Below are 57,179 nucleotides of genomic sequence, written 5' to 3'. Positions count from 1 at the left end.
GGCTTTAGCGTTCCATTATGTGAACGATCTGAGCACACCGTTACAAGCGTTGCCTACCCGCTCGGCTCCACGCACACGACATACTTTTGGATACCTTCACCCTAAAAGCAGGACCTTTCCTACAGGTCAATCTGCATCTTGCGTAAGGCATGTCTTAAGCGCTGCCCCGCCCGAAAATAGGGGCCTTCAGAGTGATAGCTTGCCGGATTCACATCTCAGGGAATCGAGACATGAATCAGCGCACCAACATTTTCGGTAACGGCCAAGGCCTCGACGGCGACGTCACCACCACAGGTGCCACGTGCATCGCCAGCCATTCCCGGGGCACGTTCAATGGCCGCCGGTGGTTGATCGAAGGCGACCGAACTACCGCCTGCCCACGCTGTGGTGAGGAAGGCGTCATCATCGAAGGCGAGCAACGTTGGATGCAGGACGGTCGGCCCACCGCCGTGGACGGCTCGCTGGTCAAGTGCGGCTGCCCGTTGGGCAGCAACCGCGTGTTGGCGCCGTTGAATCAGGGCCCTGCACCGCGTCGCATGACGGCGGCTGGAACCGTTGTCGAGGCACAAGCCCCAGCCCAGGCAACCCCGCACGTGAACAGGTACCGGCCTTCGGCATTTCAATCATCGACCGCGCCTCAAGGCATGGAGCCTGGCTTCTATATCGTGCCGCGGTGCATGACCTACCAGGAGGTTCTGATTGAGCTCGGCGCGCAGCAGGCGAACCTGCCGAGCTCGATTCTGCAGCGCCTGAACCCGACTTATCAGCAAGGGTTCAAGGCAGGAGAGATCTTCGTCATCGGCGACGGCCTGAGCCGACCGGTTTGCACCCGTGAAGAGCTGTATTCGATGAGCGCGGCAAAACAGGCGCGGGAGGCATTGGCAAGCCTGACGCCGGAAGAGGCCGAGTTCATGATGCAACATCAGGCCGACATTGCCGGATTGCTTGGTGAGGTGAGCCAGGCGATGGGGGTGAGCGAGGCGATGCTGGCAAAGTCGCTGGACGAACTGGGTCTTATATTGCGAAAGATTGAAGAACTGCATCAGCAGCAGTTTGCCAAGTACGGACACCTGCATAGCAAAGAGTTTTTTGAAGAACGCATGAAGCTACTCAAGCAATTAAATACAATTTTGAAAGCGACCGTTCTGAACAAGCGCCTTAACCTTGGAAATTATGAAACCCTACGCCGACACCTCGGAATTTCGTCAAAAAGCCTGGTGCACCACTGGAGTAAAATAGGGGCGCCAGGCCAGATTCCCGGCTATTCGACACACCTCAATAAGCTGGCAAGCATCTCTAAGTATTTGAAGGCAGGAGGACGTCTAGGCGTTGCTATCGGAGGGGTTGGTTCGGCCATGAAAGTTGCCGACGTATGCCGAGCGGGTAATACAAGAGCCTGTGAAAAAGTCAAGATCACTGAGGCGGGAAATTTTTCCGGCGGTTTAGCCGGGGGCTGGATTGGAGGTAGAGCAGGATCAAAATTGGCTGCGACAGTTTGCATTAGACCGGGTGCCGGCGCCTTGATATGCGGAATAGCAGTAACTGGATTAGGAGTCTATGTCGGCAGCACACAAGGGATGGACGGCGGAGAAGTACTTGGGGAAATACTTTTCGAGGCCTTTCAAGATGATTGATAACCTCGACTTCAAGGTAAAATTATTCTCATTGGCCGCTCCTTTCTTCATAGGCTTGACCGGGCTGGCAATGGATATCCATATCGCCTGCACTCGCCACTATAAAATAATGACGTCAGCACTTCAAAGAAGCCCATGCCTGTCATACGCCACAACGCTTTGGGGAGAGACCAGTTTACGTTCGAGAGTACTCGTTATTTCCATGATAGCCGGCACCCTCACATCTCCTAAATTCTGCATTCGCAGAGGTTCACTAGACGCGCAAGACTACAGGGCGTTCCCTCACCGCCTCAAAAAAAGACTCATTATATCCTCGCAATTAAACGTAGCCGCATGCATCTGGCTAACTTTCAATCATTTCTTCATGTAACTTTCGCGGCGGGAGCAACAAATTGAACAAACCCCTGACACATAACACCGAGCAACAATCACACCTACCCAATGATCGCACTCAGTTTCACGTAGTCTCTATATCAAAATACGCAATCATGGGGGTATTCACCCTTGGCCTTTACATCGCATACTGCAATTATCGACACTGGCTACATATTCGAGGCCAACGCGGATTAAAACTCACTCCGCTGCTGTGCACGCTATTTGGCGGGCTCACAATGTATTGGTTAATGAAAAACATAGTCGCCCGCAGCCGCGAGGTGAATCAATCTGTCGAAGGTACTGCACTCGGCGTCACGTTGATGTGGTGGATTCCCTATTTGGTCACGCTGTCTTGGGATTTGTTTAATCCCGAGAATTTCCTTAACAGCCTACCCCTGATGGTCAGGTTTTTGATGACTATCACTCTCGTCTTTGCGATCGCGACCTTTGGCACCGTTTCACTGTTGAGAATTCAGCAAGCCGCCAATGCATGTGCAGGTGATCCACTGGGACTGCAAAACTCTAAAATCACCTGGGTTAATATTTTCTGGATAATGATCAGCTGGTTGCCGATCACCGCCATTTTCGTCTACGTGGCAGGTCACGCAGCGCTGATTTGACCCCAACATTTACCTAGTGTCCTGTCTCGGAAATAAGCTCTTCACTTTTGGCGGCGTCCTGGGCTTTCGGCCTGCGTTGCCACTCCTCGCCATAGCCCTGCTATGACTCGTCGCGGCGCCTTTGCCGAACACCCAGGCCACTCGCCAGAAGAGAACGTATTTCCAAGACAGGACACTAGCCTGGACCAAAGGGGCCGTTTCAGTGGCAGGGCAACGGCCCCCGCCACTGGAGAAACCTCACCCCTCCCCCATTGCCTGCCACCTCAACCTACTCTATTACTACCCGCAGCCCTCCCTCATCCCGAGACCATCATGCTGGCGTTCATCCAGTCGTCCCCGTTGTTGCTCGGCACCGCCTTGATCCTGCTTGACCTCGTGCTCTGGCAACTGATCCCCCTCCAGCGCCACGCCTGGCGCATCGGCACGCGGTTGGTGATCTTCCTGCTGTTCAGTTCGGTGCTGGTGGCCGCTGGCATGAGCCCGCTGCAACCGCCACCCTGGCCAGACGATGTTTCGCGTAACCTGTTGGCCACGGTGCTGGCGATTGGCTGGTGGCTGTTCGGCGCACGAACGGTGACCGTAGTGTTCGGGCTGCTATTGGTGGCACGGGGCAGCCACGGCGGTCGGCTGTTGCAGGATGTGCTAGGGGCGTTGATCTTCCTGGCGGCGGTGGTAGCTGCCGCGGCTTACGTGATGCAACTGCCCGTGAAGGGCCTGCTGGCCACCTCTGGTGTCATGGCCATCGTCATTGGTCTTGCGCTGCAAAGCACTCTGGCCGACGTGTTTTCCGGCATCGTGCTGAATACCACCCGGCCTTACCAGATCGGCGATGCTATCTCCATCGACGGCACCGAGGGTAAGGTGGTGGATATCGACTGGCGCGCCACGCGCATGATCACCGGCAGCGGTAGTCTGGCGGTCATCCCCAACTCCGTGGCGGCCAAGGCCAAACTGCTCAACCACAGCCGTCCCATCGACCGCCATGGGGTGTCAATCAGCGTGGTGGTGCCTGCCAAGGTGCGGCCGAGGCGGGTTTTCGATGCCCTGGAGAAAGCACTGCAAGGCACCAGCGCCCTGCTCGCGAACCCCGCGCCAAAGGTTACTGTCAAGGCCTCGACACTGGAGTCGGTCGAGTACGAGGCCAGTGGTTTCATCGCCGACATGGCGCGCAAGACCGAAGTGCGCAACCAGCTGTTCGATCTGGCACATCGGCATCTGGAAGCCAGCGGTGTGATGTGGAACGTCGACTTGGCCATGCCTGCGCGCAGTCGCCAGCGTGAAGTGCTGGACGAGGTGCGCGTGTTCCGCTCGCTCACCGACGAAGAGCGCGACACCCTGAGCCAGCGCATGACCGCTGTGGAGTACCTGGCCGATCAGGTGATCCTGGGGGTGGGCGAGCAGTCCGATCACCTGCTGGTAATTGGCAGCGGCGTGGTCTCGGCGTCGGTACGCGACGGTGACAAGCTGCTGGAGGCTGGGCGTATGGGACCGGGAGAAGTGCTGGGGATCGAGGGTCTGATCGACGAGGACGATTCGTTCGCCGAATTCCGCACGCTGACCAGCTGTGTGCTGTTCCGCATCGACAAGGAGCAGGTGCGCAGCTGCCTGGCCCAGCGGGGCGAGGTGCAGACCGCGCTGACCAAACTGCAGCGCTTCCGGCGCCAGAGCCGGGAGTCGCTTTTGCTGCAAAAGCCGGCCCTGATCAAGAAGGGCGGTTTCCTAAGCTGGCTGCACAAGTAGGCCGTTGTTGGAACGGGCCCCATCGCCGGCTTGCCGCCGATGAGGCCATCAGCTAGAGCACGACTCTCAAGCACTGCCCGGCATGGTACAGCGAGAACCCAGACTCGTAGAACGCGGTGCGCAGCGACGGCGCACTAACCCCCGTCATCGGCGAGAAGGGAATCGGCAGGCTGTCCGGATCATCTTTGAGCAGGAACTCAGCGAACGCCCGGCCAATCACCGTTCCGGTGGTATTGCCACGCCCGTTGTAACCCGTCACCGCCACCAATCCGGGCGCAGGCTCGAACAGGCGCATCAGGTGATCTGGAGTGAAGTCGATGCAACCGGTCCAGTGCATCTCCCACTCGACCTTGCCCAGTTCGGGGTAGTAGTGGCTCTGGATGCGGTCGGCCCAGCTGCGCACGAACCAGGTTGGCTTGTTGTCGACCCGGCCCAGGCTGCCAAGCAACAAGCGGCCCTGATCGTCACGGCGAATACTGCTGAGCACGGTGCGGGTATCCCACGAACCCTGGCCATAGGGCAGCACCTTGTCGGCGGCAGCACCCTGCAGCGGCTTGGAGGCCACCTGGTAGTAGTAGCCGCGGAAGAACTGCTTCTGCAGGTTGCTCCAATCGCCTTCGGTGTACGCGCCAGTGGATATCACCACCTTGTCGGCGCATACCGAACCGCGCGCGGTTCTTACCTGCCAGCCATCGCCGTCACGCGCCAGGCCTTCGACCGATGATTGCTGGAACACCTTGCCACCCAGGCGGGTGACAGCGGCGGCCAGGCCCTGGGTGTAACCCATGGGGTTGATGGTACCGGCGCGGCGGTCTAGCAGCGCGGCGGAGATCTTGTCGGTGCCGCAGTATTCCTGGCATTGCACGCCAGTGAGCAACTCCACATCGGCACCACGACGGCGCCATTGCTCGTGACGCGCTTGCAGGTCGGCAATACCGGTGGCGTTGTGCGCCATGTGTAGGGTGCCTTTGTGCTGCGCCTGGCAGTCGATGCCGAGGCGCTCGATCATGGCGAACACTTCGGCTGGGGCTTCACCCAGTACCTTGTTCAGGCGGCTGCCTTGCTTCTGGCCAAGCGTTGCCTCGACATCGTCGGGACGAATCCAGGTGCCAGCGTTCACCAGGCCTACGTTGCGCCCTGAGCCACCGTGGCCGATCTTCCAGGCCTCCAGCAGAATCACCGACTTGCCCTGTTCCAGCAGGTGGATGGCCGCAGACAGGCCAGTGACACCGCCACCGATCACGCAGACGTCAGCCTTGTGCTCACCGGCCAGGGCCTGGGCGGCGACGGTCGGTTTGGTGACGTGTTCCCACAGACATTCTTGACGCAGTTCGGACATGGCCCGGCTCCAGCGATTTGTTCTTGTTGGGGCCGCCAAGCGGCCCATTCGCGGCGGTACGACGAACCGATAAACCCGCTCACACAGGGGCCACACAGGCCTCGAGGGCAGTGGAGAACCTGTGGGAACGGGTATATTGGGTCGCCGCACCACTGCGAACCGGGGGCAACGCCCCCGGCCATGCAGCATCAATCCATCAGTCGAACACGATACCCTGCGCCAACGGCAGCTCACGGGAGTAGTTCACGGTGTTGGTCTGGCGCCGCATGTAGCCCTTCCAGGCATCCGAACCCGACTCACGACCACCGCCAGTCTCCTTCTCGCCACCGAATGCACCGCCGATTTCCGCGCCGCTGGTACCGATGTTGACGTTGGCGATACCGCAGTCGCTACCCGAAGCACTCTGGAAGCGCTCGGCTTCACGAATGTCGGTGGTGAAGATGCACGAGGACAGACCTTGTGGCACTTCGTTGTTCAGGCGCAAGGCCTCTTCGAAGTCGTCATAGGCCAGCACGTACAGGATCGGCGCGAAGGTCTCGTGGCGCACTACATCGCTCTGCGCCGGCATCTCGGCGATGGCGGGCGACACGTAGTAGGCGTTGGGGTACTGATCGGCCAGCTGACGCTCGCCACCGAATACCTGGCCACCCTCATCACGGGCCTTGGCCAAGGCGCCCTGCATCGCATCGAACGACTGCTTGTCGATCAGCGGGCCAACCAGGTTGTCTTTGCGCGGATCGCCGATGCGCACCTTGCCGTATGCCGCTTTGACGCGAGCAACCACTTCGTCCTTGATGGAGCGGTGCACGATCAGGCGACGCAGGGTGGTGCAGCGCTGGCCCGCGGTGCCGACTGCGGAGAACAGAATGCCGCGCACGGCCAGGTCCAGGTCGGCGCTCGGGGCCAGGATCATGGCGTTGTTGCCACCCAGCTCCAGGATGCTGCGGCCGAAGCGTGCGGCCACACGCGGGCCGACTTCGCGACCCATACGGGTGCTGCCGGTGGCGCTGACCAGCGGAACGCGTGGGTCGTCGACCAGGGCTTCACCCGCTTCGCGGCCGCCGATCACCAGTTGCGACAGACCAGCCGGAGCATCGCCGAAGGCTTTCAGGGCTTTCTCGAACAGCGCCTGGCAAGCCAGGGCGGTCAGCGGGGTCTTCTCGGACGGTTTCCATACCACCGAGTTACCGGCCACCAGGGCCAGGGCGGTATTCCAGGCCCAGACGGCGACTGGGAAGTTGAAAGCGCTGATGACGCCGACCACGCCCAGCGGATGCCAGGTTTCACGCATGTGGTGGCCAGGACGTTCGGACGCGATGGTCAGGCCGTACAGCTGACGCGACAGGCCAACGGCGAAGTCGCAAATGTCGATCATTTCCTGTACTTCGCCCAGGCCTTCCTGGGTGATCTTGCCCGCTTCGATGGATACCAGCTCGCCGAGGTCGGCCTTGTGCTCGCGCAGCACTTCGCCGAACAGGCGCACCAGCTCGCCACGGCGTGGGGCCGGGACGCTGCGCCAGGCTTCGAAGGCGTTCTGCGCCCTGTCGATGCAGGCGATGGTCTCGGCTTTGCCGAGCAGTTTCACCGAGGCGATCTGGCTGCCGTCGATCGGCGTGTGAACAGGGTAGTCGCCCTGGGTGTGAGCCTCGGCGGCAACGCCAAGGCGCTCGAGCAATCCAGCAACCATTTGTGCTTCTCCTACATCGGGTGAAGGGATGGAAAAATGATGTGGATCAGTATTAATCCGATCACACCAGTGCAACAAACGACCTTTATTCCGCATATCATTCCGTCAGGTAATGATTTCTGCCACAGAGACCGCTATGTCAAAACGCCTGGTTCCCTCCATGACCGCCCTGCAGTGCTTCGAAGCCGCAGCCCGTCACTTGAGTTTTACCCGTGCCGCCGAAGAGCTGCACCTGACCCAGAGCGCGGTCAGTAAACAGGTGGCACAGCTTGAGGACATGCTGCGTCACCACCTGTTCCTGCGTATTCGCCGGCGTCTGCAACTCACGCCTGCCGGCAGCCTGTACCTGGCCGAGGTGAACAAGATCCTGACCCAGGTCGACATGTCCAGCCGCTATGTCCTGACCTATGGCGAGCAGACCGAGATATTGAAGGTAGCCACTCAACCGAGTTTTGGCGTGCGCTGGCTGATCCCGCACCTCAAGGGCTTCGGCAAACGCCACCCGAATATCCACTTGGATATCCGCAACGAAATGGAGCCTTTTGCCCTGCTGCAAGGCTCGGCCGATGTGGTGTTCTTCTACGGCCAGGGCACCTGGCCGGGCGCTACCTGCCTTGAACTGTTCCGTGAGGACGTGGTGCCGGTATGCGCGCCGGAACTGCTGGCCGGCCGAACCCTGGCCGATGCCGCTGAACTGGCGGAACTGGTGCTGTTGCAAAGCACATCTCGGCCAGAGGCCTGGCATGAATGGTTCCTGGAGCTTGGACTGCACAGTGTCAGCGCCTACCACGGACCACGCTTCGATACGTTCTACATGGCATTAAGCGCGGCGCAGGCGGGGTGTGGAGTGGCGCTGGTGCCCAAATACCTGGCTGCCAAGGAGTTGGCCGAGGGAAGCCTGGTCATCCCCTGGGATCATGCGATGCGTAGCGCGGGGGCGCATTACCTGGCGTATGCCGAACATGCGGCCGAGGTGCCGAAGGTGCGAGCGCTGATGGCGTGGATCAACGAGCAGTTGTCGGTTTGACGTTGTCAGGCGCGTGGCGCGGCCTGCCACATTCTGCAGCGGCGGTCGCAACGACCTCAGGGTCGATCAAAAAAGGAATGACACACTCACTTTTTTTCGCTTGTGGCCAACGTGCATTCCCAGTTTTCATGTAAGTGTCCGAACCCAACCAGGAAGCTTGCGATGCCCGCCCACGATTTCGTCAGCCCCGACAGCATCCGTGCGCAGTTCTCTGCCGCCATGTCACTCATGTACAAACAGGAAGTGCCGCTGTACGGCACGCTGCTGGAGCTGGTGAGCGAAGTCAACCAGCAGGTCATGACCCAACAGCCAGCAGTGGCCGAGGCCCTGCGCTGGACCGGCGAAATCGAGCGCCTGGACCAGGAGCGCCACGGCGCGATCCGCGTGGGCACCGCAGAGGAACTGGCGACCATCGCCAAATTGTTCGCCGTCATGGGCATGGAACCTGTCGGCTACTACGATCTCAGCTCGGCCGGTGTACCGGTCCATTCCACCGCGTTCCGCGCGGTGCACGAACAGTCCCTGCATGTCAGCCCCTTCCGGGTATTCACCTCGCTGTTACGACTGGAGCTGATCGACAACCCGCCACTGCGTGAACTGGCCCAGACCATTCTGGCCAAGCGCAAGATCTTCACCCCACGGGTACTGGAGCTGATCGCCCAAAGCGAGCGTGACGGCGGCCTGAATGCAGTCGATGCCCACACCTTCGTCCAAGAGGCGCTGCACACCTTCCGCTGGCACCAGGATGCCACGGTGACCGCCGAGCAGTATCAGCAGCTGCATGACCAGCACCGCCTGATCGCCGATGTGGTGGCCTTCAAAGGCCCACACATCAACCACCTGACGCCGCGCACGCTGGATATCGACGCGATCCAGGCCGGCATGCCTGCCAAGGGCATCCCACCAAAAGCCGTGGTCGAAGGCCCTCCTACTCGCCGTCACCCGATCCTGTTGCGCCAGACCAGCTTCAAGGCGCTGCAAGAGACGGTCGCGTTCAGCGGTCAGCAGGGCAGCGAAGGCAGCCACACCGCGCGCTTCGGCGAAATCGAGCAACGCGGCGCGGCACTGACGCCCAAAGGCCGCCAGCTCTACGACACGCTGCTGGATGCGACCCGCGCGGCCCTGGGCGGCGCCCCGGCCGAGGCCAACGCCGAACGCTACATGGTGTTGCTCAAGGAGCAATTCGCCGCATTTCCGGATGACCTGGCCCAAATGCGCGAACAGGGTCTGGCCTACTTCCGCTACTTCCCCACCGAGAAGGGCTTGGCCGCACGGGATCAGGACGATCGCCCGACCACGCTGGAAGGGCTGATCGAAGCAGGCCATGTGCACTTCGAGGCGCTGGTGTACGAAGACTTCCTGCCGGTCAGTGCCGCGGGCATTTTCCAATCCAACCTCGGTGACGATGCCCAGGCCGAGTACGGTAGCAATGCCAACCGGGATGCTTTCGAGGCGGCACTTGGGCTGAAGGTACAGGATGAATTGACGCTGTATGCACAGAGTGAACAGCGTTCGCTGCAGGCATGTGCGCAGGCGTTGAACCTCGGCTCGATCTAAGCCTCGGTCATAAAGTCGCCGGCAAGCCCGCTTGCCGGCGACAGGTCCGTAGCAGTCAGCGGCCTACCCGAAATCGATCCACTTCCTGCCTCAACTGCGCTGCCAGCCCTTCCAGCTCCCGGGCAGTGAACGCCAGCTCGTTGGCCACGTCGCGTTGCTCGCTGTTGGCTTGCGCGATGCTCTGCAGGTTGCGGCTAAGCACCGTTGCCGTGCTGCTCTGCTCCTGTGTCGCGGTGCTGATGACGGCGAACTGTTCACCGGCAACGCGGCTTTGCTCATCGATGCGCGCCAGTGCCTCGGCCACTTTGTCGTTGCGCTCCAGGCCCTCCTGCATCAACTGGTTGCCCTGCTCCAGGGTGCTGATCGCATGCCCGGTCTGTTGCTGGATACTGGCGATCATGCCGGAAATTTCGTCCGTCGCCTGGCGCGTGCGGGCAGCCAGTCCTCGCACCTCATCAGCCACGACGGCGAAGCCTCGTCCCTGCTCGCCGGCCCGGGCCGCTTCAATGGCGGCGTTGAGCGCCAGCAAGTTGGTCTGCTCGGCAATCGCGGTGATCACCCCAACGATCCCACCGATTTCCTGGGAGCGAGCGCCCAGGGTGTCCATCACCGTAGCCGTGCCACCCAGCGCCTCGGCGATCTGGCGTAGCGAGCTCGATGCCTGATCCATGGCGTTACGGCCGATGCGGGTCTGCTGGGCATTGTCGCGGGCCATGCGCTCGGTGCCCGCCATGTTGTCGGCGATGTTCATCGAGGTGGCGCTGAACTCCTCCACCGCGCCTGCCATGCTGGTGATCTCGCCGGACTGTTGGTCCATGCCTTCGCAAGCCCCGGCCGACAACCCGGCCAACGAGCGTGCCCGCCCGCTGACTTGCTCGGATGCATTGCGAATGTGCTCGACCATGGTCGACAGGGCCTCGCCCATCTTGTTGAAACTGCGTGCCAGCTGGCCGATTTCGTCATGGCTGGTGACATTCAGACGTGCATTGAGGTCGCCTGCCCCGAGGGCTTCGGCCTGCAGCACCAGGTCATCGAGGGGCCGAAGCTTGCGCCGCAACAACCACAGGGTCGCCGCCACCGCCAGCAGCATGGCCAGCAGGCTGCCGATGGCCAGGCGCCAGCCGACGTTCCAGGTCACCTCACGAATCTCCGCTTCTGGCATGCTCGCCACCACCGTCCATGGGCCTTCGGCGAAGGGCGCGGTGACGCTGAACAGTGGCTGCTCGGCATTGGCCGGCGGAACCAGCCATTGACCTCGTTCATCACGCAGGGCCAGCGAGCCGGTTTCACCAATGCGGAACCGCTTGAGGTTGGCGAACTGGGCATTCTGCGCGTCGGTGTAGTCGAAGCCGACGAACAACACAGCTATCACCCGCCCACTGCCATCGCTGACCGGCACGTAGCGAGTCATGTAGTTGCGCTCGAACAGCACGGCACGCCCGACATAGGTCTGGCCCGCCATCAGCTTTGCATAAGCCGGGTGCTGACGGTCGAGCTGGGTACCGATGGCGCGGCTACCATCCTGCTTGGTCAGCGAGGTGCTGATGCGCACGAAGTCGTCACCGCTGCGCACGAACAGCGTCGCGACACCCGCGGTCATCTGCTGGAATTCGTCCACCTGCTGGAAGTCGTTGTTCAGCAGCCGCTCGCCCAAGTACAACGCAGGCGTAGCCTGGCCTGCGACATTGACGGTTTCACCGGCATGCACTGTCAGGCCCGAGGCGAAACGCCGCTCGAACAAGCCGCTTAGGCGCTGGGTGTTGTCCTTGAGCGAGCTGTGGAAGGTTTCGAGCTGGTCGGCCAACAGCCGGGCCTCGCTGGCCAGGTGCTGCTGGCGGGTGGCGAGGTTGGCCTGGTCCAACGAGCGCAGGGCGAACAAGGTACTGCCGGTGATCACCAACGCCAGCACGATGGCGAGGGCGATTCCGAGCTGCGAGGCGATGCGTGCACGCGGTTGCGACATGGGGAAGCTCCTGACAAGTGGCCGGGATCATCCTGATCACCCAGGCCACCTGCGGGTTATCGACGAAAATCGCATCCTCTTCCGGGACGCTGGTGCCAGAGAATCGGCGTCGCAAGCCAATACTTGAGTGTCGGGCCGGGATATTCGCAAACGTTTTCGTTGTTGCAGCAAGCCCAGGATCCCACCCAGCCCTGAAGAAGGCGGCTTGCCGGCTAGAGGGGAGGCAGCATCTGCACATCCGGCAAACTCACCGCAGCCGCCTCCTCCTGCAGAAACACGCTCAGCCGTCGCAACCGCTCGCCACCCGGTCGGGTGCGCGGCCACACCAGATAGTAGTCCATGCCACTGGGCACCGCCGTGGGCCACGGCAGGCTCAGGCGTCCTTGCGCAACGTCCTCCGCCACCATCAGCAGGTCACCCATGGAAATCCCATAACCCCTGGCAGCCGCAATCATGCCCAGCTCCAGCGTGTCGAATACCTGGCCGCCCTTGAGCGAAACCTTTTCGGCAAGCCCCATGCGCTCTAGCCAAGCCCGCCAGTCACGCTTGTCCGGCGTTGGGTGCAGCAACTCGATGCCCGCCAACCGGCGCTCGTCCCAGGGGCCATCCTTGAGCAAATCCGGCGCCCCCACCGGGATCAGTAACTCGCTGAATAACCGGCGCACTTCCCAGTCTGGTGGGAACACACCGTCACTGAGCAACACTGCACAGTCGAACGGCTCCTGATTGAAGTCCACATGGTCGACGTCCATCCAGGCGCTGGTCAGCTGCACCTCGTTACCCGACTGCAAATGGCGAAAGCGGCTCAGGCGTGCCAGCAACCAGCGCATGGTCAAGGTCGAAGGCGCCTTCATGCGCAGGATGTCATCTTCACCGCGCAGGGTATCGCAAGCCCGCTCCAGCGCGGCGAAGCCCTCGCGCACACCCGGCAGCAGCACCCGCGCGGCCTCGGTCAATTGCAGGCTGCGCCCGCTGCGTACGAATAGGCGACAGGCGAAATGATCCTCCAAGGTGCGAATGTGTCGACTGACCGCACTCTGGGTAATCGAGAGCTCTTCGCCAGCGCGGGTGAAAGAGCTCAGCCGAGCGGCGGCTTCGAATGCGCGCAGCGCATAGAGCGCAGGCAACTGACGGGACATGGGGCACCTGAAAGAGGGCGTGGAAAGGAATGCAGATAATCATATATGCATGAGTTCAACTCATGCCAAGCATCGCTATTATCCTTTTGTGGAAAGTTGACCAAAGCCTCAGAATCGTCGCCTCGCCTACAGGATAAGCATCAAGGACCTCAACCATGCATGTCGCGCCCGCTACTGAACTCAAGGCTTTGCTGCGCCTGGCGGGGCCGCTGATCGCCTCGCAGTTGGCGCACATGCTGATGGTGTTGACCGACACCTTGATGATGGCCCGTATCAGCCCACAGGCCCTGGCAGGTGGCGGCCTGGGTGCGGCGAGCTATTCGTTCGTGTCGATTTTCTGCCTGGGTGTGATTGCCGCAGTCGGCACTCTGGTGGCGATTCGCAAAGGGGCGAATGACATCGAGGGCGCTACCCGCCTGGCACAGAACGGCCTGTGGTTGGCCTGGGGTCTGGCGCTGGTCGCGGCCCTGGTGCTGTGGAACCTCGAGCCTGTGTTACTGCTGTTCGGCCAGAAGCCCGAGAACGTGGCCTCGGCGGCCGAATTCCTTACCCTACTGCCCTTGGCCCTGCCTGGCTACCTGACGTTCATGGCCTTGCGCGGATTCACCAGCGCATTGGGTCGCTCGACGCCAGTGATGGTCATCAGCCTGGTGGGCACGGTGCTCAACTATCTGTTCAACGTCGCGCTGATCGAAGGCATGTTCGGCCTGCCCAAGCTTGGCCTGATGGGCATCGGCCTGGTCACCGCCGTGGTGTCGATGGGCATGGCCATTGCCCTGGCGCTGTACATCCACTGGCACCCGGCCTATACACCCTACCCGCTACGCCGGGGCCTGTCGCGCCCTTCCCTGCCTGCCCTGCGGGAACTGTGGCGGCTAGGTCTGCCGATTGGCGGTACCTACATGGTGGAGGTGGGGCTGTTCGCCTTCGCCGCGCTGTGCATGGGTGTGCTCGGTAGCACGGAACTGGCGGCGCACCAGATCGCCCTGCAAATCGTGTCCACCGCATTCATGGTACCAACCGGGCTGTCGTACGCGGTGACCATGCGAGTGGGGCTTTACTACGGCGCCGACAACCTGTTGGCGGCACGCAGCGCTGGGCGTGTGGGAATCGGCTTCGGCGCGATGATCATGTTCGCCTTTGCCGCGCTGTTCTGGCTGCGTCCGGAGATGCTGGTAGGCCTGTTCATCGACGGCGATGACCCAGCCTTCGCGGCGATCTACCAGCTGGCGGTAAGCCTGCTGATGGTCGCGGCCTGGTTCGAGCTGTTCGATGGCGTGCAGACCATCGCCATGGGCTCGATACGTGGGCTGAAGGATGCCAAGACCACCTTCCTGATCGGGCTGTGCTGCTACTGGCTGGTAGGCGCACCGGCAGCGTGGCTGCTCACCTTCACCCTGGGCGGCGGTGCGGTCGGCGTGTGGTGGGGGCTGGCCTTGGGGCTGGCGTGCGCTTCGGTGGCACTGACGATCGGCTTCGAGTGGCGGATGAAGCGGTTGCTGAAGTCCAGGGCACCTACGCTGGCTGGGCAGCTCGTGCATGGACCGCGATGAGCCCTGCGGGACCGGCGGTGCGTCTCAGGCCGACCGCCGCCCCGGAACCTGCAACAGGTAATCGATCAACGCCTCGACCGGCAACGGCTTGCTGACCAGGAACCCCTGTACCTGGTCGCAACCGAACTCGCGCAGCAACTGCATCTGCTCTTCGCTCTCCACCCCCTCGGCGACCACTTCGAGGTTGAGGTTGTGCGCCAGGTTGATCATGGCGTGCACCAACTTGCGGTTCTCTTCGCGCATCTCCATTTCAGCGACGAAGCTTCGGTCGACCTTGAGTAACGTGATCGGCAAGCTATTGAGGTGGACGAACGAAGAGAAGCCGGTACCGAAGTCATCCAGCGAAAACCGCACGCCAAGGCGCGCCAGGGCATCCATGGTCTGGCGGACCAGTTCGTTGCGACGCATGACGGCGGTCTCGGTAAGCTCGAACTCCAGCCAGCGGGCATCGACACCGTGCTCGATGATCAAGCGGCTCAGGGTAGCCAGCAACTGGCTGTCCTGGAACTGACGGAAGCTCAGGTTCACCGCCATGTGCAAGGGGGCCAGGCCCTCTTCACGCAAGGCTTGCATGTCACGCAGGGCGCGGGAAATCACCCAGTATCCCAACGGCACGATCAGCCCGCTCTGCTCGGCCAGCGGCACGAACTCACTGGGCGGCAGCAGGCCACGTTCGGCATGGCGCCAACGGACCAGGGCCTCCAGGCCAACGATACGACCGTCTTCCAGGTTCAATCGTGGCTGGTAATGCAGCTCCAACTCATCGCGGCGCAGCGCACGGCGCAACTCGCTTTCCAGGTCGGCCAGGCTGCGTGCGTTGCGGTTGATGCGCTCATTGAATACATGGAAGGTGCAGCCCTGGCTGCCCTTGGCCTGGCGCATGGCGATGTGGGCATGCCACATCAATGGGTCTGGCCCAGCCTGAGCGCGGGCATGGGCCAGGCCCAGGCTGCAGCCCAGCAGCAGGCTCTCGCCGTCTATCCAGAAGGGTTCGGCCAGCGCTTCGACGATCCGTTCGGCCATCCATTCGGCGCGGTTGGCATCGCGTCGGGTGTCGATCAGCAGGGCGAATTCGTCACTGCCCAGACGTGCCAGCTGGTCCCCCGCTTCCAGTTGCTGCTTCAGCCGGGCCACCACCTGCAAGATCAACCGGTCGCCGCTCTGGTGGCCAAGGGCATCGTTGACGTGGCGGAAATTGTCGAGGTCCAGGTGGCCAAGCGCCAGACCGCGCCCGTCATTCTCGGCCAGGCGCGCGGTCAGTAAGGCCTGGAAGCCCTGACGATTGGCGATGCCGGTAAGCGGGTCTTGTTCGGCCAGGCGCTGCAGGGTGGCCACCAGTACGCCGCGCTCACGCACATGGCGCAAGGATCGGCGGATGGCGTCGGCGCTGAGTTGATCGCGCACCAACCAATCGCTGACAGCCGTCGGTGGTGAGTCAGGCTCATGCTCAAGCAGCAAGATGGTGGGGAGTTCGCAACGCCCCGGCGCGGGTTGCAAGGCCGGGGTAGCCAGCACCACCGCTTGGCGGTCTTGGTTGAACAGGGTGTCGACAGCCTCCCAACTGGGTGCGGTCAGCAATACGGCGCTGCCGCCCAAGGGCAGCAGGCAGTCGCGCAACAGGGCAGCCCATTCCGGCTCATCAGCCAACAACAGCAAACGCAAAGGTTCGACAGGCGTGGACAAGCGGGCTCCTTAAAGGCTTGGACAGTGAAGCGTATGAGGCCGGATATGCTACTGCATAAATGAAAACGATTTTCACTTTTAGACATATCCTTGCCTGCAGTGCTCCCCGACGCATTTTGACGTGCATCCTGCGCGAAACTCGCTAAACCAGCAAATCCGATTTTTTTCTTGGATATCATGAGTCTGACTAATAGTAGCGAGAGACAAAAGTCTGACTCAGACGTCAGACGGTCGCGCCACAACTGCCCCATGCCTGTTAGAATGCGCGGCTATTTTCTGGCGACCCCCGGTTTCTAGCATGTCCCGACTCAATCCCCGGCAACAAGAAGCCCGAGACTACGTCGGCGGCCCTCTTTTGGTGCTCGCCGGTGCTGGCTCCGGCAAGACCAGCGTGATCACGCGCAAGATTGCCCACCTCATCCAGAACTGCGGCATCCGCGCCCAGTACATCGTGGCGATGACCTTCACCAACAAGGCCGCCCGCGAGATGAAGGAGCGGGTCGCTACCCTGCTGCGTCCGGGCGAAGGCCGTGGCCTGACGGTGTGCACCTTCCACAACCTGGGCCTGAACATCATCCGCAAGGAACACGAGCGCCTGGGCTACAAGCCTGGTTTCTCGATCTTCGACGAGTCCGACATCAAGGCATTGCTGTCGGACATCATGCAGAAGGAATACTCCGGCGACGATGGCATCGACGAGATCAAGAACATGATCGGTGCCTGGAAGAACGACCTGGTCCTGCCTGCCGAGGCGCTGGAGAAAGCGCGCAACCCGCGCGAACAGACCGCCGCAATCGTCTATACCCACTACCAGCGCACGCTCAAGGCGTTCAACGCCGTGGACTTCGACGACTTGATCCTGCTGCCGGTCAAGCTGTTCCAGGAACACCCCGACGTGCTCGAACGCTGGCAGAACCGTGTGCGCTACCTGCTGGTGGACGAGTATCAGGACACCAACGCCAGCCAGTACCTGCTGGTGAAGATGCTGATCGGCATGCGCAACCAGTTCACCGTGGTCGGCGACGATGACCAGTCGATCTATGCCTGGCGTGGCGCCCGCCCGGAGAACCTCATGCTGCTCAAGGAGGACTATCCCTCCCTGAAAGTGGTGATGCTGGAGCAGAACTACCGCTCCACCAGCCGCATCCTGCGCTGCGCCAACGTGCTGATCGCCAACAACCCCCACGCGTTCGAAAAGCAGCTGTGGAGCGAGATGGGCGTGGGCGACGAGATCCGCGTGATCCGCTGCAAGAACGAGGAAGCCGAAGCCGAGCGGGTGGCCATGGAGATCCTCACCCTGCACCTGCGCACCAATCGCCCCTACAGCGATTTCGCCATCCTCTACCGTGGCAACTACCAGGCCAAGCTGATCGAGTTGAAGCTGCAACACCACCAGGTGCCATATCGCCTGTCCGGCGGCAACAGCTTCTTCGGCCGCCAGGAGGTCAAGGACCTGATGGCCTACCTGCGCTTGCTGGTGAACCCGGACGACGACAACGCCTACCTGCGGGTGATCAACGTGCCGCGCCGGGAGATCGGCTCGACCACTTTGGAAAAGCTCGGCAACTACGCCACCGAGCGCGGCATCTCGATGTATGCCGCCAGCGAAGAGCTGGGCCTGGGTGAGCACCTGGATGCCCGCTACACAGAGCGCCTGCAGCGCTTCAAGCACTGGCTCGATGGCGTGCGTCACAAGGTCGCCCTGGAAGACCCGATTGCCGCGTTGCACGAGATGATCCGCGACATCGACTACGAGAACTGGATCCGCCAGCAGACCGCCAGCGACAAGGCGGCGGAGTTCCGCATCAGCAACGTCTGGTTCCTGGTCGAAGCGCTGAAGAACACCCTCGAGAAAGACGAAGAGGGTGACATGACCATCGAGGACGCCATCGGCAAACTGGTGCTGCGCGACATGCTCGAGCGCCAGCAGGAAGAGGAAGAAAACGCCGAAGGCGTGCAGATGATGACTCTGCATGCGTCCAAGGGCCTGGAATTCCCCTACGTGTTCATCATGGGCATGGAAGAGGAAATCCTCCCGCACCGTTCCAGCATCGAAGCCGACACCATCGAAGAGGAACGCCGCCTGGCCTATGTGGGCATCACCCGCGCCCGCCAGACCCTGGCCTTCACCTTCGCCGCCAAGCGCAAGCAGTATGGCGAAATCATCGACTGCACGCCCAGCCGCTTCCTTGACGAGCTGCCGCCGGAGGACCTGGCCTGGGAAGGCCTGGACGATGCGCCGGTAGAAGTCAAAGCCGCTCGCGGCAATAACGCCCTGGCCGACATCCGGGCAATGCTCAAACGCTGATCAACCATTACTCTTTAACACTGCCGCTTCATGCGGCCACCTTTGCTACATCGAGGAATACACAGTGGAAGCACTGCAGCAGAAGATTCGCGAAGAAGGCATCGTGCTTTCCGATCAGGTTCTCAAAGTCGACGCGTTTCTCAACCACCAGATCGACCCTGCGCTGATGCAGCTGATCGGTGACGAATTCGCCCGCCTGTTCGCCGACGCCGGCGTGACCAAGATCGTCACCATCGAAGCCTCGGGCATTGCCCCGGCCGTGATGACTGGCCTGAAGCTGGGCGTACCGGTGATCTTCGCGCGCAAGCACCAGTCGCTGACCCTGACCGAGAACCTGCTGACCGCCTCGGTGTACTCCTTCACCAAGCAGACCGAGAACACCGTGGCCATCTCGCCGCGCCACCTCAACAGCAGCGACCGCGTGCTGGTGATCGACGATTTCCTGGCCAACGGCAAGGCTTCGCAGGCACTGATCTCGATCATCAAGCAAGCCGGTGCTACCGTGGCGGGCCTGGGTATCGTCATCGAGAAATCGTTCCAGGGCGGCCGTGCCGAGCTGGACAGCCAGGGTTACCGCGTCGAATCGCTGGCCCGGGTGAAGTCGCTGGAAGGTGGTGTGGTCAGCTTCATCGACTAAAGCCTGAGCACCTCTCCTGTAGGAGCGGGTTTACCCGCGAAGACAACGGTGACGTCACCCTCTCATTCGTAGGTGAACCCGCTCCCACAGGGTAAGGCGCTGAACCTTGGTTTAGCGGGTTGCCTCTAGCCCCGCCAGCAACAACCGCTGATACAACTCTTCCTTCAGCCCCTGCGGTTGATCCAGCTGCATCCGCGCCAGGTGCGCCTCATACCCCTCCGGCCCCGGTGCCTCCAGTGCCGCCTTGCCCAGCTCCAGCACCTCTCTGAGCTTGAACTTGCTCTTCAACCAGTTGAGCGCGCGCAGCAAATCCTGCTCTTGTGCCGTGAAATCCGTGCCCAGCGGATACTCTGGGAACAACCGTGCGTGCCGTGCCCGCACCGCCTCAAGACGCTCGGGCGTGTTGTCGGTGAAGCGCGGATCCAGCTGAAAGTCCCTGGCCAATTTACCGGCACGCTTGGCTTGCTCCATCAACGTGTCCTGGAACCGCGAGTCACTCACCGCCAGCAACCGCGCAATCACTTCGCTGTCGGTCTGCCCGCGCAAGTCGGCGATGCCGTACTCGGTCACCACGATATCGCGTAGGTGTCGGGGGATGGTGCAGTGGCCATAGGTCCAGAACAGGTTCGAGCTGATCTCACCACCCGCCTCGCGCCAGCTGCGCAGCAGCAAGACCGAACGCCCACCCGCCAGGGCATGGCCCTGGGCGACGAAGTTGTACTGCCCACCGACACCGCTGAGTACACGGCCGTCTTCCAACTGGTCAGCCACCCCGGCGCCAAGCAAGGTCATGCCGAACACCGTATTGACGAAACGGGCATCGCGGCGCTGTCGACGCTTCAGGGCTTCCTGCCCGTACAGCTCGTTGATGAAGCTGATACGGGTCATGGCGTAACGCGCCCGCTGCTCCAGCGGCAGCTCTCGCAAGCGCCGGTAGAAGGACTGCGGCCCCAGGAAAAACCCGCCATGCACGAGCACGCCCTGACCATTGATCGGGCGCCGAACTACCCCGGCTTCGGCCAGCGCCAGCAGGCCGTTGACGAACATTTCGCTGCAGCCATACAGCCCTTGGGCAAGCGCTTCCAAGCCCCCTTCCCGCTCGATCAGCGTCTGCCAGGGGCGAATGTCCAACTCGTCGAGCAAGGCGCGATAGCCCGCGTTGTCGCCCTGGCGCGCCAGCAAAGCAGCCGCCAGCGCATCGCCCATGGCACCGATGCCGATCTGTAGGGTGCCACCATCACGCACCAGTGCGCTGGCGAACAGGCCAATGCAGTGGTCCTGGGTGGTGACCGGCATGTTCGGGGTCGAAAACAGCCGGCGTTGCTCCGCTACGTCGATCAGCAGGTCGAAGTGGTCGATACCCAGCTCTGCGTCGCCTGGCATGTAAGGCAGCTCGGCATGGACCTGACCAAGCATGAGGATGGTCTCACCAGCCTTGCGGCGCTTGGCAATCATCGGCAGCAGGTCAAGGGTGATGTCGGGGTTGCAGGCCAGGCTCAGGTGCACGGGCCTTTCCGGTGTGGCGGCGACCAACTGCGCGATCAGGTTCAGCCCCTTGGCATTGATGTCACGGGCAGCGTGGCTGTAATTGCTGCTGACATAGTCCTGCTGGGCAGCCTCGCTATGCAGCAGGCTGCCGGGCTGCATGAAGAACTGCTCGACACGGATGTTCGGCGGCAAGCTGTCGTTGCGCAGGTCGGCAAGGTAAGTGAGTTCTTCGTAGTCAGCGAACACACGCTCGACGAAGGGTTCGAGAAAGCGCCGTTGCAAACCGTCGCCCAGCGGGGGGCGGCCTAGTGTAAGCGCCGTGTAGATAGTCAGTTGCCGTTCGGGTAGGTCACGCACCCGGGCATAGAGAGCGTTGACGAAAGCATTGGGCTTGCCCAGGCCCAAGGGCAGGCCCATGTGAATATGAGCTGGCAGGCGCGACAGCACTTGCTCGACAGCCTGGTCGATGGAGCAGAGGTGCATCGAGATCTCCTCATTCATCCATGGGGGTCAGAGGTTGGACACGAATTCGCGCGGCTTGGTTGCCTCAGGAGGTGTCTTCGTGGTCAATCTCCCACACAGACTTTGCACCTCCTATATTCGCAGAGGCCTGAATAGTGCTCGACTCACCAGAAACACCTACGTACCGGCTATCAATGCTGGCGCTGTTAGTATGTGACAGTGGTTTTATCACTGATTAAAATTGGAAACGCTACTTCCCTGCGCACAGCGACCTTCCCATAAGCATTCTCCCTGATTACCATTACGTTTCGATTAGCGCTGAAATAGTCCTTCCCTTTTTTCCATTCCCCGAAATTTTCTGCGTACACGCCGAATACGATTCCGTCTCCATCCGAACCTGCGTACTTATTGGCCACATCGAGATTAGTGGAAAAGTAGAAGCCGCTGCCGTAAGTTCCACCCTTTGAGTAACCAGGATCAAGGCCTGATTCCAACGACCGCGCATGTTTTGCTTGACTCCCATGAAAGCCGATCAACTCATAGCCCTGCGGCACACGCCCTGAACTACCCACCAGGCTGATGTTGATGACAGAATTAATATTCTTGTAGTCTTTGTTAATAACCATTCTCTCGATGATAGGCGACACATATAACTTACCAGGGAGCTCTTTTTTAGGAAAAATCCTTCTAAACATTCGTGCGAAGGGCTTAAATAAACAGCAATTACCGCTCGGGTCCTCGCGGTTCACCGGATCACCTAGACAGTATGAATATGAATTTAACCCACCCGCCGCGAAGGGGCTCATGCTGTCCGAGCTGATGAAACGCAACAATGATGGATTGAATGATCGACGCCCATTGCCCAATGGATAACACCCTGTAACAGGATCGAGTCGGCCACCATTGAAACCGAGCATGGTGCGTAGGAGCGAATGATAGCCATAGGGCGAATAGCCCCGATGAAGAGGGGCACTGCCGGAGGGTTGCCTTTGCAGCTTCACCCGGCTGACTGCATTCTGCTTCCGACCGTTATTGTCCGCTATTCTCAAGTCTATTGGCTCCCATCCAACACCACTACCAGAAGCTTGAGTGTTATTCGTAGACCCGAAAAATAAAACTGGTAAAAATGCTAGTTAATCATCAGCATGGTTCAAACACCGGGGCTTTCTGGATTGTCCATGGTTTCAGAGATTGGGTGGGGTTAGTTGCCTGTGCCGGCCCTTTCGCGGCTAAAGCCGCTCCCACATGGGCAGCATAGGACTCGAAGGCTTTAGCCACGAAAGCGGCCGACACACGCAGCACAAAAACAAAGCCCGCCATCGATGGCGGGCCTCGTGCAATTCAGGTTTGGATCAAAGCCCCGACATCTTCTTGATCGCGCCTTTGAGATCCTCGTCCGAACAGTCGGCACAGGTACCTTTCGGTGGCATGGCGTTTATGCCGGTAATGGCTTTGGCCAGAATGCCATCCAGGCCGCCCTGGTGGTCGGCGCGCTCTTTCCACGCGGCGGTATCGCCAATCTTCGGCGCACCGAGCAAGCCGCTGCCATGGCAGGCGTTGCAGTGCTTGGCGATGATCTCGTCCGGCGTCTTGGCCCCGCCACCGCCCGCTGCGGCAGCCACTTCCATGCCTTTGCACTCCTGACCCTGAATGCACACCTGCCCTACAGGCTCCAGGCGCTTGGCAATGTCGTCGTTGGTTGCAGCAGTTGCATTGATTGCCCAGAGGGCGAGTACGGCGGCTGGTAAGGCCAGCATCTTCTTGATTTGGTTCACGCGAACACCCTCATGGTGGCTAATCATGCCCGCACCACGAAATTGCGAGCGTTGAAAAGTATAGCGGGAACCCGGAACCCGTGAAACGACCCCACAGGTGAAAGGGGTATTAGCGAAACAATACGCTGCGCTGGATCAAAAGTTCGAAGGCGTCGCCGCACTGATCAGCCGTGCTGGCTCTGCGAAGGGATTGCGGAATCGATGCGGCCGGGTGCTTTCGAAGTAGTAGCTGTCGCCTGCTTCGAGGATGAAGGTCTCATTCCCGACCACCAGCTCCAGGCGCCCTTCCAGCAGGATGCCGGTCTCTTCGCCATCGTGGGTGAGCATTTCTTCCCCGGTGTCGGCGCCCGGCGGGTAGACCTCGTTGAGGAAAGCGATGGCGCGGTTGGGGTGCGACTTGCCCACCAGCTTCATGGTTACCGCACCGTCCGAGATGTCGATCAGCTCGTGAGCTTTGTAGACGATCTGGGAAGGGCTTTCGGGTTCCAGCTCGACGGAGAAGAACTCGACCATGGACATGGGAATGCCACTGAGCACCTTGCGCAGCGAGCTGATCGAAGGGCTCACGCTGTTCTTCTCGATCATCGAGATGGTGCTGTTGGTCACACCCGCACGCTTGGCGAGTTCACGCTGGGACAGGCCCTTGAGCTTGCGGATGGCTTGCAGTCGTTCGCCGACGTCCAAAGCTGGAGCCTCCTGAAACGGTAGAAATGGGGGGTGATGTGAACGATATCATGGCAATGCCGTTCAGTATTTACAACACACCCCCTCCATCCTGTCCGCTTCGGCGCCTTATTCGCCGTAATAGTCCAGCGGTACACGCTTGAGATTGCAGAAGATCTGGTACGGAATGGTGCCAGCGCGCATGGCCACGTCGCTGGCCAGTACCTGTTTGCCCCACAACTCGACCGGGCTGCCGATGGTGGCTTCAGGCACGTCGGTGAGGTCGACGCAGAGCATGTCCATCGAAACCCTGCCAATCAGTTGGGTGAGCTTGCCAGCGACCATCACCGGCGTGCCAGTGGGTGCCTGGCGAGGGTAGCCGTCGGCATAGCCCATGGCGACCACACCCACACGGGTCGGCCGAGAGCTGATGAACTTGGCGCCGTAACCCACCGGTTCGCCAGCCGGCAGCTCCCGCACACTGATGATGCGCGATTGCAGGGTCATCACCGGCTGCAGGCGCGCAGCCTGGGCCTGATCCACTTCGAAGGGCGTGGCGCCGTACAGCATGATGCCAGGTCGCACCCAGTCGCTTGGCGCCTGCGGCCAGGCCAGCACACCGGGCGAATTGCGTAGGCTGCACTCGGCAGCCAGGCCTTGGCGGGCAGCCTCGAACACGGCGATTTGTTGGGCGGTGGCATCGGCATCCAACTCGTCCGCACGGGCGAAGTGGCTCATCAACACGATGCGCGAAACCTTGCCGCTGGCCAGCAGCCGCTGGTAGGCCTCGTGGTAATCCTTGGGGTGCAGGCCCGCCCGGTGCATGCCGCTGTCGAGTTTCAGCCAGGTGGTCAGGGGCTTGTGCACCTGAGTCCTTTCGATCGCCTCCAGTTGCCACAGCGAGTGCACGACACACCACAGGTCATGCTCGGCGATCAGCGCCAACTCGCTGGCTTCGAAAAAGCCTTCGAGCAACAACACGGGTGCCTTGATACCCGCTGCACGCAGCTCCAGCGCCTCCTCGATGCAGGCCACGGCAAAGCCATCGGCTTCCGGCTCCAGCGCCAGGGCGCAGCGCACGGCACCGTGACCATAGGCGTCGGCCTTGATCACGGCGAGGGCCTTGGCACCGGACAGTTCACGGGCCAGGCGGTAATTGTGGCGGAGGGCTTGCAGGTCGATCAGGGCGCGGGCGGGTCGCATGGCGGCTGCCTTATGGTGTTCGGGTTGTCATCGGTGTTGGATTGATCGCCGGCAGGCCGGTTCTCCTCAGGACCAGAACTTCAGGCTGATCCTGCAGGAGCCGGCTTGCCGCCGATGAGGCCGGGTCAGTCGACCTTACTGCTGATGGGCTGGCGCGGTCTGACCCTGCTTGGCAACCTCACGGCGGTTGCCATAACGAGAGATATCCAGGCCTTCGGCGCTGATCTGCGGCTTCTTGCGCGCGATCAGGTCAGCCAGCAGGCGACCGGAGCCGCACGCCATCGTCCAGCCCAGTGTGCCGTGACCGGTATTGAGGAACAGGTTACGGAACGAGGTCGCACCCACGATCGGCGTACCGTCCGGGGTAGCCGGGCGCAGGCCGGTCCAGAAACTGGCCTGGCTCAGGTCGCCGCCGCGAGGATAAAGGTCGTTGACGATCATCTCCAGCGTTTCGCGACGACGCGGGTTCAGCGACAGGTCAAAACCAGCGATTTCAGCCATGCCGCCGACACGAATACGGTTGTCGAAGCGGGTGATGGCGACCTTGTAGGTCTCATCGAGGATGGTCGAAGTCGGCGCCATGTCAGCGTTGGTGATCGGCACGGTCAGCGAGTAACCCTTCAGCGGGTACACCGGGGCCTTGATACCCAGCGGCTTGAGCATCTGCGGCGAGTAGCTGCCCAGGGCCAGCACATAGCGATCGGCGGTTTCCAGCTTGCCGTCGATCCACACGCCATTGATGCGATCACCCGCGAAGTCCAGGCGCTGGATGTCCTGGCCGAAGCGGAACTCCACGCCCAGCTTCACGGCCATCTCGGCCAGCTTGGTGGTGAACAGCTGGCAGTCGCCGGTCTGGTCGTTGGGCAGACGCAGGGCGCCAGCGAGAATGTCTTTCACGCCCGCCAAGGCCGGTTCGACGCGGGCGATGCCGTCGCGGTCGAGCAGCTCGTAAGGCACGCCGGACTGTTCGAGCACGGCGATATCCTTGGCCGCGGCATCCACCTGGGCCTGGGTACGGAACAGCTGGGTAGTTCCCAGGCTGCGGTTTTCGTAGGCGATGCCGGTTTCAGCGCGCAACTCGTCGAGGCAGTCGCGGCTGTACTCGGACAGCCGCACCATGCGCTCTTTGTTGACCGCGTAACGGCTGGCGGTGCAGTTGCGCAGCATCTGCGCCATCCACAGGTATTGGTCGACATCGCCGGTCAGCTTGATGGCGAGGGGCGCGTGGCGCTCAAGCAGCCACTTGATGGCCTTCAGCGGTACGCCAGGGGCAGCCCAGGGCGAGGCATAACCAGGCGAGATCTGACCTGCGTTGGCAAAACTGGTTTCCATGGCCACCGCGGGTTGGCGGTCGACCACCGTCACTTCGAAACCTTGACGGGCCAGGTAGTAGGCGCTGGCGGTTCCGATCACACCGCTACCAAGTACCAGAACTCGCATCGTTTATTCCTCGCACGCGGCGCACCGCTGTCTTTTGTTGAAATGGCATGGATGCGCGCAGTATAAAAAGGTAGGCCCAGTGCAATTCACTATATAAAAGCCTATTATTGGCGAGAATTCTCGGCAAAATCGCCTTTCACGGAGGGGCATCCCCTATGAGAACCCAGCACCAGAGTAAGCGTGAGCTGGACAAGATCGACCGCAACATCCTGCGCATCCTGCAGAATGACGGGCGTATTTCCTTCACCGAACTGGGCGAGAAAGTTGGGCTTTCCACCACCCCTTGCACCGAGCGGGTCCGCCGCCTCGAGCGCGAGGGCATCATCATGGGCTACAACGCCCGGCTCAACCCCCAGCACCTCAAAGGTAGCCTGCTGGTGTTCGTCGAGATCAGCCTGGACTACAAGTCCGGCGACACCTTCGAGGAGTTCCGCCGCGCCGTGCTGAAACTGCCGCATGTGCTGGAATGCCACCTGGTTTCTGGCGACTTCGACTACCTGGTGAAAGCCCGTATTTCGGAGATGGCTTCATACCGCAAGCTGCTGGGCGACATCCTGCTCAAGCTGCCGCACGTCCGTGAGTCGAAGAGCTACATCGTGATGGAAGAGGTCAAAGAGAGCCTCTGCCTGCCGATTCCGGACTAAGGCTAGACCAGCACCTGACGTGTGGTGGCGATGAACTGGTGAACGAGCTGCTCGGCCTGCGGCTCGATCATCTGTTCAGGCCCACGACCACGGGGGCAGGCCATGCGTGGAGTTGTGCCAAAGAGGCGGCAGATCATCGGGCGCTCTTCATACACCGTGCAGCCATCGGGGCCCAGGTGTACGCAGTCCAGGCGCTCCAACGCCGCATCCTGCTCGGCCTGGGACTTGCGCGGCAAGCGCGCCATCTCCTCAGCCGAGGTGGTGACCGGACCACAACAGTCGTGGCACCCGGGCTCGCACTCGAAAGAGGGAATGAGTTCGCGCAGGAAGTGAATCTTGTGGCGGTTGCAGGACATGGCCGGATACAGGATTGACGATCGAAGTTCGATTATAGGACCAATTGCCCGCCAGCCGGCTGCCCAAGTCACACGCGCCCCTGAGCGGCAGTCGGCTTGCCGGCGAGGAGGCCAGTTGCCCCGCCGCAAAACCCCAGCTTATCCTCCCCCTTTCGCCCAACGCCCAGGAACCGCCCGATGATCCACAGCGCGCAGCACGCCGCCTCTTACTACGCCGCCAGCAGCGCGCCTCATCCCGATCATCCCTACCTGCAGGGCGAACATTCTGCCGACGTGTGCATCGTTGGTGGCGGCTACTCAGGCTTGAACACTGCCATCGAACTGGCCGAACGCGGCCTGTCGGTAATCCTGCTGGAGGCACGCAAGCTTGGCTGGGGCGCCAGCGGCCGCAACGGCGGTCAGTTGATTCGTGGCGTTGGCCATGGCCTTGAGCAGTTCTTGCCGGTGATTGGCCAGGAAGGTGTGCGCAGCATGAAGCTGATGGGACTGGAGGCCGTGGACATCGTCCGCGAGCGCGTCGAACGACACGCCATCGACTGCGACTTGACCTGGGGTTACTGCGACCTGGCCAACAAACCCGGCGAGCTGCAAGGCTTTGCCGAGGATGCCGAAGAACTGCGCAGCCTTGGCTACCGCCATGAAATGCGCCTGGTGCAACAAAAAGATATCCACAGCGTGGTCGGTTCCGACCGCTACGTCGGCGGCCTGATCGACATGGGTTCAGGCCACCTGCACCCGCTCAACCTGGCATTGGGCGAAGCAGCCGTGGCCAGCCGTCTAGGCGTCAAGCTGTTCGAGCAGTCCGAGGTCACACGCATCGACTACGGCCCCCTGGTTCAGGTACACACTCCCCAAGGAAGAGTGCGCGCCAGGACCTTGGTGCTGTGCTGCAACGCCTACCACAACGACCTCAACCGCGAACTGGGTGGCAAGGTATTGCCCGCCGGCAGCTACATCATCGCCACTGAACCGCTCGGCGAAGAACGAGCGCGCCAGCTACTGCCGCAGAATATGGCGGTGTGCGACCAGCGCGTGGCGCTGGATTACTATCGTTTGTCTGCCGACCACCGTCTGTTGTTCGGTGGCGCCTGCCATTACTCGGGCCGTGATCCAAAAGACATCGCCGCCTACATGCAGCCGAAGATGCTCAAGGTGTTCCCACAGTTGGCCGACGTGCGCATCGAATATCAATGGGGCGGCATGATCGGCATCGGCGCCAATCGCCTGCCGCAGATCGGCCGCCTGGCCAGCCAACCGAACGTGTATTACGCCCAGGCCTATTCGGGCCACGGGGTCAACGCCACCCACCTCGCTGCGCGCCTGCTGGGTGAAGCCATCAGCGGTCAGGAAAGCGGGCGCTTCGACCTGTTCGCCAACGTGCCGCACGTCACTTTCCCCGGTGGCAAGCACCTGCGCTCGCCGCTGCTGGCGTTGGGAATGTTGTGGCACAGGCTCAAAGAGCTGATCTGACCGCTGACGTACCTTTCAGGAGCGTGCTTGCCCGCGAACCAAGCACTGCGATGTACGACACTGACTTGGCCGATGCTCGCGGGTGAACCGCTCCTACACGGTGATGCGCTGCCGTTCCCAGCGCTTTGCGTCAGTCCTTCCAGCAGGGCTTTCGCCCTTCGGTCCGGGCCTGCTCCCAGCTCAGCCCTACATCACGCAACTCCTCATCGCTCAGTTGCAACAGCGCCCTGCGGGTGTGCCAACGGTGCAGCAGCAGGCCCCAGCGGCTCAAGCCGGCCGGTGCATTGAACACCTTGGGCCGCTGCTCGTCCTCGAGCTCCTTGGCCAACAGTTGCAAGCGCACATCGCTCAAGCCACCCATTGCTGCATCCTCCCGATCAGTTCATACCGTGGAGACAGCATGCGCGCTGGCAGGCGTGACGATACAGATCCAATAATGGCTTATTATTCCCATACAGAATTGGCGAACCGGCCGCTGAATGCTGTATTTTCCCCACAACTGTACTGGTCGCTGCCAGCCTTGAACGCGGGAGTATGCCGTGACGCTCTATCTCAACCTCGCCGAATTGCTGGGCGCCCGCATCGAGCAGGGCCTGTATCGCCCTGGTCAGCGGCTGCCATCGGTGCGAGCCCTCAGCGAGGAACATGGCGTCAGCCTCAGCACCGTACAGCAGGCTTATCGCATGCTCGAGGACAGCGGCCTGGTCTCGCCACGCCCAAAGTCCGGGTACTTCGTCAGCGAAGGACGCCACCTCCCCGCCCTGCCCGCCGTCAGCCGGCCGGCGCAGCGCCCTGTGGATATCTCCCAGTGGGAACAGGTGCTGGAGCTGGTGCGTAGCACGCCCCGCAAGGATGTGATCCAGCTCGGCCGCGGCATGCCCGACATCGACAGCCCCACCCTCAAGCCGCTGTTGCGCAGCCTCGCCCAGTTGAGCCGGCGCCAGGACATGCCCGGCCTTTACTACGACAACATCCACGGCAACCTGGCCCTGCGCGAGCAGATCGCCCGGTTGATGCTCGATTCCGGCTGCCGCCTGGGGCCGGCTGACCTGGTGGTGACGACCGGCTGCCATGAAGCGCTGTCCTGCAGCATCCGCGCGGTGTGCGACCCGGGGGACATCGTCGCGGTTGACTCGCCGAGCTTCCACGGCGCCATGCAAACCCTCAAAGGTTTGGGCATGAAAGCCCTGGAGATCCCCACTGACCCCGTCACCGGAATCAGTCTGGAGGCGCTGGAACTGGCCTTGGAACAATGGCCGATCAAGCTCATCCAGATCACCCCTAACTGCAACAACCCGCTCGGCTACATAATGCCCGAGGCCCGCAAGAAGGCGCTGCTGAGCCTGGCCCAGCGCTATGACGTGGCGGTTCTCGAAGACGATGTGTATGGCGACCTGGCATATACCTACCCTCGCCCGCGCACCCTCAAGTCGTTCGACGACGACGGCCGCGTGCTGCTGTGCAGCTCCTTCTCCAAGACCCTGGCCCCGGGCTTGCGCATAGGCTGGGTCGCGCCGGGGCGTTATCTGGAGCGGGTGCTGCACATGAAGTACATCAGCACCGGCAGCACGGCCACCCAACCGCAACTGGCCATCGCCGACTTCATCGCCGCCGGGCACTACCAACCCCATGTGCGCCGCATGCGCAGCCAGTATCAGCGCGGTCGCGACCTGATGAGCGACTGGGTCACCCAGTACTTCCCGAGCGGGACGCGTGTCAGCCGGCCACAAGGGGGCTTCATGCTGTGGGTCGAATTGCCTGAAGATTTCGACACGCTGCGGCTGAACCGAGCTTTACTGGAGCAGGGAGTGCAAATCGCGGTAGGCAGCATCTTCTCGGCCTCGGGCAAGTTTCGTCACTGCCTGCGCATGAACTTCGCCTCGCGCCCCACACCACAGATCGAGGATGCCGTGCGCAAGGTCGGTGAAACCGCCCTTCGTCTACTGGATCAGGACATCACCTGAGCGTAACTTTGCGCCGCCCTCCACAGTCCAACCTTCAGGCCCTTGCTGCACAGGACGATCCACCCTTGAGATTCACGCCTGCCCTGCCTCTGTTGCTAGCGCTGCTGCTCGGCCTCGCGGGCTGCGCCAGCGTCGGTACGACCCGCGAAGTCAGCCAGGCGCTGCCAGCGAACGAGTCGGCCTTCGGCCGCTCCGTACTTCGCCAGGCCGCACCCTATGACGGCCGCTCCGGATTCCGGCTGCTGCCTAACAGCAACGAGGCCTTCCGCGCCCGGGCCGAGCTGATCCGTAACGCACAGGCCAGCATCGACCTGCAGTACTACATCGTCCATGACGGCTTGAGCACGCGGGCGCTGGTCCACGAACTGCTGCGCGCGGCCGACCGTGGCGTTCGGGTGCGCATTCTCCTCGATGACACCACCAGCGATGGCCTCGACACCATCATGGGCACCCTCGACGCCCACCCCAACATCCAGATTCGCGTGTTCAACCCGCTGCACCTCGGCCGCAGCACAGGCGTGACACGCGCCGCAGGACGTCTGTTCAACCTCTCCCGACAACACCGGCGCATGCACAACAAATTGTTCGTGGTGGACAACGCCATGGCCATCGTCGGCGGACGTAACCTGGGTGACGAGTATTTCGATGCCGAGCCCAACCTCAACTTCACCGACATCGACCTGTTGGGAGTCGGCCCCGTGGCCGAGCAGCTCAGTCATGGTTTCGACCAGTACTGGAACAGCGCGCTGAGCCGTCCCATTGGAGACTTCCTATGGCGCCAGCCAGATGCCAGCGACCTGCATGCCAGCCGTCGACGCCTTGAGGTGTCCTTGGCCGAGGCGCGGGTCAGGCACAAGGCCCTGTACGACAGGTTGATGGCCTACCAGACGCAGCCGCGCCTGGATATCTGGCGCAACGAACTGATCTGGGCACATAGCCAGGCCTTGTGGGATGCGCCGAGCAAAGTCCTGGCCGACGACGAGCCAGACCCGCACCTGCTGCTTAGCCAGCAACTGGCGCCGGACCTGGACAACGTGCATCACGAGCTGATTCTGGTTTCGGCCTACTTCGTGCCGGGCAAGTCAGGCCTGCTGTACCTGACCGGCGCTGCCGATGCGGGCGTTTCGATCAAGCTGTTGACCAACTCCCTGGAAGCCACCGACGTGCCGGCTGTGCATGGCGGGTATGCGCCCTACCGCCGCGCCCTGCTGGAGCACGGCGTGCAGTTGTACGAACTGCGCCGCCAACCTGGTGACACCAACGCCAGATACCGTTTGAGCTTCCATGGCAGTTCGGATTCGAGCCTTCACAGCAAGGCAATCGTCTTCGACCGGCGCAAGACCTTCATCGGCTCGTTCAACTTCGACCCGCGATCATTGCTGTGGAACACCGAGGTTGGAGTGCTGGTCGATAGCCCGGAACTGGCTGAATACACCCGTTTTCTGGCGGTACAAGGCATGGCACCCGCACTGAGTTACCAGCCCAGGCTGGTGGACGACAAGCTGGTCTGGGTAACCGAGGAAAATGGCAAGCGCCGCATGCTGACCTCCGAGCCTGGCGGCCTGTGGCGGCGTTTCAACGCCTGGATCAGCAAGGCGGTGGGGCTGGAGAAGATGCTCTAGCCCCATGCCTCAGGCGGAGGCTGGCTCGAACGCCCCGCGCCGCCGGGTCAACAGCACCAGAACAGCCGCCCCTGCCGCCATCAGCAACAGCAACGCGTGCCCGCTGATCCACTGGCTGCCTGCTCCGGCCAACAATGGCCCGAGCAGGCAGCCGATACCCCAGAGCTGCGCCACATGGGCATTGGCCCGCACCAGCTCATCGTCGCGATAACGCTCGCCAATCAGCACCAGCGACAAGGTGAACAGCCCCCCGGCGCTAGCCCCGAACAGCACCCATAACGGCCAGATCACAGGTGTGTGCAACAGCAATGGGATCGCCAGGCTTGAGACCAGCAAGGTTACCGCACAGCCCGTGAACAGAGCCCGTCGCGACATATGGTCGGCGAGCGCACCGATCGGCAACTGCAGCACAGCATCGCCCACCACCACGGTACTGACCATGAACAAGGCGATTTCGGTACTGAAGCCTTGCTGCAGGCAATACACCGGCAGCAAGGTGAGGATCATCGCCTCGAAGGACGCGAACAGGGCAATCGCCCAGGCAATCACTGGTAAACGCCGGCAGAACGCGAGCAGGTCGCCGAAGGTCACGCTGCAGGCTTCGGTGCTCGGCGCACCGCCACGGCCTAGCAGGACCAGCGGCGCGGCTAGCAGCAGGCCAGTCGCCGCCCAGAAGCCGAAGTCATCATCCGAGCCGAGAAAGCCCAGTACCAACGGCCCGGCCAGCTGGCTCAGCGCGTAGCTGCTGCCGTACAGCGCCACCAGCCGTCCCCGCCATTGCTCGACCACCAGTTGGTTGATCCAGCTCTCGCCCAGGATGAACACCACAGTCAGCGACATACCGATCATCAGCCGCAGCAGCAACCACAACGGGTAGCTGGGCAGCAATGCAAGCAGGCCGATCGACAGCGCCCCGCCCCACAGGCAAAGGCGCATGGCAGAGGGCACGCCGACCCACCCGGCCAGACGGCTGGCCACACTGGCACCTGCCAGTACACCCAGCGCCGGCATCGCCGCCATGACGCCGATGGCGAAGCTGCCGTAGCCCCAGGCTTCCAGGCGCAGGGACACCAGCGGCATGCTCACGCCGAGCGCCAGCCCGACACTGAGCACCGATGCCAGTACGGCGAAATAGGTTCCCCAACGCATTGCAGCCTCCCAGGCAGTCTTCATGAATTGCAAAGACGACAAAGCCGGGGCGGTGTGAACCGTCCCGGCTGTGGTTCGTCGCCACGACAAGCTGGCGATTGGGCCGCTAAGCGGCCCCCTGGACTTACAACTTGATCCAGGTCGCCTTCAGCTCGGTGTACTTCTCCAGCGCATGCAGCGACTTGTCACGGCCGTTGCCCGACTGCTTGAAGCCACCGAACGGCGCGGTCATGTCGCCGCCGTCGTACTGGTTGACCCAGACACTGCCCGCGCGCACGGCACGAGCGGTCTTGTGGGCCTTGGAGATGTCCGAGGTCCAGATGCCCGCAGCCAGGCCGTACGGGGTGTCGTTGGCGATGGCGATGGCTTCCTCGGCGGTGTCGAAGGCGATCACCGACAGCACTGGGCCGAAGATCTCTTCCTGGGCGATCTTCATGGCGTTGGTCACGCCGTCGAAGATGGTCGGCTCGACGTAGGTACCGCCGGTCTCTTCCAGGGTGCGCTTGCCGCCGGCCAGCAGTTTGGCGCCGTCCTTGTGGCCGGCGTCGATGTACGACAGCACGGTGTTCATCTGCTGGGTATCGACCAGAGCGCCGACAGTCGTGGCAGGGTCCAGCGGGTTGCCTGGCTTCCAGCCCTTGAGGGCTTCGACCACCATGGGCAGGAACTTGTCCTTGATCGAGCGCTCGACCAGCAGGCGAGAACCGGCGGTGCAGACCTCGCCCTGGTTGAAGGCGATGGCGCTGGCAGCAGCCTCGGCGGCGGCTTTCAGGTCCGGAGCGTCGGCGAAGACGATGTTCGGGCTCTTGCCACCGGCTTCCAGCCAGATACGCTTCATGTTCGACTCGCCCGCATAGACCATCAACTGCTTGGCGATCTTGGTCGAACCGGTGAACACCAGGGTGTCGACGTCCATGTGCAGGGCCAGGGCCTTGCCCACGGTGTGGCCGTAGCCTGGCAGCACGTTCAGCACACCTGCCGGGATGCCAGCTTCAATGGCCAGCTGGGCGATACGGATGGCGGTCAGTGGCGACTTTTCGGACGGTTTGAGCACGACCGAGTTACCGGTGGCCAAGGCCGGGCCGAGCTTCCAGCATGCCATCAGCAGCGGGAAGTTCCACGGCACGATGGCACCGACCACACCAACAGGTTCGCGGGTGACCAGGCCGAGTTGGTCGTGCGGCGTCGGCGCGACTTCGTCGTACACTTTGTCGATGGCTTCGGCAGTCCAGTGGATGGCGTTGGCCGCGCCCGGAATGTCGATGGTGGAGGAGTCGCCGATTGGCTTACCCATGTCCAGGGTTTCGAGCAGTGCCAGCTCTTCGACGTTCTTTCGCAGCAAGTCGGCGAAGCGAATCAGTTTGGCCTTGCGCTTGGCCGGGGCCAGTTGCGACCAGACGCCGGAGTCGAAGGTAGCGCGGGCGTTATCCACGGCACGGTTGGCGTCAGCCAGGTCACAGCTGGCGACCTTGGCCAGGAAGCGTCCGTCGACCGGGCTCAGGCAGTCGAAGGTTTCACCGGATGCGGCGTCGGTGTATTCGCCGTTGATGAAGGCGCGTCCTTCGATCTTCAGTTGCTGGGCACGCTGTTCCCAGTCCGCACGAGTCAGGGTGGTCATACGAAACTCCTCCTCTTGTTAAGGTGCAACGCCGCACTGAGGACTCACTGGCGTTGTCAGAAATCTGGCCGGGCGACAAGCGCACACTGGCACGCGATACCCTAAACCAGCCGATGCAAACTATCAATATATTTGACACGAAAGGCCTAAAAGCCTACTGATGTGCATTTTATTAAACAACAACAGGAGCCGCACCATGAGCATCGCCAGCATCATCGACTTCGCCCAGGCCCTCACCGAGGCCGAACGCTACCGCCCGGCTGCGGAAAAAATCATCAAAGGCGAGCCGGACCAGACCGTCTACAACCACTACTCCAGCCCCTGCGGGCAGTTCGCTGCGGGCGTGTGGGAAGGTGAAGTGGGGCAATGGAGCGTGAACTACACCGAGCACGAATACTGTGAAATCGTGCAAGGCGTTTCGGTACTGCGCGACCAGGAAGGCAACGCCAAGACCCTGCGTACCGGTGATCGGTTCGTTATCCCGGCCGGCTTCAAAGGTACCTGGGAGGTGCTGGAGCCCTGCCGCAAGATCTATGTGATGTTCGAGCAAAAGTAACTATGTAGCGCAGGCGCCTTGCACCTCTGGAGGAGGATGCCCCTGCCCATGTCGGGCTGTCCTCCTACCAAAGGAAATACATCATGAACAACGAAGAAGTCCTGCAAGCCCTGGCTCACCTGATCGGCACCCCGTACGAGCCATCGATCAAGGACGCCATCACAGCGATCACCGGCCGCCCTCGGGTCGTCGGCCCCAATGAAATCACCACTCGCGAGTACGACATCAACCGTGTTCACATCAAGACCGATGCACACGCCGTGATTCAGGGCTTCCGCTTCCAATGACCGGCATCCGGGCATAAAAAAACCCGCGTCCTTTCGGATGCGGGTTTTTCTTGGTCGCCGATCAATTACTTGATCTTGGCTTCCTTGTACACCACGTGCTTGCGAACAACGGGATCGTACTTCTTGATCTCGATTTTGTCCGGAGTGGTGCGCTTGTTCTTGTCGGTGGTGTAGAAGTGGCCAGTGCCAGCACTCGAAACCAGACGGATCAATTCACGCATGACGTTCTCCTTAGAACTTTTCGCCGCGAGCACGCAGCTCGGCCAGCACTACGTCGATACCACGCTTGTCAATGACGCGCATGCCTTTGGCAGAAACGCGCAGACGCACGAAACGCTTCTCGGACTCAACCCAGAAACGGTGGTGCTGCAGGTTCGGCAGGAAACGACGACGGGTTTTGTTGTTTGCGTGGGAAATGTTGTTCCCGGTTACTGGACCCTTACCAGTAACTTGACAGACTCTCGACATGACTCAGCCCTCTAAAACCTCATGCCCAACCCGGCATGGGTTGGCCGCTTAATCTCTCAGTCTTTGGCGCCAGGCGCCGTGATTCTGGAGGTCTTATCGACCGGATCCGCTGATGCGACAGGCCGAGCCCCTAGAAAAGAGCGCTGCTTTATACCAGAAAGACTACGCCGCAACAACAGAAGATGAGCATCTGATTGCTGCCGATGGCGCGCGGGCAGCATAGCGACTCGCGCGCCGGCCTGTCGACCGCTCGTCGCAGACTGGCATAAAAAGGGGGTGGCCATTTCCCGACGCGCGCACTAGGGTAGGACATTTCCAGACTGCACTGGCAGATGGGCCACTGACTCGCCAAGGAGCTTTGATGCGTGCCGCCGCCCTTTCCTTAATGTTCACCTCCCTGCTTGCAACCGGACTCGCCCAGGCGGCCCCGCTGAGCGTATGTAGCGAAGCCAGCCCCGAGGGCTTCGACGTGGTCCAGTACAACTCGCTGACCACCACCAATGCCTCGGCTGACATGCTGATGAACCGCTTGGTGGAATTCGATGCGACCCAGGGCAAGGTGGTGCCGGGACTTGCGCAAAGCTGGACGGTGTCGGCCGATGGCCTGGTCTATGACTTCACGCTGCGCAACGGTGTGAAATTCCACACCACGCCCTATTTCAAGCCCAGCCGTGATCTGGATGCAGACGATGTGCTGTTCAGCTTCCAGCGAATGCTCTACCCCGCCCATGCTTGGCACAAGACCGCTCCGGGTGGTTATCCACACGCTCAGTCGCTGCAACTGGGCAACCTGATCAAGTCGATCGAGGCGCCCGAGCCACGCACCGTGCGCTTCACCCTCACTCATCCGGATGCCACCTTCCTGGCCACCCTGAGCATGGGCTTCGCCTCGATCTACTCCGCCGAGTACGCCGACAAGCTGCTCAAGGCAGGAACTCCCGAGAAACTCAACAGCCAGCCGATCGGCACCGGTCCGTTCGTCTTCCAGCGCTTCCAGAAAGACTCCGTGGTTCGCTACCGCGCGAACCCCGACTATTTCGACGGCAAGCCCACGGTCGACCCACTCATCTTCGCCATCACGCCTGACGCCAACGTCCGCCTGCAGAAACTCAAGCGCGGAGAATGCCAGGTAGCCCTGTCGCCCAAGCCGCTGGACATCGCAGAAGCAGGCAAGGACGGCAACCTCAAGGTGGCGACCACTCCGGCCTTCATGACCGCATTCGTGGCTATCAACAGCGAGCACCCACCGCTGGACAAGCCTGAGGTACGCCAGGCGATCAACCTGGCGTTCGATAAACAGGCCTACCTCAAAGCCGTGTTCGAAGACACCGCCACCGCCGCCAACGGCCCCTACCCGCCGAACACCTGGAGCTATGCCAAGGATCTGCCGGGCTATGCACTGGACCCCACCAAGGCCAAGGCCCTGCTTGCCAAGGCTGGCTTGCCGGATGGCTTCACCACGACGATCTGGACCCGTCCGTCGGGCAGCCTGCTCAACCCCAACCCCAGCCTGGGCGCGCAGATGCTCCAGGCAGACCTCGCCAAGGTGGGCATCAAGGCCGAGATCAAGGTCATCGAATGGGGCGAGCTGATTCGCCGCGCCAAAGCGGGCGAACATGACCTGCTGTTCATGGGCTGGGCCGGTGATAACGGCGACCCGGACAACTTCCTGAGCCCTCAGTTTGCCTGTGCTGCGGTGAAGTCGGGGACCAACTTCGCACGGTTCTGCGACAGCCGGCTGGACCAGTTGATCAGCGCTGGACGCACCACCAACGACCAGAGCGTGCGCAGCCGGCTTTACCAGCAGGCGCAGACGCTGATTCAGCAGCAGGCGCTGTGGGTACCGCTGGCGCACCCGACGGCGACGACACTCCTGCGCCAGGGCGTCGAGGGGTATCAGGTCAGCCCGTTCGGGCGACTTGATTTCAGCAAGGTTTCGGTGAACCGCTGATTCCGCGGCTGACTTGAGGGGGAGAGCCTGTGAGATCGAGCGCCGCCCGTGCGGCGCATCGCGAGCAAGGCTCGCTCCTACGCCTGTTTCGGGCCAATTATTTCTGTAGGATTTGCGCGCGACCGCTTGGGTGACTTGGCCCAATCCACGTCGTACAAACAAGGCGGTCGTGCATTTGCCCTTGGCGTTACTGGCCAAAAACAATCGTAGGAGCGAGCCTTGCTCGCGATGCGCCGCACGGGCGGCGCTCGATCTCACAGGCTCCCCCTCCAGCAAGACAAGCACTTCCCCCCTAAGCCACGATCCACCCATGCTCGACCATCGACAGCGGCTCCCCGTCGCCGATGATGATGTGGTCCAGCACCCGCACATCGATCAACGCCAACCCCCGCTTCAGCGATAGCGTCAGGTGCACATCGTCCTGGCTCGGTTCGCAGTTACCCGAAGGATGGTTGTGGCACAGAATCAAGGCCGCGGCGTTATGCAGCAACGCCCGCCGGACCACTTCACGCGGGTAGACGCTGGCCCGGTCTATCGTGCCCCTGAACAAGATCTCGAAGGCCAGTGGCCGATGCTTGGTATCCAAGAACAGGCAACCGAACACTTCACTGGCCTCATGGCGCAACATGGCCTTCAGATAACGCCGAACCGCCGATGGGCTCTCCATGGCCGACTCGCGCTCGATAGCCGTAGCCAGATGCCTTCGCCCGATTTCCAGAAGCGCCTGCAACTGACTGTACTTCACTGGCCCAAGCCCAAGTTCAGCCATGAATGCCTCTCTATCGGCCTCAAGCAACTGGCGCAGACTTCCGAATTTCACCAACAGCCCTCGCGCCAGCTCCACAACATTCCGACCGCGAACACCAGAGCCAAGGAACACCGCCAATAGCTCAGCATCCGATAAGCTACCCACTCCCCGTTGCAGCAACTTCTCCCTCGGCCGCTCTTCAGTCGGCCACTCCCTCATGTTCATGCCCCCTCCTGGCAACCTACTGCGGCGCGTTTCGGCCCTGTGTTAATCTATTTCGCCTCGTACATGCGACGTTCTGCCGCAGGCAGTCTTCGTCGCCGCCCGCTTTCACTGGAAAAAGGCAAGCCTATGCAGCGGCTGTATCGCAAGCGCATCGTTCTCGGCGTGGGAGGCGGCATCGCCGCCTACAAGAGTGCCGAACTGATTCGCCGACTCCTGGAGCACGGCGCGCAGGTGCGCGTCGTCATGACCCGTGGTGGTGCCGAGTTCATCACCCCGCTGACCTTGCAAGCGCTCTCCGGGCACCCCGTGCACATGGATTTGCTCGACCCTGCCGCTGAAGCGGCCATGGGCCATATCGAACTGGCCAAGTGGGCCGACCTCGTGCTCATCGCCCCCGCCACCGCCGACCTCATGGCGCGCATGGCCCAGGGCATGGCCGATGACCTGCTGACTACCCTGGTGCTGGCGACCGACGCCACCGTGGCCGTAGCCCCCGCAATGAACCAGGCCATGTGGCGCGACCCTGCCACCCAGGCCAACCTCGACCTGCTCAAGAGCCGCGGCATCCAGGTGTTCGGCCCGGCCTCCGGCAGCCAGGCCTGTGGCGATGTCGGCCTCGGCCGCATGCTCGAACCCACCGACCTGGCCTGGTGCGCCGCCGAGAGCTTCAAGCGCGAGGCCCTGACCGGCAAGCACGTACTGATTACCGCCGGCCCGACCCAGGAAAACATCGACCCGGTGCGCTACATCACCAATCATAGCTCCGGGAAGATGGGCTTTGCCCTGGCCGAGGCGGCTGCAGAAGCTGGGGCTCGGGTGACCCTCGTCACCGGCCCTGTCCACCTGCCAACACCCGACCGGGTGACCCGTATCGACGTGGTGAGCGCACGGGACATGCTTGCGGCCTGCGAAGCGGCCATGCCGTGCGACCTGTTCATCGCTTCGGCAGCGGTTGCGGACTACCGCCCGGAAGTCGTCGCCACACAGAAACTTAAGAAAGATCCTACGACTGGCGACGGCATGCTGCTGCAGATGGTGCGCAATCCGGATATCCTCGCCACCATTGCTGGCCGTGACGACCGCCCGTTCAGCGTCGGCTTCGCCGCCGAGACCGAGCACTTGCTCGATTACGCCACGCGCAAGCTCAAGGACAAGAACCTCGACCTGATCGTCGCCAATGATGTGGCCAACCCCAGCATTGGCTTCAACAGCGAAGAGAATGCCTTGACCGTGATCGACCGCCAGCAGCACCAGACCCTCTTCGCGCAGACCAGCAAGGGCAAGATTGCCCGCCAGTTGGTCGCCTTCATCGCCGAACGGCTCAACCAGGTTCAATAAGTTACATGCACGCTCTTCAAGCCAAGATTCTCGACCCACGCCTGGGCACTGAATTCCCCCTGCCGCAGTACGCCACCCCCGGCTCCGCCGGCCTGGACCTGCGCGCACTGCTCAAGGAGGACACTGTCCTCGAACCCGGCCAGACCCTGCTGATTCCCACTGGCCTGTCGATCTACATCGGCGACCCAGGCCTGGCCGCCATGATCCTGCCGCGCTCGGGCCTGGGTCATAAACACGGCATCGTGCTCGGCAACCTGGTTGGGCTGATCGACTCGGACTACCAGGGTGAGCTGATGGTGTCGTGCTGGAACCGTGGCAATACCCCCTTCACCATCGCCGTCGGCGAGCGCATCGCGCAGTTGGTGCTGGTGCCGGTGGTGCAGGCTCACTTCGACATCGTCGAGGCCTTCGATGAGACCCAGCGTGGCGCGGGCGGCTTCGGTCACTCCGGCAGCCACTGAGCCGACCGACAACCGTTCAGGCCAAGGATGGCGAACTCTCTGGCAATTCCACCGTCCAAGCGTTCAGTTTGTGCCTGCCCAGAAAGCCTTTGACTAATGGAGCTTCCCAAGATGAATGACATGGCCCACCTGGTACCCGCACTGCCCGAGAGCATCTTCCGCGCCTATGACATTCGCGGCGTGGTCGGCAAAACCCTGCATGCTGAAACGGCTTATTGGATTGGCCGCGCCATCGGTGCCCAAAGCATTGCCCAGGGCGAGCCAAAGGTTTCGGTCGGCCGCGACGGCCGTTTGTCCGGCCCGATGCTGGTCGAACAACTGATCAAGGGGCTGGCCGATGCTGGTTGCCATGTCAGCGATGTCGGTCTGGTGCCGACCCCCGCGCTGTACTACGCCGCCAATGTACTGGCCGGCAAATCAGGCGTGATGCTGACGGGTAGCCATAACCCATCGGACTACAACGGTTTCAAGATCGTCATCGCCGGCGACACCCTGGCCAACGAGCAAATCCAGGCCCTGTTGACCCGCCTGCAGACCAACGACGTGCCGCGCGCCCAGGGCAGTGTGGAAAAGGTCGAGATTCTGGACCGCTACTTCCAGCAGATCGTCAGTGACGTGAAGCTGGCCAAGAAACTCAAGGTGGTGGTGGACTGCGGCAACGGCGCCGCAGGCGTCATCGCACCGCGACTGATCGAAGCGCTGGGCTGCGAAGTCATCCCGCTGTTCTGCGAGGTGGATGGCAACTTCCCCAACCACCACCCGGACCCAGGCAAACCCGAGAACCTCAAGGACCTGATCGCCAAGGTGAAGGAAACCGGTGCCGACATCGGCCTGGCCTTCGACGGTGACGGCGACCGCGTCGGCGTAGTGACCAACACCGGCAGCATCGTCTACCCAGACCGCCTGCTGATGCTGTTCGCCCAGGACGTACTGGCCCGCAACCCTGGCGCCGAAATCATCTTCGACGTCAAATGCACCCGCCGCCTGACCCCGCTGATCGAACAGCACGGTGGCCGCGCGCTAATGTGGAAGACCGGTCACTCGTTGATCAAGAAGAAGATGAAGCAGACCGGCTCCTTGCTCGCGGGCGAGATGAGCGGCCATATCTTCATCAAGGAACGCTGGTATGGTTTCGACGACGGCATCTACAGCGCCGCGCGCCTGCTGGAGATCCTCAGCAAGGCCGACCAGGATGCCGAAAGCCTGTTCGCAGCGTTCCCGAACGATATTTCCACGCCGGAAATCAATATTGATGTGACCGACGAGGGTAAATTCAGCATCATTGATGCACTGCAACGCGACGCCGACTGGGGCGAAGCCAGCCTGACCACCATCGACGGTGTCCGGGTGGACTATGCCCGCGGCTGGGGCCTGGTTCGCGCCTCCAACACCACGCCGGTGCTGGTGCTGCGCTTCGAGGCCGAAAGCGACGCCGAGTTGCAACGTATCAAGGATGTTTTCCGCACTCAGTTGCTGCGGGTTGCCCCTGAGCTGCAACTGCCGTTCTGACCGACTATCTGTTCCTTACTGGAGCCCTGCATGACCCTCGATCGCGATGCCGCTTCCCATGTAGCCGAGGTTTTGTCCGAAGCGCTGCCCTATATCCGCCGCTTTGTCGGCAAGACCCTGGTGATCAAGTACGGCGGCAACGCGATGGAGAGCGAAGAGCTCAAGACCGGCTTTGCCCGTGACATCGTGCTGATGAAGGCCGTCGGCATCAACCCGGTGGTGGTTCACGGCGGCGGCCCGCAGATTGGCGACCTGCTAAAGCGCCTGTCGATCGAAAGCCACTTCATCGACGGCATGCGCGTTACCGACGCGGCAACCATGGACGTCGTGGAAATGGTGCTGGGCGGCCAGGTCAACAAGGACATCGTCAACCTGATCAACCGTCATGGCGGTAGTGCCATTGGCCTGACCGGCAAGGACGCGGAGCTGATCCGCGCCAAGAAGCTCACCGTCACCCGTCAGACCCCGGAGATGACCACGCCGGAAATCATCGACATCGGCCACGTCGGCGAAGTCGTGGGCGTGAACACCGACCTGCTGAACATGCTGGTCAAGGGCGACTTCATCCCGGTGATCGCGCCAATCGGCGTGGGCGCCAATGGCGAGTCGTACAACATCAACGCCGACCTGGTGGCTGGCAAAGTGGCCGAGGCGCTCAAAGCCGAGAAGCTTATGCTGCTGACCAACATCGCCGGCCTGATGGACAAGCAAGGCCAGGTCCTGACCGGCCTGACCACCGAGCAGGTCAACGAACTGATCGCCGACGGGACCATCTACGGCGGCATGCTGCCGAAGATCAAGTGCGCCCTGGAAGCGGTCCAGGGTGGCGTGAACAGCTCGCACATCATCGACGGCCGCGTGCCGAATGCGGTGCTGCTTGAGATCTTCACCGACAGCGGTGTCGGCACCCTGATCACCAACCGCAAGCGTCACGGCTAACCGGCGAAAGGGCCGGAACAGGCGACACAAAAAAGGCGACCGTCTCACGAAGGTCGCCTTTTTCATTACCGGGCCAGGATCAGATCCCGTACTGCGCCCGATACGCCTCGACAGCCGGCAGATGCTGCTTGAGCTGCGGGTCATCGGCCAGGAACTCCAGCACCTGGGTCAGCGAAACGATGCTGACCACCGGAATACCGAAGTCGCGTTCCACTTCCTGAATCGCCGACAGCTCGCCATTGCCACGTTCTTCACGGTTCAGCGCGATCAGCACGCCCGCGGCCTTGGCCTGCTGGGCATTGATGATCTGCATGACTTCACGAATGGCGGTACCGGCAGTGATCACATCGTCGATGATCAGCACGTCGCCGGCCAGCGGCGCGCCAACCAGGCTGCCGCCTTCGCCGTGGTCCTTGGCTTCCTTGCGGTTGAAGCACCATGGCACATCGAGCTGATGCTGCTCGGCCAGGGCCACGGCAGTGGCCGCTGCGAGGGGAATACCCTTGTAGGCTGGGCCAAACAGTACGTCGAACGGGATCTTGCTGTCGACGATGGCCGCCGCGTAGCAACGACCCAGCTGCGCCAGGGCGGAGCCTGTGTTGAACAGGCCTGCATTGAAGAAGTACGGGCTGGTACGCCCCGATTTCAGGGTGAATTCACCGAAACGCAGAACCCCGCGATCGATGGCAAAACGAATGAAGTCGCGCTGATACGGCTGCATAAATGTCTCGGGCACCACGGATTTAGCTAAATGAGTTGAGCTCGGGTATCATACACGCACGAGATTTTTGGGGCCATTTATGCGGATCATCAGTGTGAACGTGAATGGCATTCAGGCTGCGGCCGAGCGAGGATTGCTCAGCTGGCTGCAAGCCCAGAATGCCGACGTCATCTGCCTTCAGGATACCCGCGCCTCGGCCTTTGAACTCGATGACCCAGCTTTCCAGCTCGATGGCTATTTCCTTTATGCCTGCGACGCGGAAGTGCCTGCCCAAGGTGGCGTGGCACTGTATTCGCGGATGCAGCCCAAGGCAGTCATCACGGGCCTGGGCTTCGAGACAGCCGACCGCTACGGGCGTTACCTGCAGGCCGACTTCGACAAGGTAAGCATCGCTACCCTGCTGCTACCTTCGGGAATGAACGGCGACGAAGATTTGAACCAGAAGTTCAAGTTGATGGACGACTTCGCCAAGTACCTGGACAAGCAGCGGCGCAAGCGTCGTGAATACATCTATTGCGGCTCGTTCTACGTGGCGCAGCAGAAGCTCGACATCAAGAACTGGCGTGATAGCCAGCAGTCGCCAGGCTTCCTGGCGCCGGAGCGTGCCTGGATGGACGCCATCACCGGCGACATGGGTTACGTGGATGCGCTGCGCGAGGTCAGTCGTGAAGGTGACCAGTACAGCTGGTGGCCGGACAACGAGCAGGCTGAGATGCTCAACCTGGGTTACCGGTTCGACTACCAGATCCTCACTCCAGGCCTGCGCCGCTTCGTGCGCAATGCCCGCCTGCCACGCCAGCCGCGCTTCTCGCAGCATGCGCCGCTGATTGTGGATTACGACTGGACGCTGACCATCTAAACGAAATGGGGCCGCTTTTGCGGCCCCATTTTCGTCTGGATCGACTGGAATCAGTCAGCCAACGAAGCCTGCTGCAGCTCGAAGATTTCGTTCATGCCCTTCTGCGCGAGCGCCAGCATGGCGTTGAAGTCTTCCGACTGGAATGGCGCGCCCTCGGCAGTGCCCTGCACTTCGATGAAGCCGCCGGCACTGGTCATGACCACGTTCAGGTCGGTCTCGGCAGCGGAGTCTTCCAGGTAGTCCAGGTCCAGCACGGCCTCACCCTGGTACATACCCACCGACACGGCGGCGATCATGTGCTTGAGCGGGTTGCCAGCCTTCAGGCCACCACGCTTCTTGATCACCGCCAGGGCGTCGCACAGAGCGACCATGGCACCGGTAATCGAAGCGGTGCGCGTACCACCGTCGGCCTGGATCACGTCGCAGTCGATGTACAGCGTGATGTCGCCCAGCTTGCTCATGTCCAGGGCGGCGCGTAGCGAACGGCCGATCAAGCGCTGGATTTCCAGGGTGCGACCACCCTGCTTGCCACGGCTGGCCTCGCGCTGGTTTCGCTCACCGGTGGAGCGCGGCAGCATGCCGTACTCTGCCGTCAGCCAGCCTTGGCCCTGGCCTTTGAGGAAGCGGGGAACACCATTCTCGACGCTGACCGTGCAGACGACCTTGGTGTCGCCGAACTCGACCAGTACCGACCCCTCGGCGTGCTTGGTGTAGTTGCGGGTGAGGCGGATCGAGCGAAGCTGATCGGCGGCGCGACCACTTGGACGTTTCATCTGGGATACCTGTACCGGGACTTTGAATCTGCCCTGCATTATAGGGCCCGACGCCTTGCGAGGACATGCCTATTGTCGTGCGCCTGGCAGCCTGTCGACTTTTCCCACTGCCCAGCGGCCACTCTGTAACATGGGTGGATTGGGCGCCAAGGTCCCACTGCGCTACAATCCTGCGCCTTGCAGCCGAAAGGCTTTTCCGTTCACTCCATCAACGCGAGGTACTCCCCATGGTGCACAGCATGACCGCTTTTGCTCGAGTCGAGCGCGCCGGCAGCCAAGGCACCCTGGTCTGGGAGCTGCGTTCGGTCAACCACCGTTACCTGGAACCCCATCTGCGCCTGCCCGAAGCGCTGCGCGACCTTGAGGGCGCCGTCCGCGAAGGTCTGCGCCAGGGCGTGTCCCGGGGCAAGGTGGAATGCACCCTGCGTCTCAATGAAGACAACGCCGGCAAGCCGCTCAAGGTCGACCGTGAGCGCGCCTCGCAACTGGTTGCCGCAGCCGAAGAGGTCGCCGGCCTGATCAAGCAGCCAGCCCCGCTCAACCCGCTGGAAGTGCTGTCGTGGCCGGGGGTACTGGTGGCTGACGCCAGTGACCCGCAGGCCCTGAACGCCGAGGCCATGGCGCTGTTCGACGAAGCCCTGGCCGAGCTCAAGGCCGGTCGTCTGCGCGAAGGCCAGGAGCTGGCGCGTCTGATCAACGAGCGCCTGGACAGTATGGCCAGCGAGGTCACCACCCTACGCGCCCTGGTGCCACAAATGCTGGCAGCCCAACGGCAGAAGATCCTTGATCGCTTCGGCGACCTGCAGGCCGAGCTCGACCCGCAGCGCCTGGAGCAGGAGATGGTCCTGCTGGCCCAGAAGAGCGACGTCGCCGAAGAACTGGACCGCCTGAGCACCCACGTCAACGAAGTGCGCCGGGTACTCAAGTCCGGTGGCGCAGCGGGACGGCGCCTGGATTTCCTGATGCAGGAACTCAACCGTGAGGCCAACACCCTGGGCTCCAAGGCCTTCGACCCGCGCAGCACGCAAGCGGCGGTCAACCTGAAGGTGCTGATCGAACAGATGCGTGAACAAGTACAGAACATCGAGTAAGGCCACCCCTACCATGAATCACAGCAGCGGCACCCTCTATATCGTCTCGGCCCCTTCGGGCGCCGGCAAGACCAGCCTGGTCACCGCCCTGACCAATGACGACCAGCAGATCCGCGTCTCGGTCTCGCACACCACGCGCGCCATGCGCCCAGGCGAAACGCACGGCGTGAACTACCATTTCGTCATCCACGAAGAGTTCAAGGCGCTGATCGAGCAAGGCGACTTCCTGGAACATGCCGAAGTCTTCGGCAACTTCTACGGCACCTCGCGCAGCGCACTGCAGCAGACCCTCGACCAGGGCTACGACCTGATCCTGGAGATCGACTGGCAAGGTGCGCAGCAAGTGCGCAAGCTGATGCCGGACGCACTGTCGATTTTCATTCTGCCGCCAAGCCAGCAGGCGCTGCGCGAGCGCCTGGATGGCCGTGGACAGGACAGCGAAGAGATCATCGCCGGACGCATGAAGGAAGCGGTCAGCGAGATGGTGCACTACGACGAGTACGACTATGTGATCATCAACGATGATTTCGATGTCGCGCTGCAGGAGTTGAAGGCGGTGTTCGTCGCCAACCGGCTGCTGCTGAAGAAACAACAGCAGCGGCATGGGGCGTTGTTGAAGCAGCTGGTCGGCTGAAGGTTCACAGGGGCCGCTGTGCGGCCCCAACATCACTCCGGCAGAGGCAGGGTAGCCTGCTGACGCAGGGTAGCCCCCAGGAAGTAGGCCGGCGCGCGCATCCGCGACAGCATCATCAGTACGATCCCCAGTGCCGAGATGATCGCTGCAATCACGAACACCAACCCCAGCCCCCCCACATGCGAGCCGCTACCGAAGTCTGGCGAAGCGCTGTCGATCGCGGTGCGCACGAAGATCACCGACAGAATCACCCCACCCACCAACGGGCACAGGCCACGCATGAAGAAGTGGCGCAGACTGTCGAACAGGCTGTCACGGAAGTACCAGACACAGGCGAAAGCCGTCAGCGAGTAGTAGAAGCAGATCATCATCCCCAGCGCGGTGATGGTGTCGGCCAGCACGTTCTCACTGAGGGTACGCATGGTTACGTAGAACAGCCCCGCGGCAACGCCTGCGCAGATGGTGGCGTAACGCGGCGTCTGCGAACGCGGGCAGACGCTGGCGAACTTCTGCGGAACGGCACCGTAGTACCCCATGGCAAGCAAGGTGCGCGCGGGCGAAACGAAGGTCGACTGCAACGAAGCGGCGGTGCTGGCCAGCACGGCAATGGACATCAGGATCGCCAACGGCCCCATCACCGGACCGGCCAGGTGGGCAAAGACGTTTTCCTGAATGCGCGGATTGTTCAGGCCCAGGCCTTCCTCACTGATGCCAGCGAACTGCAGGGTGGCGATGGCCGTGAGCAGGTACAGCCCGAGAATCAGCAGCACGGTCCAGGTCGCTGCCTTGCCCGGCACCTCGTCACTGCCAATCGACTCCTCGCTGACGGTCAGGCATACGTCCCAACCCCAGAAGATGAAGATCGACAGCGACAGCCCGGCAGCGAACGCCGAGAACGACTCGACGCCAAACGGGTTGAACCAGGCAAAATCGAATTCCAGCGGGGGCGGCGCCGTGGTCTCGCCGAACGCTGCAAAGGCAAAGCCGATCAATACCAACAGCTGCAAGGCTACCAGGCCATATTGCACCGTCATGGTCGTGGTCATGCCGCGACAGCAGATCCACACCGCCAAGGCGATGAACACGCAACAGGTCGTGATGTTGATCAACAGGTTGTCCGCCAGGGCCGCCAGTTCGTGCTGACCGGTGATCTGGGCAAGGAACAGGTAGAAGAAGTCGACCGCCACGCCCGCCAGGTTGGATAACACGATGGTGGTGGCAACTACCAACCCCCAGCCGCCGATCCAGCCGATCATTGGGCCGAAGGCACGGGCCGACCATGTGAATGAAGTACCGCTGTCAGGCTCCGCCGAGTTGAGCTCGCGATAGCCGAGGGCCACCAGCAGCATTGGCAGGAAACCGACGATGAACACCGCCGGCAGGTGAGCGCCGACTTCGCGGACGGTTGGCCCGAGGGCGCCGGTCAAGGTGTAGACCGGCGCGATGGTGGAAATGCCCAGCACCACGCTGGCCAGCAAGCCCAAACGGCCCTTGGCCAGGCCTTTGTCGCGCGAGGTATTGCCCGAGTCGGTCGCCACGTCAGGTGGGCGGCCGGCTTCTGTGTAATTGCTCATGAGAAAACGCCGTAACTATTGGAATTGTTGTCACAGGCCTTGCAAGCAAGGCGCTTTCACTCATTGAAAGCTTGCGAATCGGTTTAGGTCATCCAAGACCTTCGGGTCATGACCCTACCGTGCAGCATGGGCAATGCAGGCCTCACGAAACGCCTGGAACAGGCGCAAGGAGACCGGGTTTTCGGCGAAACGCCACTCAGGGTGCCACTGAACACCCAGCACAAAGCCAGGTGCATCAACCATCGACACCGCTTCGATCAGGCCATCCGGGGCCCGTGCCTCGACACGCAGCCCTGGGGCCAGGCGGTCGATACCCTGGCTGTGCAACGAATTGACTTCGAACTGCGCAGCCAGGCCCAGGCGCTCGAACAACCCGCCCGGCTCGGTGCTGACGGGGTGACGAAGGCCGTATTGCACCTCCAGGGGTGCATCCTCAGGTTCACGGTGGTCCAGGAAGCCAGGCAGCTCCTGCACGCGCTGGTGCAGAGTGCCGCCCAAGGCCACATTCAATTCCTGGAAACCACGACAAATGCAGAACACCGGTACACCGGCGGCAATGGCCGCCTGCAGCAGCGGCAAGGTCAGGCGGTCACGAGCAGGGTCGTGCCGGGTCCCTTCCGCGCTGGGGGCGCCATTGTAATGATGCGGCTCGATATTTGAAGGCGAACCGGTAAAAACAATGCCGTCGAGCTGCGCCAACAGCGCCTGCGTGTCACTGCCGGCATCGCGAGCCGGCAACAGCAGTGGCAGCCCGGCAAAGCCCGCCGCCTCGACATACTTGTCGCCCACCGTGTGCGACGAGTTCTTCCCCACCTGCTGACGGCAGGCGCTGACACCGATCAAGGGGACCGCAATTGCGCTCATGGGCTTACACCGTGTGCAGGTACCAGTTGTACTCGAGGTCGGAAATCGATACTTCGAACTCGGCCAGTTCGCTTTCCTTGCAGGCCACGAAGATATCGATGTAGTCCGGGCTGATGTATTGATTGAGCACTTCGCTGTCGTCCAGCGCGCGCAAGGCATCGCGCAGGTTGTTCGGCAGGCTCTGCTCCAACTGTTCGTACGAGTTGCCTTCGATCGGTTCACCTGGCTCGACTTTGTGGGTCAGGCCGTGATGGATACCGGCGAGAATCGCCGCGAGCATCAGGTACGGGTTGGCGTCCGCACCGGCCACGCGGTGCTCGATACGCACGTTTTCGCGGCTGTCGGTGGGTACGCGTACAGCCACTGTGCGGTTGTCCAGGCCCCAGCTCGGGGCGTTGGGTACATAGAACTGCGCACCGAAACGGCGGTAGGAATTGATGTTCGGGCACAGGAACGCCATGGAGGCAGGCATGGTTTCCAGGACGCCACCGATGGCATGGCGCAGGGTTTCACTTTCCTGCGGATCATCGCTGGCGAAGATGTTCTTGCCGGTCTTCTTGTCCAGCAACGAGATATGCACATGCAAGCCGTTGCCCGCCTGACCCGGATAGGGCTTGGCCATGAAGGTGGTATCCATCTCATGGTCGTAGGCGATGTTCTTGATCAAGCGCTTGAGCAGAATCGCGTAGTCGCAGGCCTTCAGCGGGTCAGCGACATGGTGCAGATTGACTTCGAACTGCGCCGGGGCGCTTTCCTTGACGATGGCGTCAGCCGGCAGGCCCTGCTCCTTGGCAGCTTCGAGCATGTCCTGGAGGCAGTCGGCGTATTCGTCGAGGTCGTCGATCAGGTACACCTGGGTGGACTGCGGGCGCTTGCCCGAAATGGGCGAACGCGGCGGTTGCGGACGACCGTTGAGGTTGTCCTGGTCGATCAGGTAGAACTCCAGCTCGAACGCGGCGCAGATGTCCAGGCCAAGATCGTCGAACTTGCTGACCACCTGACGCAGCACCTCGCGCGGGTCGGCGAAGAACGGCTGCCCATCCAGTTCGTGCATGGTCATCAGCAACTGGGCGGTCGGACGTTTCTGCCACGGCTCATCGGAAAGCGTCCCAGGGATCGGGTAGCAGATGCGGTCGGCATCGCCGATATCCAGGCCAAGCCCGGTGCTCTCGACGGTCGAGCCGTTGATATCCAGGGCGAACAGCGAGGCAGGCAGGTTGATGCCCTTCTCGTACACCTTGTGCAGGCTGGCGCGCTCGATACGCTTGCCACGTACCACTCCATTCATGTCGGAGATCAGCAGATCGACGTACTGAGTGTCCGGATGGGCCTTGAGGAATTCATTCATCTCGCTGGAAGAACTGGCGCACGGGGTTACCGACGTCATGGCTGTACATCCTTTGATTTGCTGCGGCGATGTGAGGGGATACGGCTGGCGCCTCGGCGGCGGCGATGGTTGCTACTGTTGTTCTTTTCACTTTCCCATCGGGGGATAGGTTGCCCGACCGGCTGCATTGATTACCGGGGGCCGTTTCACTATAAAATGGCCTCAACGCAACAGACATTGGCAATTCGGCAAGCAGAGCGTGCACCAATGCAATATCAGATTACCCATGCCGACCTTTCTCTGGTCCTGGCCCTGGAACGTGGCCGCTCGCTGGCCAAGGCTGCCGAATTGCTCAAGGTCGACGTCTCGACCGTGTTCCGCTCCATACGTCGCCTTGAGTCGGCGCTGGGCACCGCCTTGTTCGTCAAAAGCCGCAAGGGCTACCTGCCCACCGACACCGCACAGGCCCTGGCAGAACAGGCCGAACGTGCCGAACAAGCGCTGGACGCTGCGCGCATCGCCATGACCAGCGGCGAGCAGGTAGTCAGCGGCACGGTTCGACTGACCTGCACCGAGGCGGTGATGCACACCTTGCTGCTGCCCGCGCTGGCTGCGTTCATGCCGAACTACCCAGCGCTGTCGCTGGAGATGGGTACGTCCAACACCTTCGCCAACCTGAGCCGACGCGATGCCGACATCGCCCTGCGCTTGACCAACACGCCACCGGAACATCTGGTCGGACGCTGTCTGGGGTCCACCTCCTACGTGATCTGCGGCCAAGCGCAGTGGCGCGAACGCCTGGCCGAGTCTGCCAGCAGCGTGCCGTGGATCGCCCCGGACGACTCGATGCAGGATCACCCCACGGTGGTTTGGCGCAACCAGCAGTACCCAGGGCTTAGCCCGCGCTACCAGTGCAGCGGCATGTCGACCATCGCCCAGCTGGTGAGCACTGGCCTTGGCGTAGCGGCGCTGCCTGACTACATGGTGCACGCATTGCCTGGAGTGGAGGCGCTGAGCGGCCCGCTACCGGGTTGCGACACCCAGTTGTGGCTGTTGACGCGGCCGGACTGCCGGGCGTTGCGCTCGGTACAGACACTCTTCGAAGAACTGACACCCCGGTTGCGCGACGCAATGTTGTAAGGGATGTTGTGTTCCTGGGGCCTGGGACGTTATCGTCGGAATCATGCATCGAGGGTGTCTGTAACGGCCCTTTCGCGGCTGCCGCGGTTCATGACCCGCGCATTCCCAGCAGACGCGGATGTACCCGCGCAGAAGCCGACACCGAGCCACCGGACAAAACAGCGCTTCCCTATTGGCTGGTGATTTTTTAAACTATCGAGTCCGCCCGCCCATATTGGGCTGCACGCCTACCGCATTTGCTACTGAGGAAGACCATGGCCCGCGTTACTGTTGAAGACTGCCTGGAACACGTGGATAACCGTTTTGAGCTGGTCATGCTCTCGACCAAGCGCGCACGTCAGCTGGCTACCGGCGGCAAAGAACCGCGCGTAGCATGGGAAAACGACAAGCCGACCGTGGTCGCCCTGCGCGAAATCGCCGAAGGTATCGTTACCCCTGAGTTCATCGCCGCAGAAGAGATCGTCACCGAGGATCCGGTCTTCGCCGCGTTCGAGGACGAGTCCAACGAGGCGGTCTGATCCATGCCTGGTCGACATCGTGCGGCACAAGGCCCTCTTCCTCGGCAAGAGGTGAATCCATGCCGGGTATAGAAGCCTTAGCCGAACGGCTGTCGACCTATCTGGGCCCGGAGCAGGTCAACCTGGTTCGTCGCGCCTACTTTTACGCCGAACAGGCCCACGACGGGCAGCGCCGCCGCAGCGGTGAGCCCTACGTGACCCATCCGCTGGCCGTGGCCAGCATCCTTGCCGACATGCACATGGACCATCAAAGCCTGATGGCCGCCATGCTGCACGACGTGATCGAAGACACCGGCATCGCCAAGGAAGCCCTCTGCCAGCAGTTCGGCGAAACCGTCGCCGAGCTGGTCGACGGGGTCAGCAAGCTGACCCAGATGAACTTCGAAACCAAGGCCGAGGCGCAAGCCGAGAACTTCCAGAAAATGGCCATGGCCATGGCTCGCGATATCCGCGTGATCCTGGTCAAGCTGGCTGACCGCCTGCACAACATGCGCACCCTGGAAGTGCTGTCGGGCGAAAAACGCCGGCGCATCGCCAAGGAAACCCTCGAAATCTACGCCCCCATCGCCAATCGTCTGGGGATGCACACCGTGCGCGTGGAGTTCGAAGACCTCGGCTTCAAGGCCATGCACCCGATGCGCTCGTCGCTCATCCACCGGGCAGTCAAGAGCGCTCGCGGCAACCGCAAGGAAATCGTCGCCAAGATCGAGCAGTCACTGGCCAACTGCCTGGCTGCAGACGGTATCGAGGGCGAAGTCAGCGGCCGGCAGAAACACCTCTATGGCATCTACAAGAAGATGCGCGGCAAGCGTCGCGCCTTCAACGAGATCATGGACGTGTATGCCTTCCGCATCATCGTCGACAAGGTCGACACTTGCTACCGCGTGCTCGGTGCCGTGCACAACCTGTACAAGCCGCTGCCGGGCCGGTTCAAGGATTACATCGCGATCCCCAAGGCCAACGGCTACCAATCGTTGCACACCACCTTGTTCGGCATGCACGGCGTGCCCATCGAAATCCAGATCCGCACCCGCGAGATGGAAGAGATGGCCAACAACGGCATCGCCGCGCACTGGCTCTACAAGTCCAACGAGGACGAGCAGCCCAAAGGCAGCCATGCCCGCGCCCGCCAGTGGGTCAAGGGCATCCTCGAACTGCAGCAACGCGCCGGCAACTCGCTGGAATTCATCGAGAGCGTGAAGATCGACCTGTTCCCCGACGAGGTCTACGTCTTCACGCCCAAAGGGCGAATCATGGAGCTGCCCAAAGGCTCCACCGCTGTCGACTTTGCCTATGCCGTGCACACTGACGTTGGCAACAGCTGTATCGCCTGCCGCATCAATCGCCGCCTGGCACCGCTCTCCGAACCCCTGCAAAGCGGCTCGACCGTGGAAATCGTCAGTGCGCCAGGTGCCCGGCCCAACCCGGCCTGGCTCAACTTCGTCGTCACCGGCAAGGCGCGCACGCACATCCGCCACGCGCTCAAGCAGCAACGCCGCTCCGAATCCATCAGCCTGGGCGAACGCCTGCTGAACAAAGTGCTGACCGGGTTCGACAGCAGTCTGGAGCAGATACCGCAGGACCGTATCCTGGCGATTCTTGCCGAGTACCGTCTGGAACTGATCGAAGACCTGCTCGAAGACATCGGCTTGGGCAATCGCATGGCCTATGTCGTCGCCCGCCGCCTGCTTTCGGCCGAAGGCGAACCATTGCCGGCTCCGGAAGGCCCGCTGGCCATTCGTGGCACCGAAGGCCTGGTGCTCAGTTACGCCAAGTGCTGCACACCGATTCCGGGCGACCCCATCGTCGGCCACCTGTCCGCAGGCAAAGGCATGGTCGTGCACCTTGAGAACTGCCGGAACATCAGCGAAATCCGACACAACCCAGAGAAGTGCGTGCAGCTCTCCTGGGCCAAGGACATCACTGGCGAATTCAATGTCGAGCTGCGCGTCGAGCTGGAGCACCAGCGCGGTCTGATCGCCCTGCTCGCCAGCAGTGTCAATGCCGCCGATGGCAACATCGAGAAGATCAGCATGGACGAACGCGACGGTCGAATCAGCGTGGTCCAGTTGGTGGTCAGCGTGCACGACCGCGTGCACCTGGCGCGAGTGATCAAGAAGCTGCGTACGCTGACCGGCGTGGTCCGCATCACCCGCATGCGTGCGTAGTCCGTCAACAGCAAGGAGTCATCATGAGCAAGACTGTTATCAACAGCGACAAGGCCCCTGCCGCTATCGGCACCTACTCCCAGGCGATCAAGGCCGGTAACACCGTGTACATGTCGGGCCAGATCCCGCTGGACCCAAAAACCATGGAACTGGTCGAAGGTTTCGAAGCCCAGACCGTACAGGTATTCGAAAACCTCAAGGCCGTAGCTGAAGCTGCTGGTGGTTCCTTCAAGGACATCGTCAAGCTCAACATCTTCCTCACTGACCTGAGCCACTTCGCCAAAGTCAACGAAGTCATGGGCCGTTACTTCGAGCAGCCGTACCCGGCCCGCGCCGCCATCGGCGTTGCCGCACTGCCGAAAGGCGCCCAGGTTGAAATGGACGCCATTCTGGTCATCGAATGATGCCCTGGTGACGGGCGCCCTGCCCGTCACCCTCCTGCCAAGGTTATACAGCCATGCGTCAAGCACTCCCCTTCGCACTGGCCGCCCTGCTCATGAGCGGCTGTGCCAGCCACAAACCCGAAGATTTCAACGGCGTCTGGATCAACCAGGACGCCATCGAGGCCGCCAAGGGCGGTAGCCTGCGCCAGGCGCTGGACAAGCATGGGCCGGTCCTTGAGTGGAAACTCGATGTCGCCAACCAGCAAGTCAGCTACAGCAACGGCTTCGAAGCTGCCGATGGCCAGTTGAGCGCCAATGACAAGCAATGGCAAGCCAGCTTCCCCGGTGGCCAGACCGAGCAGTTGAAACTGGATGGCGATGAACTGAAAGCCACCGACCAGCGCGGCGCTGAGCAGACCTTCGTCCGTGCCAAGCAACCGAATGCGGCTGACGCTCCGCTTGGCAGCAGCTTCGAAAAGGCGTTGTACCAGTCCTATCTGGGCGGCGAATGGAAGATCGTCGAAGGACAGGGTAAAGGCGGCGTGGTGCGTTTCGCCGATAACGGCAGCGTCACTGGCCTGCCCGGCCCGGACCGCTATGCCCTGTGCCTTGCCGGCGACTGCGCCGCCATGGGCGGCAGCAATGACAGCCTGTGGCTGGAGCGTGACCAGCGTGGCGCGCCATTCATCTTCAAACGCGATGGCGACAAGCTGGAGATCTTCCAGGCAATCAACAGCGCACAGCCCGATGAGGTGCCAACCCTGGCACCGGGCGCTCGCAAGTGGGTGCTCGAGCGCGGCTGATCGCGGCATAACGACCTGCACTGCCCTGGACGGCCCCCAAGGGTTGGATTTGTGTCCAGCTTCTTGGGGGCAGGCCAGCCCTGTGTGAGATTTGGGGATGCGGGCAAGTCGGCGACAAGGTCAACGCTGCGCAAGAATGGCTGCGTACCCTTCCTTGTAGCTCGGATACACCGGGGCCCACCCCAACGCGCGTGCCCGGGCGTTGCTGCAGCGCTTGCTACCGGTGCGCCGCACGCGTTGCTCATCCGACCACTCTGTGACACCCATGTACGCTCGCAGCCAGGCCACCACATCGGCCAAGGGCGCCGGGTCATTGTCGACACCGATATAGCAATCTTCCAACGTCACACCCTCAGCGTCGGCCTGCAACAGGAAGGCGAGCAGGCTTGCGGCATCTTCAGCGTGGATGCGGTTGCCATACAGCGGCGGCTCCTCGGCCACGCGGTAACCTTGACGCACCTGGCTGAGCAGCCATTCGCGACCTGGCCCGTAGATTCCCGTCAAGCGCACCAGGGTAGCTGGAATGCCACTGCCCAGGGCTAGCCGCTCTGCCTCCAGCATGATCCGCCCGGAGTAACCCTCGGGTTCGGTGGCGGCGGTCTCGTCGATCCATTCGCCATCTTTCTGCGCATAGACACTGCTGCTGGAGACGAACAGCAGGCGATGCGGGCGTTGTCCTCGCTCGTTCAACCAAGACAATACGTGCCGCAAACCCTCGACGTACGC

At 61.8% G+C, this 57,179-nt stretch carries 50 protein-coding genes and 2 pseudogenes (1 of these 52 only partly in view); 27 read left to right on the top strand and 25 right to left on the bottom strand.

Going from position 1 to position 57,179, the window contains the following annotated elements; all coding sequences use genetic code 11:
• Positions 1-230: 230 nt before the first annotated feature.
• From H620_RS0102830 to H620_RS0102820, 3 genes are all read left to right on the top strand, one after another.
• Positions 231-1,634 (top strand): PAAR domain-containing protein, encoded by a 1,404-nt coding sequence (locus H620_RS0102830; RefSeq protein WP_023382999.1) that lies wholly within the window; start codon positions 231-233, stop codon positions 1,632-1,634.
• A 392-nt stretch (positions 1,635-2,026) separates the two neighbouring features.
• A complete protein-coding gene (locus H620_RS0102825; protein ID WP_027906677.1) occupies positions 2,027-2,629 on the top strand; it encodes a hypothetical protein in 603 nt (200 codons plus the stop codon).
• A gap of 312 nt (positions 2,630-2,941) precedes the next feature.
• Entirely contained in the window at positions 2,942-4,369 is a 1,428-nt protein-coding gene (locus tag H620_RS0102820) for a mechanosensitive ion channel family protein (protein WP_023383001.1), read from the top strand.
• A gap of 52 nt (positions 4,370-4,421) precedes the next feature.
• Here the strand turns inward: H620_RS0102820 and amaA are convergent, their stop codons facing one another.
• Together amaA and amaB are read right to left on the bottom strand one after the other, a co-directional pair.
• Positions 4,422-5,708 carry an L-pipecolate oxidase gene (amaA, locus tag H620_RS0102815; protein WP_027906676.1) on the bottom strand — a complete coding sequence of 429 codons (1,287 nt, stop codon included), beginning with the start codon at positions 5,706-5,708 and terminating at the stop codon, positions 4,422-4,424.
• Positions 5,709-5,904: 196 nt separating this feature from the next.
• A complete protein-coding gene (gene amaB, locus H620_RS0102810) occupies positions 5,905-7,395 on the bottom strand; it encodes an L-piperidine-6-carboxylate dehydrogenase (protein ID WP_023383003.1) in 1,491 nt (496 codons plus the stop codon).
• Positions 7,396-7,531: 136 nt separating this feature from the next.
• On the opposite strand from amaB, the gene H620_RS0102805 reads away from it, so the two are divergent.
• Together H620_RS0102805 and hglS are read left to right on the top strand one after the other, a co-directional pair.
• Positions 7,532-8,422 carry a LysR family transcriptional regulator gene (locus H620_RS0102805; RefSeq protein ID WP_023383004.1) on the top strand — a complete coding sequence of 297 codons (891 nt, stop codon included), beginning with the start codon at positions 7,532-7,534 and terminating at the stop codon, positions 8,420-8,422.
• A gap of 162 nt (positions 8,423-8,584) precedes the next feature.
• Complete coding sequence (gene hglS / locus H620_RS0102800) at positions 8,585-9,979, top strand: 2-oxoadipate dioxygenase/decarboxylase HglS (protein WP_023383005.1); 1,395 nt, start codon at positions 8,585-8,587, stop codon at positions 9,977-9,979.
• A 55-nt stretch (positions 9,980-10,034) separates the two neighbouring features.
• Here hglS and H620_RS27660 read toward each other — a convergent pair whose 3' ends face one another.
• The 3 genes and pseudogenes from H620_RS27660 to H620_RS0102790 form a co-directional block, all read right to left on the bottom strand.
• The gene (locus tag H620_RS27660; RefSeq protein WP_371919396.1) at positions 10,035-10,766 is read right to left on the bottom strand and encodes a methyl-accepting chemotaxis protein; all 732 of its coding nucleotides are present in this window, start codon (positions 10,764-10,766) and stop codon (positions 10,035-10,037) included.
• Positions 10,767-10,898: 132 nt separating this feature from the next.
• Positions 10,899-11,942, bottom strand: a pseudogene (locus H620_RS27655) (Cache 3/Cache 2 fusion domain-containing protein); the annotation flags it as partial.
• Positions 11,943-12,154: 212 nt separating this feature from the next.
• Positions 12,155-13,081: a LysR substrate-binding domain-containing protein gene (locus H620_RS0102790; RefSeq protein WP_027906675.1), complete on the bottom strand. Its 927-nt coding sequence runs from the start codon at positions 13,079-13,081 to the stop codon at positions 12,155-12,157.
• Positions 13,082-13,236: 155 nt separating this feature from the next.
• On the opposite strand from H620_RS0102790, the gene H620_RS0102785 reads away from it, so the two are divergent.
• Positions 13,237-14,634: a NorM family multidrug efflux MATE transporter gene (locus tag H620_RS0102785; RefSeq protein ID WP_023383008.1), complete on the top strand. Its 1,398-nt coding sequence runs from the start codon at positions 13,237-13,239 to the stop codon at positions 14,632-14,634.
• Between the two features lie 24 nt (positions 14,635-14,658).
• On the opposite strand, the gene H620_RS0102780 is transcribed toward H620_RS0102785, so the two are convergent.
• Positions 14,659-16,317 (bottom strand): putative bifunctional diguanylate cyclase/phosphodiesterase, encoded by a 1,659-nt coding sequence (locus tag H620_RS0102780; RefSeq protein WP_023383009.1) that lies wholly within the window; start codon positions 16,315-16,317, stop codon positions 14,659-14,661.
• Between the two features lie 298 nt (positions 16,318-16,615).
• Here H620_RS0102780 and rep point away from each other — a divergent pair, with 298 nt between their 5' ends.
• Positions 16,616-18,625, top strand: coding sequence for a DNA helicase Rep (gene rep, locus H620_RS0102775; protein ID WP_027906674.1), 2,010 nt, complete (start codon positions 16,616-16,618; stop codon positions 18,623-18,625).
• A 64-nt stretch (positions 18,626-18,689) separates the two neighbouring features.
• On the top strand, positions 18,690-19,262 hold the full coding sequence (locus tag H620_RS0102770; RefSeq protein WP_023383011.1) for a xanthine phosphoribosyltransferase: 573 nt from the start codon (positions 18,690-18,692) through the stop codon (positions 19,260-19,262).
• Positions 19,263-19,373: 111 nt separating this feature from the next.
• Here the strand turns inward: H620_RS0102770 and H620_RS0102765 are convergent, their stop codons facing one another.
• The 6 genes from H620_RS0102765 to dadA form a co-directional block, all read right to left on the bottom strand.
• Positions 19,374-21,233 carry an acetyl-CoA hydrolase/transferase C-terminal domain-containing protein gene (locus H620_RS0102765; RefSeq protein WP_023383012.1) on the bottom strand — a complete coding sequence of 620 codons (1,860 nt, stop codon included), beginning with the start codon at positions 21,231-21,233 and terminating at the stop codon, positions 19,374-19,376.
• Positions 21,234-21,418: 185 nt separating this feature from the next.
• Positions 21,419-22,261, bottom strand: coding sequence for an RHS repeat-associated core domain-containing protein (locus H620_RS0102760; RefSeq protein WP_390897569.1), 843 nt, complete (start codon positions 22,259-22,261; stop codon positions 21,419-21,421).
• 303 nt (positions 22,262-22,564) lie between these two features.
• Positions 22,565-22,969, bottom strand: coding sequence for a c-type cytochrome (locus H620_RS0102755; RefSeq protein WP_049818688.1), 405 nt, complete (start codon positions 22,967-22,969; stop codon positions 22,565-22,567).
• A 153-nt stretch (positions 22,970-23,122) separates the two neighbouring features.
• Complete coding sequence (locus H620_RS0102750; RefSeq protein ID WP_023383015.1) at positions 23,123-23,671, bottom strand: cupin domain-containing protein; 549 nt, start codon at positions 23,669-23,671, stop codon at positions 23,123-23,125.
• A 108-nt stretch (positions 23,672-23,779) separates the two neighbouring features.
• Positions 23,780-24,853, bottom strand: a complete 1,074-nt coding sequence (gene alr, locus H620_RS0102745; RefSeq protein WP_023383016.1) for an alanine racemase — start codon at positions 24,851-24,853, stop codon at positions 23,780-23,782.
• 135 nt (positions 24,854-24,988) lie between these two features.
• Complete coding sequence (gene dadA, locus H620_RS0102740; RefSeq protein ID WP_023383017.1) at positions 24,989-26,293, bottom strand: D-amino acid dehydrogenase; 1,305 nt, start codon at positions 26,291-26,293, stop codon at positions 24,989-24,991.
• Positions 26,294-26,448: 155 nt separating this feature from the next.
• Here dadA and dadR point away from each other — a divergent pair, with 155 nt between their 5' ends.
• The gene (gene dadR, locus H620_RS0102735; protein ID WP_003258963.1) at positions 26,449-26,937 is read left to right on the top strand and encodes a transcriptional regulator DadR; all 489 of its coding nucleotides are present in this window, start codon (positions 26,449-26,451) and stop codon (positions 26,935-26,937) included.
• Between the two features lie 2 nt (positions 26,938-26,939).
• On the opposite strand, the gene H620_RS0102730 is transcribed toward dadR, so the two are convergent.
• On the bottom strand, positions 26,940-27,293 hold the full coding sequence (locus H620_RS0102730; RefSeq protein ID WP_027906671.1) for a YkgJ family cysteine cluster protein: 354 nt from the start codon (positions 27,291-27,293) through the stop codon (positions 26,940-26,942).
• 177 nt (positions 27,294-27,470) lie between these two features.
• On the opposite strand from H620_RS0102730, the gene H620_RS0102725 reads away from it, so the two are divergent.
• Positions 27,471-28,763 carry an NAD(P)/FAD-dependent oxidoreductase gene (locus H620_RS0102725; RefSeq protein ID WP_027906670.1) on the top strand — a complete coding sequence of 431 codons (1,293 nt, stop codon included), beginning with the start codon at positions 27,471-27,473 and terminating at the stop codon, positions 28,761-28,763.
• Between the two features lie 130 nt (positions 28,764-28,893).
• Here the strand turns inward: H620_RS0102725 and H620_RS0102720 are convergent, their stop codons facing one another.
• The gene (locus tag H620_RS0102720; RefSeq protein ID WP_027906669.1) at positions 28,894-29,124 is read right to left on the bottom strand and encodes a DUF1127 domain-containing protein; all 231 of its coding nucleotides are present in this window, start codon (positions 29,122-29,124) and stop codon (positions 28,894-28,896) included.
• A gap of 178 nt (positions 29,125-29,302) precedes the next feature.
• On the opposite strand from H620_RS0102720, the gene H620_RS0102715 reads away from it, so the two are divergent.
• A complete protein-coding gene (locus tag H620_RS0102715) occupies positions 29,303-30,727 on the top strand; it encodes an aminotransferase-like domain-containing protein (RefSeq protein ID WP_027906668.1) in 1,425 nt (474 codons plus the stop codon).
• Positions 30,728-30,792: 65 nt separating this feature from the next.
• Positions 30,793-32,349: a phospholipase D family protein gene (locus H620_RS0102710; RefSeq protein WP_023383022.1), complete on the top strand. Its 1,557-nt coding sequence runs from the start codon at positions 30,793-30,795 to the stop codon at positions 32,347-32,349.
• A gap of 9 nt (positions 32,350-32,358) precedes the next feature.
• On the opposite strand, the gene H620_RS0102705 is transcribed toward H620_RS0102710, so the two are convergent.
• Together H620_RS0102705 and H620_RS0102700 are read right to left on the bottom strand one after the other, a co-directional pair.
• Entirely contained in the window at positions 32,359-33,498 is a 1,140-nt protein-coding gene (locus H620_RS0102705; RefSeq protein WP_023383023.1) for an MFS transporter, read from the bottom strand.
• A 124-nt stretch (positions 33,499-33,622) separates the two neighbouring features.
• Positions 33,623-35,116, bottom strand: coding sequence for an aldehyde dehydrogenase (locus H620_RS0102700; RefSeq protein WP_023383024.1), 1,494 nt, complete (start codon positions 35,114-35,116; stop codon positions 33,623-33,625).
• A 196-nt stretch (positions 35,117-35,312) separates the two neighbouring features.
• On the opposite strand from H620_RS0102700, the gene H620_RS0102695 reads away from it, so the two are divergent.
• Together H620_RS0102695 and H620_RS0102690 are read left to right on the top strand one after the other, a co-directional pair.
• On the top strand, positions 35,313-35,672 hold the full coding sequence (locus H620_RS0102695; protein WP_023383025.1) for a cupin domain-containing protein: 360 nt from the start codon (positions 35,313-35,315) through the stop codon (positions 35,670-35,672).
• 83 nt (positions 35,673-35,755) lie between these two features.
• Positions 35,756-35,959, top strand: coding sequence for a hypothetical protein (locus H620_RS0102690; RefSeq protein WP_023383026.1), 204 nt, complete (start codon positions 35,756-35,758; stop codon positions 35,957-35,959).
• A 65-nt stretch (positions 35,960-36,024) separates the two neighbouring features.
• On the opposite strand, the gene rpmG is transcribed toward H620_RS0102690, so the two are convergent.
• A complete protein-coding gene (gene rpmG, locus H620_RS0102685; protein ID WP_003253507.1) occupies positions 36,025-36,180 on the bottom strand; it encodes a 50S ribosomal protein L33 in 156 nt (51 codons plus the stop codon).
• A gap of 10 nt (positions 36,181-36,190) precedes the next feature.
• On the bottom strand, positions 36,191-36,427 hold the full coding sequence (rpmB, locus tag H620_RS0102680) for a 50S ribosomal protein L28 (protein WP_003258972.1): 237 nt from the start codon (positions 36,425-36,427) through the stop codon (positions 36,191-36,193).
• 361 nt (positions 36,428-36,788) lie between these two features.
• Here rpmB and H620_RS0102675 point away from each other — a divergent pair, with 361 nt between their 5' ends.
• Positions 36,789-38,378: an ABC transporter substrate-binding protein gene (locus H620_RS0102675; protein WP_023383027.1), complete on the top strand. Its 1,590-nt coding sequence runs from the start codon at positions 36,789-36,791 to the stop codon at positions 38,376-38,378.
• Positions 38,379-38,670: 292 nt separating this feature from the next.
• Here H620_RS0102675 and radC read toward each other — a convergent pair whose 3' ends face one another.
• Entirely contained in the window at positions 38,671-39,351 is a 681-nt protein-coding gene (radC, locus tag H620_RS0102670; RefSeq protein ID WP_023383028.1) for a RadC family protein, read from the bottom strand.
• 126 nt (positions 39,352-39,477) lie between these two features.
• On the opposite strand from radC, the gene coaBC reads away from it, so the two are divergent.
• The 4 genes and pseudogenes from coaBC to argB all read left to right on the top strand — a co-directional run bounded on the left by coaBC (position 39,478) and on the right by argB (position 43,598).
• The gene (coaBC, locus tag H620_RS0102665) at positions 39,478-40,689 is read left to right on the top strand and encodes a bifunctional phosphopantothenoylcysteine decarboxylase/phosphopantothenate--cysteine ligase CoaBC (protein ID WP_023383029.1); all 1,212 of its coding nucleotides are present in this window, start codon (positions 39,478-39,480) and stop codon (positions 40,687-40,689) included.
• 5 nt (positions 40,690-40,694) lie between these two features.
• The gene (gene dut / locus H620_RS0102660) at positions 40,695-41,150 is read left to right on the top strand and encodes a dUTP diphosphatase (RefSeq protein ID WP_023383030.1); all 456 of its coding nucleotides are present in this window, start codon (positions 40,695-40,697) and stop codon (positions 41,148-41,150) included.
• Positions 41,151-41,285: 135 nt separating this feature from the next.
• A pseudogene (locus H620_RS0102655) lies at positions 41,286-42,659 on the top strand (phosphomannomutase/phosphoglucomutase); the annotation flags it as partial.
• 30 nt (positions 42,660-42,689) lie between these two features.
• Complete coding sequence (gene argB / locus H620_RS0102650; RefSeq protein WP_023383032.1) at positions 42,690-43,598, top strand: acetylglutamate kinase; 909 nt, start codon at positions 42,690-42,692, stop codon at positions 43,596-43,598.
• A gap of 79 nt (positions 43,599-43,677) precedes the next feature.
• On the opposite strand, the gene pyrE is transcribed toward argB, so the two are convergent.
• On the bottom strand, positions 43,678-44,319 hold the full coding sequence (gene pyrE, locus H620_RS0102645) for an orotate phosphoribosyltransferase (protein WP_011536401.1): 642 nt from the start codon (positions 44,317-44,319) through the stop codon (positions 43,678-43,680).
• A 79-nt stretch (positions 44,320-44,398) separates the two neighbouring features.
• Here pyrE and H620_RS0102640 point away from each other — a divergent pair, with 79 nt between their 5' ends.
• A complete protein-coding gene (locus H620_RS0102640; protein ID WP_023383033.1) occupies positions 44,399-45,178 on the top strand; it encodes an exodeoxyribonuclease III in 780 nt (259 codons plus the stop codon).
• 50 nt (positions 45,179-45,228) lie between these two features.
• Here the strand turns inward: H620_RS0102640 and rph are convergent, their stop codons facing one another.
• Entirely contained in the window at positions 45,229-45,951 is a 723-nt protein-coding gene (gene rph / locus H620_RS0102635; protein ID WP_023383034.1) for a ribonuclease PH, read from the bottom strand.
• Positions 45,952-46,178: 227 nt separating this feature from the next.
• Between rph and H620_RS0102630 the strand changes: the two genes are divergently transcribed.
• Together H620_RS0102630 and gmk are read left to right on the top strand one after the other, a co-directional pair.
• Positions 46,179-47,042 (top strand): YicC/YloC family endoribonuclease, encoded by an 864-nt coding sequence (locus tag H620_RS0102630; RefSeq protein WP_023383035.1) that lies wholly within the window; start codon positions 46,179-46,181, stop codon positions 47,040-47,042.
• A 13-nt stretch (positions 47,043-47,055) separates the two neighbouring features.
• Positions 47,056-47,676 (top strand): guanylate kinase, encoded by a 621-nt coding sequence (gene gmk / locus H620_RS0102625; RefSeq protein ID WP_023383036.1) that lies wholly within the window; start codon positions 47,056-47,058, stop codon positions 47,674-47,676.
• Positions 47,677-47,708: 32 nt separating this feature from the next.
• Here the strand turns inward: gmk and H620_RS0102620 are convergent, their stop codons facing one another.
• The 3 genes from H620_RS0102620 to H620_RS0102610 form a co-directional block, all read right to left on the bottom strand.
• Positions 47,709-49,250: an APC family permease gene (locus tag H620_RS0102620; RefSeq protein ID WP_027906666.1), complete on the bottom strand. Its 1,542-nt coding sequence runs from the start codon at positions 49,248-49,250 to the stop codon at positions 47,709-47,711.
• Positions 49,251-49,364: 114 nt separating this feature from the next.
• Positions 49,365-50,114 carry a gamma-glutamyl-gamma-aminobutyrate hydrolase family protein gene (locus H620_RS0102615; RefSeq protein WP_027906665.1) on the bottom strand — a complete coding sequence of 250 codons (750 nt, stop codon included), beginning with the start codon at positions 50,112-50,114 and terminating at the stop codon, positions 49,365-49,367.
• 4 nt (positions 50,115-50,118) lie between these two features.
• Complete coding sequence (locus H620_RS0102610; RefSeq protein WP_023383040.1) at positions 50,119-51,501, bottom strand: glutamine synthetase family protein; 1,383 nt, start codon at positions 51,499-51,501, stop codon at positions 50,119-50,121.
• Positions 51,502-51,708: 207 nt separating this feature from the next.
• Here H620_RS0102610 and H620_RS0102605 point away from each other — a divergent pair, with 207 nt between their 5' ends.
• From H620_RS0102605 to H620_RS0102585, 5 genes are all read left to right on the top strand, one after another.
• On the top strand, positions 51,709-52,581 hold the full coding sequence (locus tag H620_RS0102605; RefSeq protein ID WP_023383041.1) for a LysR family transcriptional regulator: 873 nt from the start codon (positions 51,709-51,711) through the stop codon (positions 52,579-52,581).
• Positions 52,582-52,835: 254 nt separating this feature from the next.
• Positions 52,836-53,099, top strand: coding sequence for a DNA-directed RNA polymerase subunit omega (gene rpoZ / locus H620_RS0102600; RefSeq protein WP_016394025.1), 264 nt, complete (start codon positions 52,836-52,838; stop codon positions 53,097-53,099).
• Positions 53,100-53,158: 59 nt separating this feature from the next.
• Positions 53,159-55,267 (top strand): bifunctional GTP diphosphokinase/guanosine-3',5'-bis pyrophosphate 3'-pyrophosphohydrolase, encoded by a 2,109-nt coding sequence (spoT, locus tag H620_RS0102595; protein ID WP_023383042.1) that lies wholly within the window; start codon positions 53,159-53,161, stop codon positions 55,265-55,267.
• A gap of 23 nt (positions 55,268-55,290) precedes the next feature.
• Positions 55,291-55,671, top strand: coding sequence for a RidA family protein (locus H620_RS0102590; RefSeq protein ID WP_009684531.1), 381 nt, complete (start codon positions 55,291-55,293; stop codon positions 55,669-55,671).
• 53 nt (positions 55,672-55,724) lie between these two features.
• On the top strand, positions 55,725-56,453 hold the full coding sequence (locus H620_RS0102585; protein ID WP_023383043.1) for a hypothetical protein: 729 nt from the start codon (positions 55,725-55,727) through the stop codon (positions 56,451-56,453).
• A gap of 120 nt (positions 56,454-56,573) precedes the next feature.
• Here the strand turns inward: H620_RS0102585 and H620_RS0102580 are convergent, their stop codons facing one another.
• Positions 56,574-57,179: the 3' portion of an NAD-dependent epimerase/dehydratase family protein gene (locus H620_RS0102580; protein ID WP_027906664.1), read on the bottom strand. The gene runs 249 nt beyond the window's last position; 606 of the gene's 855 nt are visible here — the last part of the coding sequence; its start codon lies off the right edge, out of view — the gene reads right to left on this strand; its stop codon occupies positions 56,574-56,576.

Source organism: Pseudomonas taiwanensis DSM 21245 (genome assembly GCF_000425785.1).
Taxonomy (GTDB): domain Bacteria; phylum Pseudomonadota; class Gammaproteobacteria; order Pseudomonadales; family Pseudomonadaceae; genus Aquipseudomonas; species Aquipseudomonas taiwanensis.
Note: the sequence above shows the minus strand (reverse complement) of the source record. Positions and strands in the feature narration are given on the sequence as shown.

What these genes read in the sequence shown, in the direction of transcription:
- H620_RS0102830 (WP_023382999.1), top strand. Translation starts at nt 231, where the DNA reads ATGAATCAGCGCACCAACATTTTCGGTAACGGCCAAGGCCTCGACGGC.
- H620_RS0102820 (WP_023383001.1), top strand. Translation starts at nt 2,942, where the DNA reads ATGCTGGCGTTCATCCAGTCGTCCCCGTTGTTGCTCGGCACCGCCTTG.
- amaA (WP_027906676.1), bottom strand. Translation starts at nt 5,708, where the DNA reads ATGTCCGAACTGCGTCAAGAATGTCTGTGGGAACACGTCACCAAACCG.
- amaB (WP_023383003.1), bottom strand. Translation starts at nt 7,395, where the DNA reads ATGGTTGCTGGATTGCTCGAGCGCCTTGGCGTTGCCGCCGAGGCTCAC.
- H620_RS0102805 (WP_023383004.1), top strand. Translation starts at nt 7,532, where the DNA reads ATGTCAAAACGCCTGGTTCCCTCCATGACCGCCCTGCAGTGCTTCGAA.
- hglS (WP_023383005.1), top strand. Translation starts at nt 8,585, where the DNA reads ATGCCCGCCCACGATTTCGTCAGCCCCGACAGCATCCGTGCGCAGTTC.
- H620_RS27660 (WP_371919396.1), bottom strand. Translation starts at nt 10,766, where the DNA reads ATGGCAGGCGCGGTGGAGGAGTTCAGCGCCACCTCGATGAACATCGCC.
- H620_RS0102790 (WP_027906675.1), bottom strand. Translation starts at nt 13,081, where the DNA reads ATGTCCCGTCAGTTGCCTGCGCTCTATGCGCTGCGCGCATTCGAAGCC.
- H620_RS0102785 (WP_023383008.1), top strand. Translation starts at nt 13,237, where the DNA reads ATGCATGTCGCGCCCGCTACTGAACTCAAGGCTTTGCTGCGCCTGGCG.
- rep (WP_027906674.1), top strand. Translation starts at nt 16,616, where the DNA reads ATGTCCCGACTCAATCCCCGGCAACAAGAAGCCCGAGACTACGTCGGC.
- H620_RS0102765 (WP_023383012.1), bottom strand. Translation starts at nt 21,233, where the DNA reads ATGCACCTCTGCTCCATCGACCAGGCTGTCGAGCAAGTGCTGTCGCGC.
- H620_RS0102755 (WP_049818688.1), bottom strand. Translation starts at nt 22,969, where the DNA reads ATGCTGGCCTTACCAGCCGCCGTACTCGCCCTCTGGGCAATCAATGCA.
- alr (WP_023383016.1), bottom strand. Translation starts at nt 24,853, where the DNA reads ATGCGACCCGCCCGCGCCCTGATCGACCTGCAAGCCCTCCGCCACAAT.
- dadA (WP_023383017.1), bottom strand. Translation starts at nt 26,293, where the DNA reads ATGCGAGTTCTGGTACTTGGTAGCGGTGTGATCGGAACCGCCAGCGCC.
- dadR (WP_003258963.1), top strand. Translation starts at nt 26,449, where the DNA reads ATGAGAACCCAGCACCAGAGTAAGCGTGAGCTGGACAAGATCGACCGC.
- H620_RS0102730 (WP_027906671.1), bottom strand. Translation starts at nt 27,293, where the DNA reads ATGTCCTGCAACCGCCACAAGATTCACTTCCTGCGCGAACTCATTCCC.
- H620_RS0102725 (WP_027906670.1), top strand. Translation starts at nt 27,471, where the DNA reads ATGATCCACAGCGCGCAGCACGCCGCCTCTTACTACGCCGCCAGCAGC.
- H620_RS0102720 (WP_027906669.1), bottom strand. Translation starts at nt 29,124, where the DNA reads ATGGGTGGCTTGAGCGATGTGCGCTTGCAACTGTTGGCCAAGGAGCTC.
- H620_RS0102705 (WP_023383023.1), bottom strand. Translation starts at nt 33,498, where the DNA reads ATGCGTTGGGGAACCTATTTCGCCGTACTGGCATCGGTGCTCAGTGTC.
- H620_RS0102700 (WP_023383024.1), bottom strand. Translation starts at nt 35,116, where the DNA reads ATGACCACCCTGACTCGTGCGGACTGGGAACAGCGTGCCCAGCAACTG.
- H620_RS0102695 (WP_023383025.1), top strand. Translation starts at nt 35,313, where the DNA reads ATGAGCATCGCCAGCATCATCGACTTCGCCCAGGCCCTCACCGAGGCC.
- H620_RS0102690 (WP_023383026.1), top strand. Translation starts at nt 35,756, where the DNA reads ATGAACAACGAAGAAGTCCTGCAAGCCCTGGCTCACCTGATCGGCACC.
- rpmG (WP_003253507.1), bottom strand. Translation starts at nt 36,180, where the DNA reads ATGCGTGAATTGATCCGTCTGGTTTCGAGTGCTGGCACTGGCCACTTC.
- rpmB (WP_003258972.1), bottom strand. Translation starts at nt 36,427, where the DNA reads ATGTCGAGAGTCTGTCAAGTTACTGGTAAGGGTCCAGTAACCGGGAAC.
- H620_RS0102675 (WP_023383027.1), top strand. Translation starts at nt 36,789, where the DNA reads ATGCGTGCCGCCGCCCTTTCCTTAATGTTCACCTCCCTGCTTGCAACC.
- radC (WP_023383028.1), bottom strand. Translation starts at nt 39,351, where the DNA reads ATGAACATGAGGGAGTGGCCGACTGAAGAGCGGCCGAGGGAGAAGTTG.
- coaBC (WP_023383029.1), top strand. Translation starts at nt 39,478, where the DNA reads ATGCAGCGGCTGTATCGCAAGCGCATCGTTCTCGGCGTGGGAGGCGGC.
- dut (WP_023383030.1), top strand. Translation starts at nt 40,695, where the DNA reads ATGCACGCTCTTCAAGCCAAGATTCTCGACCCACGCCTGGGCACTGAA.
- argB (WP_023383032.1), top strand. Translation starts at nt 42,690, where the DNA reads ATGACCCTCGATCGCGATGCCGCTTCCCATGTAGCCGAGGTTTTGTCC.
- pyrE (WP_011536401.1), bottom strand. Translation starts at nt 44,319, where the DNA reads ATGCAGCCGTATCAGCGCGACTTCATTCGTTTTGCCATCGATCGCGGG.
- H620_RS0102640 (WP_023383033.1), top strand. Translation starts at nt 44,399, where the DNA reads ATGCGGATCATCAGTGTGAACGTGAATGGCATTCAGGCTGCGGCCGAG.
- rph (WP_023383034.1), bottom strand. Translation starts at nt 45,951, where the DNA reads ATGAAACGTCCAAGTGGTCGCGCCGCCGATCAGCTTCGCTCGATCCGC.
- H620_RS0102630 (WP_023383035.1), top strand. Translation starts at nt 46,179, where the DNA reads ATGGTGCACAGCATGACCGCTTTTGCTCGAGTCGAGCGCGCCGGCAGC.
- gmk (WP_023383036.1), top strand. Translation starts at nt 47,056, where the DNA reads ATGAATCACAGCAGCGGCACCCTCTATATCGTCTCGGCCCCTTCGGGC.
- H620_RS0102620 (WP_027906666.1), bottom strand. Translation starts at nt 49,250, where the DNA reads ATGAGCAATTACACAGAAGCCGGCCGCCCACCTGACGTGGCGACCGAC.
- H620_RS0102615 (WP_027906665.1), bottom strand. Translation starts at nt 50,114, where the DNA reads ATGAGCGCAATTGCGGTCCCCTTGATCGGTGTCAGCGCCTGCCGTCAG.
- H620_RS0102610 (WP_023383040.1), bottom strand. Translation starts at nt 51,501, where the DNA reads ATGACGTCGGTAACCCCGTGCGCCAGTTCTTCCAGCGAGATGAATGAA.
- H620_RS0102605 (WP_023383041.1), top strand. Translation starts at nt 51,709, where the DNA reads ATGCAATATCAGATTACCCATGCCGACCTTTCTCTGGTCCTGGCCCTG.
- rpoZ (WP_016394025.1), top strand. Translation starts at nt 52,836, where the DNA reads ATGGCCCGCGTTACTGTTGAAGACTGCCTGGAACACGTGGATAACCGT.
- spoT (WP_023383042.1), top strand. Translation starts at nt 53,159, where the DNA reads ATGCCGGGTATAGAAGCCTTAGCCGAACGGCTGTCGACCTATCTGGGC.
- H620_RS0102590 (WP_009684531.1), top strand. Translation starts at nt 55,291, where the DNA reads ATGAGCAAGACTGTTATCAACAGCGACAAGGCCCCTGCCGCTATCGGC.
- H620_RS0102585 (WP_023383043.1), top strand. Translation starts at nt 55,725, where the DNA reads ATGCGTCAAGCACTCCCCTTCGCACTGGCCGCCCTGCTCATGAGCGGC.